Here is a 57,671-nt window from a genome sequence, read left to right as displayed (position 1 = left end):
ACGGCCAGCCTGACGAAGCCTTCTGAGTTCGAAAATCTCATCGTCAAGGATCGCGTGCGCCTTCGGGATGTCGCCAGTGTCATGCTGGGTGCGGATGATGAGACCACCTCGTTGCGCTCCAACGGTGTGCAGGGGNTAGGCCTCGGCGTCATCCGTCAGGCGCAATCCAATACGCTGAGCATATCGACCGGCGTCAAAGCCGCCGTGGCGGCGATGGCGCCCAATCTGCCCGAAAACACACGGATCGTGGTGACCAGCGATGACGCCGTGTTCATCGAGGGCGCCTTGCATGAGGTCCAGCTTGCGCTCGGCCTCTCCGCCTTGATTGTCGTGGTGGTTCTCTATCTCTTCTTCCGAGATTGGCGAGCAACGCTTATTCCGGCCATTACCATGCCGGTTGCCCTGATAGGCACAATCGTCGCTATCTATATGGTCGGCTTCTCGATCAATATTCTGACGCTGCTCGCCATCGTTCTGGCAACGGGTCTGGTGGTGGATGATGCCATCGTCGTTCTCGAGAACATCGTGCGCCGCCGTTCCGAAGGTATGGGGCCGCGCGCCGCTGCCGTTCTCGGCACGCAGGAGGTTTTCTTTGCGGTTATCGCAACGACAGCAACCCTTGCCGCTGTTTTTATTCCGCTGTCTTTCCTGCCCGGTCAGTTGGGTGGCCTGTTCCGTGAATTCGGTTTCGTTCTCGCCTTTGCGGTCGGACTTTCTTCCATCGTTGCGCTCACGCTCTGCCCCATGCTGGCGTCGCGCATGTTGAAAAACGGCGTCAAGGAGCCAACCGGGCCACTTGCGTGGTTCGGCAACGTGTTTGCATCGACCTACAAAACGACGCTCTCTGTCTGCCTCAACAACCCGTTGATCGTCGTTATCGTCGCGCTTGGTTTTGCCGGTGTGTCGTGGATTGCCTTTGGCATGGTGCAGAACGAGTTGACACCACGCGAAGATCGCTCATCGGTCATGTTGCGTGTCACGGCTCCTCAGGGTGTAAGCCTCGAATATACGCGCGATCAGTTGCAGCGAATCGAGGAGAACTTGCAGCCACTTCGCGATAGCGGAGAAATCCGAAATGTTTATTCCATCACTGGAATGAACGGTTCGTCCAATACCGGCTTCGTCGTGTTGACGCTGGCACCCTGGGCAGACCGCGAGCGCACCCAGAACCAGATTGCGCAGGACATCAATGCTGCCGCGCAGACCGTGCCCGGGCTTCGCGCTTCGGCATCACAGCCCAACAGCCTTCGTATTCGCGGTGCTGGCAACGGTCTCAGCATGGCAATGATTGGGACCAACTATTCCGCGCTGACGGAAGCCACGCAGAAGCTGCTGCTGTCGATGGAAGAGAGTGGCCTTTTCGACACGCCACGTTTCGACAATGAGCCTAACCAGGCGCAATTGTCCGTTTCCATCGACCGTGAGCGTGCGTCCGATCTCGGTATCGATATCACGGGGCTTTCGACCGCCATGCAATCGCTTCTCGAAGGCCGCTCCATCGTCGATGTCTTCGTGGACGGCGATGCGGTGCCGGTGCGGCTGTTGTCATCGACGCGCCCTATCAATGATCCGACCGATCTGGAGAACATCTTCCTGAAGGCAAAAGACGGACGGATGGTGCCGATGTCGATCATTGCGTCCCTGAAGGAAACGGCTGTTTCGCCGCAACTCAATCGTGAACAGCAATTGCCATCGGTGGGCTTTACGGCAAACCTGAGAGAAGGCGTATCGCTGGGTGAAGCGGTGGCCAGGGTGAACGAGATGGCAGGTTCCATCATGCCCGCAGGCGCACGTCTGTTGCCGCTGGGGGAAGCCGCCACGCTGCAGGAAAACTCAAGCGGCATGTTGCTGACCTTCGGCTTTGCCATTGCCATCATCTTCCTGGTTCTGGCAGCCCAGTTCGAAAGCGTGCTGAGTTCCGTCATCGTCATGTCGACGGTGCCGCTGGGCTTGGCCTGCGCGGTTATCGCGTTGCTCGTTACCGGCTCCAGCCTCAACGTCTACAGCCAGATCGGACTTGTGCTTCTGGTGGGCGTCATGGCGAAGAACGGCATTCTGATCGTCGAGTTTGCCAACCATCTGCGTGATCAGGGCGCCAGTGTCCGTGAGGCCATCGAAAAGTCATGCAGTATTCGTCTGCGGCCCGTGATGATGACCATGATTGCCACCATTCTCGGCGGTGTGCCGCTGGTGCTGGCGCAAGGAGCCGGTGCGGAAGCTCGCATCGCACTCGGCTGGGTCATCGTCGGCGGCCTGGGCTTAGCAACGCTTATCACGCTTTACATCACACCGGTGTCCTATCTGTTGATTGCGCGCTTTGCCAAGCCACAGGCGGATGCCGATATCCGTCTACACCGTGAACTGGAAACGGCCATTCGCCGTAGGGCCATCGAAGAAGACAAACAGCTGCTTGCTGCTGAATAACGTCGCAAGCCGTAGAAGGTCAAAGCTGGACAAACGGAAAGTCGTGTCACATACCAACCGGGCTTGCCTTTAAAAGGTGAGTCCGGTTTCGCATTGCAGTGGGTACGATCATGGCTTTGAAAGATGTTGTGTCTGGAACGAGAAACGAAGCGGGAATCGCTGCGGTTCTCGACATTCTGAAACAGCAACTTGGCGATAAGCTCCAGACCGGCCAGTCGTTTCGCGAGCAGCATGCCCACACCACCACCTATCTCACCACGCAGTTGCCAGACGGTGTCGTGTTTGTCGAAACGTCCGATGACGTCAAAACCGTGGTCAAGGCCTGCGCGCAGCACAAGGTCCCTGTCATCCCNTTTGGCGTCGGCTCATCGCTTGAGGGCCAGGTCAATGCCCCCAGCGGTGGTATCTCGGTTGACTTCAGCCGTATGAACCGCATCATTTCCGTCAATGCCGAAGACCTCGATGTCACCGTCGAGCCGGGTGTAACCCGCGAACAGCTCAATACCTACCTGCGCGACACCGGCCTGTTTTNCCCCATCGATCCCGGTGCAAATGCCTCGATCGGCGGCATGGCATCCACGCGCGCATCCGGCACCAATGCCGTTCGCTATGGTACGATGAAGGATAATGTGCTGGCACTGACGGTGGTGACGGCCAATGGCGAGGAAATCCGCACGGGTCGGCGCGCGCGAAAATCCTCTGCCGGCTACGACCTGACGCGACTTTACGTCGGGGCGGAAGGCACGCTGGGTGTCATCACCTCCGTTACACTGCGTTTGCAAGGTATTCCTGAAAAGATTGCAGGTGGTGTCTGCACATTCGAGACCATCAAGGAGGCCTGCGACGCCGTGATCATGACGGTGCAGATGGGCATTCCGGTTGCGCGCATAGAGCTTCTGGATGAGGTGCAGATACGTGCCTGCAATGCCTATTCCGGGCTGTCCTATGAGGAAAAGCCGACCTTGTTTCTGGAGTTTCACGGCACGGAAGAAACAACCGTGCTGCAATCCCAGCAGTTTTCCGAAATCGTCCATGAGTGTGGCGGCAGCGAATTTCGTTGGACAAGCGATGCGCAGGAGCGTGCCAAGCTGTGGAAGGCGCGGCACGATGCCTATTGGGCATCGAAAGCGCTGGCGCCGCATCTCGATGCTCTCTCCACAGACGTTTGTGTCCCGATCTCCCGCTTTGCAGAATGTGTGACGCAGACTCAGCAGGACATTATCGATAACGGCATGCTCGCGCCTATTGTCGGCCATGCAGGCGACGGGAACTTCCATGTCCTTGTCCTGTTCGATGGCAAGGATACGACAAGTGTTGCCAGCACTGAAGCGTTCGTGGCGAGACTGAATCGCCGGNCAATTGCGATGNATGGTACGTGCACCGGCGAACACGGGATAGGGCAGGGCAAAATGAGCTTTCTGGCTGAAGAGGTTGGAAACGCGCTGGATTCGATGATTGCCATCAAGCGGTCACTTGATCCGGATAACATCTTCAATCCCGGCAAGCTTTTTCGCAGCGATAATGCGTAGGAATGTGCCGTGGAACCTGAAATGACGCTTGCTCTGTCAGGGAAAAAAGATAGTTTNCATCGTCAGTTAAGGGAGACGCGAAGTCGTGCTCGGACGCATATTGGTTTTNCTGGGCGGACTTCTGGTCGTAGCGCTGTTTGCAGCGCTGCTCATACCCTATTTCATCGACTGGACGGATTTTCGGCGTAATTTCGAAGATCAGGCAAGCCGTATCATCGGCAAGAAAGTTGTCGTGCATGGTCGTGTCGAAGCGCGGCTATTACCTTTTCCATCCGTCACGCTGCATGATGTGCGCGCTGGCATGGATGCAGACGGGTCTCCGCAAATTCAGGTGGCCCGTTTCTCCATGGATGCGGAACTTGCACCATTCCTGTCTGGCGAAGCACGTATATTCGACATGCGCATCGAGGAGCCGAAGGCACGTGTTCGGCTGTTGAAGGACGGAACACTGGACTGGACGCGCGGAAGTCGCGCTGTCATCCCTGCCAAGACCGTCGTTCTGGAAAATGTCAGCATCGAAGGCGGGCAGATCGAATTTATCGATGAGCAGTCCGGCCGCAACCGCACCGTCACGGGGCTGACTGCGGATATGTCCGCAAAATCTCTCGCCGGTCCCTGGCGGGCGGATGGCCGCGCAGCGGTGGATGGTCACGCAGGATCGTTTTCGCTGTCGAGTGGGGAGCCTGACGCCGCCGTAGGACGCATGGGTCTTCGTTTGCGCATGTTGCCCGATGAGCATCCCGTCGAAATCGATCTCGACGGCGCGATTGCCGCCGTGGGCGGNCGCCCGGTCTACAGTGGCTCCTTCACCTTCAATTTCCGCGAGGACGACAAGCAGAAACAACAAAACGCGCAGCCGATGTTCTCGGCGCCGCGCACTCGCGGCAGCTTTGAACTGACCAACGGGCGCGTTCGTGTGCCAAGTTACCGCATGGAACTGGGCGGCACTGAAAATCCCTATGTCATCACGGGTGAGGCGACGCTGGACACTGGCACTGCGCCGGAGTTTCTTCTGACGGCGGACGGCCAGCAGATCGATTTCAACCGCTTTGCGCCAGCACCTGTCCAGACCGGCAAGACATCGCGGGTGCCGACCGTGCCGGTTCGCCAGCGCATCGAGGCATTTGCCAGCCTCATTGCCCGCATTCCGGTGCCGCAGGTGCCGGGCAAAGCGAGCATCCGGCTGCCGGCGCTGGTATCCGACGATACCACCATTCGCGATATCAGGCTTGATGTTCGCCCAANTGGTACGGGCTGGCAGGTGGAGAACGCGGTTGCCGTGCTGCCGGGGCGCACCCAGCTTGAGGCCAAGGGGTCTCTGACGCTCACGGGTGGTCCGGCATTCAATGGCGATCTGCTGCTTGCGTCCAACCAGCCATCTGGGCTGGCCAACTGGTTGTCGGGTACGGTTGATCCCGCGATCCGCCAACTGAACGCCGCAGGTTTTTCATCCACGGTGTCTTTGACCACGCAGGCCCAGCGTTTCGAGAATCTGGAACTTGCCATCGGGCAGGCGACCTTGCACGGGCGTCTGGCGCGCGAGTCGGTTGATAAGGGCGCAAGCATCGATATCGATCTTGCCGGTGATGAAATCGATGTGGATGCCTTGAGGGCGCTTGGCGGTCTCGTGCTGGGCGATCAGGTCGGCAGTTCGGTCATGGATCACCGCATCGCAGCAAAATTCAAGGCCGACCGTTTCAATATGGCGGGTGTTACCGCCAACCGCGTGGAAACCGAATTTACCCTGGCAGGCGGCGTTCTGTCTCTTGATAAGATGATAGCCGGTGACATTGCCGGGGCCGAAGTGCGCGCCAAAGGCCAGTTGAAAGGTTCACTCAAGGAGTTTGCAGGCAAGGGTACGTTCAACCTCCACGCAACGGACATGCAACCTGTGTTCGATTTGCTGCGCCAGAAATTGCCGTCTCATCCGGTTATCGATCGTCTTGTCCGAAGCGCGCCCTGGTATGCGAATTCCGATATCGCCGTGGATCTTTCAGTGGATAGCAATGCAGGCGGTGCCAATGCTGCTGTTTCAGGCACCATCAATGGCAGTCGCGTCTCCGCGGTCGCAAAGCTTCCCGATGTTTTGGCCGATACGGATGATAAGGCACTGACGCTGGAGGCGGTACTCAAGAACCAGTCGACGGCCATTCTCTTCGGTCAGGCCGGGCTGGACCCGTTACCGTTCGATGCTGATGGGGAAGGGCTGCTGTCGCTGAAGCTGAACGGCACGCTTGGCTCTTCGGTACAGACGGATTTTCGCTTTTCTACGGAGCGCACGCACTTTTCCACCAATGGAAGCTTCTCCCTGGCAGCAGCGAGTTTTGCCGAGGGCAATGCTGATATCGCGCTGGAAAGCGCTGATATCGAGCCCTATCTGATCATGAATGCTGTCGGTCTGCCGCAGCTGGGCGGTGGCATGTCGACCAAGGTCAATGGCAAGCTCTCCGTCGACAAGGAAAAGGCAGTCCTTTCCAACCTTTCCGGGCAGGCGGGTGGCAACGCTTTTTCCGGTAATCTCTCGGTCCTGAAAGCCGCTCCCTACAAGGTTACGGGAGACCTTACGCTCAACGCTATTGATCTTGCCTGGCTGGGCGACACGATTTACGGGCCGGTCATCGACCCGGAGACCGGCGCGCTCAGCGCAAAGCCGGTTTCACTTCCGGCATTCCCCAAGCTAGACGCATCCGTCACTGTTAAAGCAGCCAACTTCGATACGGGTTCTTTTGGCGTCGTCACGGGTTCGTCCTTCGCGTTCAATCACGCAAATGGCGTTTTGTCGCTGGATAATATTGCGGGCGACTGGATGGGTGGCAAAGTCTCGGGCCGTCTCTCCATGGCGACGGGAGAGGGTGCTGGCATTTTCCGCACCAAGCTCGCTGTTTCTGGCGCAAACCCCGAAACCGTAATGTGGAAGAGCGGTCAGGCGCCCGTTGCAGGCGGTCGGTTCGGATTGGATTTGACAGCGGAGGCAACGGGTAAANGCGTCAGCGAGTTGTTGTCATCGGCCGGTGGTTCCGGTGAAATCCGCACCAGTGGACTGGTTTTGCGGGGCCTTAACCAGGCTGCGTTCCAACCTTGGCTACAAGCGGCCAGGGACATTCAAGGCCCGGTCGATGCCGCAAAGGTTCGCCCGCTGGTCGACGCACAGCTCTGGCAGGGCGAGGTTCCGCTGGGTGAAGTTGTAATGCCATTTACGTTGAGCGATGGAAATCTGCGCATGCAGAATGTTGCCACCAAGACATCACAAATGTCTTTCAACGGTGATGTCACTCTAGACATTGCAAATGAGACCATGACAGGCGGCCTTGATCTGCTGTTCAACCCCGGTACGGAAGAAATTGCTGGTGCCGAGCCGTCGATCCGGCTGAACTATGCCGGTCCGTTGAGACAGCCGGCACTGACGACCGATGTTTCCGACTTGACGGCCTATCTGTCCATGCGGGCTTTCGAACTTGAACGCCGCCGTGTCGAAGCCTTGCAGGCCAGCATCATGGAGAAGCAGCGTCTGCGCCGCGAAGTGGCACTCTACCGTTTCCAGGCGACGGAGCGGCAGGCGGCGGCTGAACGTGCGGTGGCCGCGGAGCAAACACGCAAGCTCGAAGAAGAGCGCCTGCGCGCAATGGCGCAGGAAAGATTGGAAGCCGAAANGGCAAGTCAGGAACGTCTGCAGCGCCAGCAGGAAACACAGCCCAAACCCCAACCCAACCCGGTGCTAACAGTCCCGCCAACCGGCGATCTCTTCCGCTAGCCTCGTCCTGTTCACCTTGTCTAGGCCGAAGCTACGAGGCTTGCTGGAAACAATATGTCTGATGGAGGTCTTCGGTCCAAGACCATCGTTCGTCCAGAGCAATGGAAAATGCCGCTATGCTATGACTGGCTCTTTAGCCAGTTCAGCACATAGACACGAAGCGATGAAGAGAGATTGCTGCCTTCGGGGCGCTTGTCATCGATTTCTGCGAGCAGTGCCGCGAAACTGATTTTTCGTTTTNCGGCTATGATGCGTAGTTCGTCCCAAAAGGCGTCTTCCAGTGAGATGCTGGTGCGGTGGCCGTGGAGGGTGGTGGAGTGTTTGCGGATCAAATCTGTGGCTTTCCAAACTGATTCAATGTGCTGCCAGTTTGATTCAGGGTTCGTGCCTAAGCTTATGATTTTGAATCTGCTTCACGCTGCTAGCGTCTGATAACGCCTTTCCTGTCGGGTAGGTTCCGCCATTCAGAAGTCTCCCGGTAGAGGCGAGGCGGGAGTTTCCCGCCCCACTTTACGTCATGGAAGGGATACTATTCGAGCGGTACCGCGACGAAGCGCAGGTTGCCCTGAGCGTCTGCCACCATCATATGCGCATTTTTTCGACCGGCTGATTTCAGACCGTTCACGCGCACCAGCACATCGCCGGGAACTTCCATGAAATCCTGCCCGACTTCGACAATAACGTCGCCTGCCTTGACGCCCTTCTGTTCGGCAGCGGAACCGGGATCGACACTTGCCACGAAGACGCCTTCCACGCTTTCCGCAATGCCTTTTTCGGTCTTCAGCTCAGCGGTCAGGGCAACGAGGTTCATGCCCAGCACTGTCTGCGGGGCTTCACGCTCTTCGGTCGGCTGCTGCTGCTCCGGCTGATCCTTGCCGTTTTCGTTCGGTTCGGCCATCTCGCCATCACCATCTTCCGGCATAGTGTTTTCGCTGCCCGCACCGGGCTGTTGCTCTTCCGCGCTATCCTGCAATTGACCGAGCTTGACCTTGACGGTCTGCTCCTTGCCATCGCGAAGGACCACGACATCGACGTCCTTGCCAACCGGGCTTTCGGCAACAACGCGTGGTAGATCTCGCATCTCTTGAATGGCTTTGCCATCGAAAGTCAGCACCACATCGCCTGGCTGGATCGGGCCATTCTCGACCGGCCCGCCCTTCACGACGCCTGATATCAACGCGCCGCGTGCGGCATCCATGCCCAGACTTGCGGCAATGTCATCGGTGACGGGTTGAACGCGAACACCGAGCCATCCGCGACGTGTTTCACCGAACTCGATGAGTTGCTGGACGATGTTCTGCGCAAGCTCTGTCGGCACGGAAAAGCCGATGCCGATCGAGCCGCCGCTTGGCGAGATGATGGCGGTATTGATGCCGATAACCTCGCCCTTCATGTTGAACAGCGGGCCGCCGGAGTTGCCCTTGTTGATGGCCGCATCCGTCTGGATGAAGTTATCATAAGGACCTGCGTTGATGTTGCGGCCACGCGCCGAAACGACGCCGACGCTGAGGGAACCGCCGAGACCAAAGGGGTTGCCGACGGCCATAACCCAGTCACCGATGCGCATGGCACGGGAATCGCCAAATTTAACGGCTTTCAACGGCGCTTTTGGCTCTACCTTCAAAACCGAAAGGTCGGTTTTCGTATCGGTACCGACGAGCTTGGCTTTCAGCTTGTTGCCGTTGGGGAAAATGACCTCGATATCGTCAGCGCCCTCGATGACGTGGTTGTTNGTTACAACGTAGCCAGCGGGATCGATGACGAAGCCGGAACCAAGCGAACTGACCTTGCCACCACTATCTGGCTTCTGATTGTCGAAATAATCCTTGAAGAATTCCTGAAATGGAGAGCCTTCTGGAATTCTCGGCGGTGTAGGGCCTTTGCCTTCCGCCTTGACGCTTTGCGACGTCGAGATATTCACGACCGCATCCAGAAGCGGGGCGGCGAGATCGGCAACCGATGCAGGCCCGTTGCTTTGTGCTCTTGCGCTGACCGGAACAGCGAGCCCGCCTGCGATGATCGCAAGTCCCGCCACGGCGGCGATGCTGCTGCGGAGAGGCGAAAGAGTGGTGACGGGCATACGGCGTCCTCGTATCTTGCAAACTTGGTCTCAAGTTTAATAGCCAAGCATAAGGCGGAATGATGAAGCGTAGAAATACCTTTTCGTGATTGAGACACGAATCCCTTTGCTCATCCACGACTAAAGCGCAGCGAATCTTCACAAAGTGCTTACTGCTTCAATCGACGATGAAAAGTCTGGCACCAGTGGTGGTCGAGGAGCGGTGCGGCTCGGCGTTGTCAGCCACTTGATAGCTCATACCAGCCTTGAGCAGAAAGTTGCGGCCATCCTCCAGCTCGGTGTTCAGCTCACCATCCAGACACAACAGAATATGGCCCTTGGTGCACCAGTGATCTGCGAGATAGCCGGGCGTATATTCCACCATGCGAACGCGGATATTGCCGAAATGGCGCGTGCGCCAAGTGGCGCTGCCGGTTTCACCCGCATGCTGCGTGGGCTCAACTTTCGACCAGTCTGTGGTACCGAAAGGTATCTCGCTGATATTCAACACGATCTCCGTCATTCGAAAAGTCGATTTCATATGCGGCGCTATCGCTGCGATTTTCCAGCGTAAAATAGCAAAAGGGCCGATGTTTCCACCGGCCCTTTTTNCATGATGTTACCGACATCAGTTCGCCGGTGCAGCGGGAGCTGCTGGCGGTGCTGGCCGAGGAGATGCGCCGTTGATGTCGTTGAAATAACGGAAGAACGGCGAGTCAGGAGACAGAACCAGCGTTGTGCCGGTGCCTGTCAGAGCGCTGGCATAGGCTGCCATCGAGCGGTAGAACTCGAAGAAGCTTGGATCGCGCTGGAAGGCTTCACCGAAGATACGGTTACGTTCCGCATCACCTTCACCTCGAAGAACTTCGGACTGACGGTTTGCGTCAGACTCAAGCTCGACAACCTGACGGTCGGCGATGGCACGACGACGCTGCGCTTCTTCGTTACCACGCGCGCGGATCAGTTCCGCCTCGGCCAGTCGCTCAGAGCGCATGCGCTTGAAGGTATCAAGCGAAACGTCCTGGCTTAGGTCGGTACGGCGAATACGTACGTCCACGATGCTCAGACCCAGCGATTCGGCATCCGGACGCAGGTCGTCACGCACTTCCTGCATCATGGATGCACGGGCGTCCGACAAAGCGGATTCAAAGCCACGCAGACCATAGACACGACGAAGCGAGGAGTTGAAGCGTGTACGCAAGCGATCCTCAGCCACGTCCTGATCACCACCCGCAGCCGCAAGGAAGCGGCGTGCATCGGTTATACGGTAGACGAGAAAGGCGTCGACTTCGTAGAACTTGCCACCAGATACCTGCGCTCTAATATTTTCGTAATCGAGGCGCCGTGCGCGATTTTCAACATACTGAACACGATCAAACTGCATGAACGGGAGCGGCATCTTGAAGTAAACGCCAGGCTCGCTTTTGACGTCGTGGATCTGGTTGAACCGAAGCACCACGGCCTGCTGGCGCGGCGTGACGATATACATAGAGCTGTAGAGGAAGAACAGAACGACAGCGAAACCGGCAAGAAGGGCCATAAGACGATTGCTCATATCAATTGCCCCCCNGTGGTGCCGCATTCGGATTGTTGCGCATGATCTCGTTGAGAGGCAGATACGGCATTACGCCCTGCTTTTCATCGATAATGACCTTGTTGGAACCTTTCAGGACCTGCTCCATCGTTTCGATAAACATACGTTGACGGGTCACTTCCGGAGCGCTGCTGTACTGGTCGTAGATGGAGATGAAGCGCTGTGCTTCACCGCTTGCCTCGTTGACGACACGGCTCTTGTAACCATTCGCTTCTTCAACGATCTGCGCCGCCTGACCACGTGCTGCACCAAGCTTCTGGTTGGCATACTGGTTGGCTTCGGAGACGAAGCGATCTTCGTCCTGTTCCGCGCGCTGAACTTCGTCAAACGCATCGGCCACTTCGCGCGGCGGGNCAGCATCTTCGATGGAGACGGCATTGACGGCAACGCCCGCACCATATCCGTCCATTGTGCTCTGGATGATCGTCTGCACTTCCGTCGCGATTTGCTGGCGATTGTCGCGGAAAATGTCCTGTGCGGGACGACGTCCGACGATCTCGCGCATCGCGCTTTCAGATACCTGCTGCAAGGTTTCCACTGGAGCTTCGATGTTGAACAGGAAGGATTTCGGATCAGTGACCGTGTAAAGAACGGAGAACTGAACGTTTACGATGTTCTGGTCACCCGTCAGCATAACGCCCGTCGCGGCAGAACTTGTGGTGCTGGCGTTAGACCGCACGCCGATGTTCAACTGCTGCTGTCTGATCTTGACGATTTCAACGGATTCGACCGGCCACAGCATGACATGCAAGCCTTCGGTCGCAACCGCATCCTTTGGCTTCCCAAAGCGGGTTTCCACGCCGAGTTCGTCCGGACGAACGGTATAAACGGACTGAATGCCGACAAAGGCAAGAACGATGAGAACGAGGATGGCAACGACGCCGCCGTTCATACCGCCGGGAATCAGGTTCTTGAACCGGTCCTGACTGCGACGGATAATTTCTTCCAGATCGGGCGGGCCACCATTGCCGCCGCCTCCACCGCCACCGCGTGGACGGTTCGGTCCCTGGCCCCAAGGTCCACCTTGGTTATTTCCCCCACCGCCGCCGTTGTTGCCGCCGCCGCCCCAAGGGCCACCGCCGCCACCGCCGCCACCATTCTGATTGCTCCAGGGCATCCATACCTCTTATGCTAAAACTTTCCCGCTTCCTCACAGACAGGCATTTGCATGTCTGGCGAGAATATAGGTCAGTTATAAGTAGGAGAGCTGTCTGTTTCAACGCAGAGGCGGTAACTTAATACCCAATTACGGTAAATAGTTCACTGAACCGCGTGATACCTGCGGTAGGTCGTAAATCTCACAGGATAATTGTCTTTTNCCCCTGCTGGCGCGGGTATTTCCTCAATTTTCTCAAACTGCGCAGGATCGATGGCTGGGAAGAAAGTATCGCCTTCCAGCGAAACCTCGACATGGGTGACGGAAAGTTGATCGGCAAAGGGCATGGCCTGACGGTAAATCTCGCCGCCACCTGCCACGAAANCCTCATCGACGCCAAGTGCTTGCGCCTTTTCCTTGGCAAGTGAAAGTGCATCTTCCAGAGATGAAACGACATCGACACCCTGCGGGCGGTAATCAGGATTGCGGCTGATGATGATGTGGGGGCGACCGGGCAGGGGGCGTTCGCCGACCGAGAGAAACGTCTTGCGGCCCATGATCATCGGCTTGCCCATGGTCAGCGCCTTGAAGCGCTTGAGGTCCGTCGACAGTTTCCACGGCATGTCGAGATCGCGACCGATGACGCCATTTTCAGACACGGCGGCGATGAGTGTGATGCGCGGCTGTGTCATACGGCAATCGGTGCCTTGATGGAGGCGTCCGCCTCGTAATTTTCCAGCGTAAAGTCTTCGAATTTAAAGTCGAAANTACTGGTGACATCAGGGTTGATGCGCATCGTCGGCAGCGCTTTCGGTGTGCGCTTCATTTGCAGTTCGGCCTGCTCGAAATGGTTCGAATAGATATGGGCGTCACCTAGTGTATGCACAAAGTCGCCGGGCTTGAGGCCGGTGACCTGAGCGACCATCAGTGTCAGCAGCGCGTAGGATGCGATGTTGAATGGGACGCCAAGGAATATATCGGCCGATCGCTGGTACAGCTGGCAGGACAGCTTTCCATCCGCGACGTAAAACTGGAACAGGCAGTGACAGGGCGGTAGCGCCATGTCGTCCACCAGCGCCGGGTTCCAGNCCGACACGATGTGGCGGCGGGAATTTGGGTTGGTTTTCAGCCCCTCGATCAGAAGCGCAATCTGGTCGATGTGGGTGCCGTCGGGTGCTGGCCACGAGCGCCATTGCGAACCATAGACCGGGCCAAGATTACCATCTTCATCCGCCCACTCATCCCAGATGGAAACACCATTTNCCTTGAGGTATGCGATGTTCGTCTCGCCCTTCAGGAACCACAGAAGTTCATGAATGATGGAGCGCAGGTGCAGCTTCTTGGTGGTGAGAACCGGAAATCCTTCCGACAGGTCGAAACGCATCTGGTAACCGAAAACGGAGCGTGTACCCGTGCCGGTACGGTCGCCACGGTTGGTTCCCGTTTGCATCACATGCGCAAGAAGGTCGAGATATTGCTTCATATCAGTCCGCCGCCGATTCCATTGAGGCCTGTATTATAGACTTTTGCGGCGACGGAACCAGTCATCGATGATCCGACTCACAGGAAATCAGAGCGTTTCGAGCTTATCGAGGTGTTTGGCCACGAGATAATAGAAGGTCACGCGTGATTTCGTGCGATCCGCTTTCATGGCGGTCACGGTTTCTTCAACGGCCTTGTCGGCATCGGGACCGGTGACGCCAAGCTTCTTGCCAATCCAGTTCGTCTTTACCCGTTCAAGCTCTTCCGGGTCGGAGGAAGACACGAGCGACGAATCACGATTGCGCAGGGCGATGCCCAGATGCTTGACGATTTTGTTCACGACTGCTTCATCGGCATCGGCATCGTATATCTTCACGTCTGCGAGATAGTCCGTCATGTCTTTTCCTCCGCGTTATACGGCCCCTGCTTAAGGTGCCGCTTGATAAGCAGAATGGGACAACTCCGTTTCCTCGTCAAGAATTGCGCACAACCTTTCATGGAATTGTCACGCAGCCCCTTTTCTCTGGCGGATTAAACGCCTATATGACCCTTGCCGGATGCAAATCCGGATATGGCGATAAACGGTCGATGGAATAAGCCTATTGGACCCGGGGGCGGTACCCGGCGCCTCCACCAAAAACCGGCGGACCTTTGAAAAGGCCGGCTTTTGATGGGGGCGAAATAGGATCGACAAGGGTGTAAAGATCGAACTTTTGCTCGGCATGATACCGCCGTTATCGGGTCACAAGTGTAGTTGCAAATGACAACAACGCTAAGGAATACGCTCTCGCTGCCTAATGGCGGTGTGGGAATTCCGACTTAAGCCCTTACGGTTAGCCCCGTAAGGCGGGGTTCGGAGGTACCTGGCAACAGAAACCTCCACCTTCTCCATTTCGCCTGAATTGGCTATAAGATGAAATGACTCGCGGCGAACGGGGCTTTTCCGTTGCTGCGATGTAAGACATTGCGTATAATAAGTTAAAAGACGTATGCATAAGGAAAGACAGGACCGTATGGGGCAGGATCATATCCGTTACGACATTCTCGCACAGGATGCCCTTCGCGGCGTTATTCGCAAGGTATTGAGCGAAGTCGCGGCCACCGCACGGCTGCCCGGCGACCACCACTTCTTCATCACATTTCTGACCGGCGCGCCGGGTGTTCGCATCTCGCAGCACCTGAAGTCAAAGTATGCCGAACAGATGACCATCGTTATCCAGCACCAGTTCTGGGATATGAAGGTCACGGAAACGCAATTCGAAATCGGTCTGTCATTCTCTGATACGCCTGAAAAGCTGGTCGTTCCATTCAACGCTATCAGAGGTTTCTACGATCCTTCTGTGAATTTCGAACTTGAGTTCGATGTTCCCCTTGCGGAAGAAGAAGAGGTCGTGGAAGCGGAAATCACTGCTTATCCCGTTCCAACAGAAAACAAGACTGCTTCCACGGAAGACAAGCCTGACGAAGAGAAAAAGGCCGGTTCTGTCGTCTCTCTGGACGCTTTCCGCAAAAACAAGTGATTGCCTGACGCAACGGTGCAGACAGGAGATGGTCGTGACGGGCGATGTCGTAAATCTGCGCCAGTTTCGCAAGCAGAAGGCGCGTACCGAAANGGATAAGCAGGCGGAGCAGAACCGCCTGACTTTCGGCCGGACCAAAGCCGAGAAAAACCTCACCTCCGCATTGAACGAGAAAGCCAGCCGCGAGCTGGACCAAGGAAAGCTGGATAAGGGTGAGGGTGACGCTTAGTGAGCGCCGTCGGCTGGCATCTTCGCTATGCTTGTCCAGACTCATCCAAANCTCGATATCATCCTCGGGCACGACCCGAGAATGCATCCACCCCGAAAAANCAGAAATTTGCAGATACTCGGCGCAGGCCCGCGCATGACGTAGGCAGGGTCAAACGCGTTTCAGAGAACTCGCCGACATCCTAATTCCAGTTGAGCGCAGCTTGCTGTGCGCCTCTGCCGCGCGCGCGCGTTGCACCTATTCGCGATTATTTNCCGTTCTTCGCAAAATACGAAAATATTATTCCGCTCTTCCCGAAACTGAGCAATCTATTTTCTATATAAAANTAATAGACAATATAGGCTTCTCCATATTCGCAGCGACGTTCAGCGTGAACGGCTCGCAGTTATCAGACTGAAAAGTGTTTTACTTTCAGTATCTTGGTCATTGATGGGGAAGAGATATGGCACGTAAGATAAAGCTTGGCGCATTTCTACCGGNCGGTGGGCAGCACGTTGCAGCATGGCGGCATCCGGACCAGCCTACCGATGGCGCTCTGAGCCTCGAGTTTCACAAGCAGCTTGCATTGACGGCTGAACGTGGCCTTTTCGACGCCTATTTTCTCGCAGACAATCTTGCCATTGGTTTCGGCGGCGCTAGAGAAGGGGGTAATGCTCGTGTGGCCGGATTCGAGCCGACGACGTTGTTTTCAGCGCTGGCACCCTTCACCAAAAATCTGGGTTTCATCGCCACGTCGTCCACGACATATGAAGAGCCTTATACAACCGCCCGCAAGTTCGCATCTCTAGACCTGATTTCCGGCGGGCGGGCTGGCTGGAATGTCGTGACCACCACGGGTGATCCGACGGCGCAAAATTTCAATCGCCAGACCCAGCTTCCGCATGCCGAACGTTATCGTCGTGCGGCGGAGCATGTGGATGTGGTCAAGGCGCTCTGGGACAGTTTTGAAGACGATGCGTTTACGCGCGATGTCGACAGCGGCAAATTCTACGATCCTTCGAAGCTCCACGAGGCGAATTATCGTGGTGAGCATTTCCAGGTTCGCGGGCCGCTCAATGTGTCCCGTTCACCGCAGGGGCACCCGGTCATCGTGCAGGCCGGTCAGTCCGATGACGGGCGAGGGCTCGCCGCGCAGACTGCAGAGGTCATCTTCACCGCGCATCAGCATATTGAGACCGCGCAGGAGTTTTACCGCGATATCAAGGCACGAGCGCGCGGGTTCGGTCGTGATCCCAACCACGTTCTCGTCATGCCTGGTGTCTCGCCTTTCGTTGGCCGCACGCTTGAGGAAGCGCAGGAAAAATATGAGCGCCTCACCTCGCTTATTCTGGAGGAAGACGGCGTTGGCCTGCTGAATGGGTTGACCGGTGGCACGCTTGATCTGAGAGGTTATGATCTTGATGGCCCGTTGCCGGAGGCACCTCCGACCGAGGGTATGAAGAGCCGCCAGGCTCTCATCCGTCAGATCGCCGACGAAAATAATTTCACCATCCGCCAGCTTTACCAATGGGTTGCTTCCGCACGTGGTCACTTCACCATCGTCGGCACGCCTGAGACCATCGTGGATACGTTGCAGGAATGGTTCGAGAACGAGGCCGCCGATGGTTTCAACATTCTGCCGCCATGGCTACCGACAGCGCTCGATGATTTCGTTGATCTCGTCATCCCTGAACTGCAGCGCCGTGGCCTGTTCAGGACCGAATATGAAGGCACGACGCTGCGCGAAAATCTGGGCCTGCCATTTCCGATCAACCGCTGGACTGCCGCACGCTCGGTCGTTCAGGCAGCCGAGTGAGGTGACGGAATGTCATTTGAAGACGCAAAAGTCCTTCTCCCGCGATCGCTTCACTACCGGCAGACGGAAAGTCGCGCACCGGCGATTGGCCAGATCATACGCGGTTTGATCGGACCGTTTCTCTCCCGCTACGGCCTCGTTTTGAGCTTTCTGGCCGCATGGCAGATATCCAGTGTGTTCGGCTGGATCAACCCGGCCGTCTTCCCTCCGCTCGACGCTATCGTCGGCGCACTGTGGAAAGGCATTTCCAGCGGTGCGTTGATCGATGACATCGGCATCAGTCTGCAACGTGCGGGCATTGCCTTCGCCTCTGCGGTCATCATCGGTATTCCACTCGGCCTGTTCATGGGGCAGGTGGCCGCTGTGGAGCGTGCGCTTGATCCATTGTTGCAGTTCTTTCGCCAGACATCGGCGCTTGCTCTTTATCCGGTTTNCATTCTGCTGCTTGGCCTCGGTGAAGCATCGAAAGTCTTCGTGATTTTCTGGGCGACCCTGTTTCCCATCCTTCTGTCCACCATCGGTGGCGTCAAGGAGGTGGATGGCAAGTTGATCGAAATGGCCAGAACCTATGGGGCCGGTCCGCTCACCATTTNCCACCGCGTTGTTCTGCCTGCTTCCGTACCAGCCATTTTTGTCGGCTTACGACTGTCTGCCACCACAGCACTTCTGCTTCTGATCGCTGCCGAAATGATTGGTGCCAACAAGGGTATCGGCTTTCAGGTGATGAACGCCCAGTACAATTTCCAGATCCCGCTAATGTTTGCCGCCATTCTTCTTCTGGCACTTCTGGGGCTGGCGGCTAACGCCGTGCTTGTTGTTCTGCAACGCAAGCTTTGTCGCTGGTCGCAGCCCTCGCGTTGATCTCATCTTTNAAAACTTATACTCTTTNCCAAGGAAACATCATGTCCTTCCATTCCCGCAAGCTTCTGCTCTCGGCAGCACTTATGTTTGGCCTCACGACGGCGGCGTCTGCTGCCGAAGAGGTAAAGTTCCGGTATCTTGCAAGCCAGGGTGGACTTTCTGCCCATGAACTTGCCCAAGAGCTTGGTTATTTCAAAGGCACCGGCGTCAGCGTGGAAAATGTCGGGTACGCCACTGGCGGTCCAGCTTCCCTGTTCGCGCTGGCATCTGGCGACGTCGAGATTGGTAGTGCGGCGACCGCTGCGGTGCTGAACTCGATCATTGGCGGCAATGATTTTGTCGCGGCCTATCCGTCAAACGGTATCAACGACCAGGTTCAATCGGTCTTCTATGTTCTGGACGACAGTCCTATCAGGGATATCAAGGACATCGCCGGCAAATCGATTGCGGTCAATACGCTCGGCGCACATCTGGATTATACCATTCGCGAGGCGTTGCACTCCGTCAACCTGCCGACGGATTCGGCAAAACCGGTTGTCGTGCCTGGCCCGCAGCTGGAGCAGGTCCTGCGTTCCAAGCAGGTTGATATCGCCGCCTTCGGCTACTGGCAGACGACATTCGAGGGAAAGGCCAAGGCTGCTGGTGGCATTCGTCCGATTTNCGATGATACGGATGTGCTGGGTGATATAGCAGGCGGTTTCATCGTGCTGCGCCGCGATTTCATCAAGGCTCATCCAGATGCGGCAAAAACCTTCGTAGAGCAGTCGCAGCGCGCTCTCGACTATGCGCGCGAGCACCCGGAGGAAACGAAGAAGATTTTCGCCAAGGCGCTCGAAGAGCGTGGTGAAAATCCTGATATCGCGCAGTATTTCCTGGGTTACGGCGTTCGTCCCGGCGGCAAGGCCGTTGACCGCGATCTCCAGTTCTGGATCGACATCCTAACGCGTGAGGGCAAGGTCAAGGAAGGGCAGATTACCGCCAAGAGCATTCTTTATGCGCCTGAAACAGCCAGCAACTGAGGGCGCGAGATGAACACCGCACAAGCCGTTCGCGGAGAGGTGGCGATACGCCATCTCTCCAAGTCCTACCACCTGAACGGCAAGCCGCTTCAGGTTCTGAAAGACATCAATCTCAAGATCGTGCCCGGCGAAAGCCTTGCGATTGTCGGTGCCAGCGGATCCGGCAAGACGACGCTTCTGCGTGTTCTCGCCGGGTTGGAGCAGGCAGATAGCGGTGATGTGCTGATCGACGGACATGCCGTCCATGGCGTCGGATCGGAGCGTGCGGTCATCTTTCAGGAGCCTCGGCTGTTACCATGGCTGACGGTTCTTGAAAACGTGGCCTTCGGTTTGGAAACTCAGGGTATTGCGAAGAGCGAGGCAAGAGCCAGAGCGCAACGTTATATCAATCTCGTCGGCCTCCAGCAGTTTGAAACGGCCTATCCGCGACAGCTTTCCGGCGGCATGGCGCAACGGGTCGGAATTGCTCGCGCTCTTGCCGTCCAGCCGGAAATACTGCTTCTGGACGAGCCGCTGGGCGCGCTCGACGCCATGACGAAGATCAGCATGCAGCAGGAACTGGCGCGCATCTGGCGCGAGGAAGACGTAACCACCGTTCTCGTGACCCATGATCTGGAAGAGGCAATCTATCTCGCCGATCGTATTCTTATTCTGCCGCGTGAAAAGGGCGCACAGCCGCGAATCATCGATATCGATCTGCCCNGCCCGCGTGACCGCAGTTCTCCCGCCTTCGTGCGCCAGCGCGAGGCGTTGTTGCAGGTGTTTGGTCTGCATTGAGCGATCACTTTCCCAGCCATCTCTCCAGCGTCAGAGCGTATGTCACATGTGACTTGAGGTGCGGCTGGGTTTCCGGCACACGCGGATGGTCGAAATCGCGGGATGGATCGCGGATGAGGCCGATCCGTTTCATGACTGCGACTGACCGCAGGTTGTCACGGACCGCGAAGGAGACAATTTCCGGGGTTTTCTTCTCATCGAATGCCATTGATAACATCGATTTTGCAGCTTCCGTCACGTAGCCATGGCCCCAGAAACGCGTGGCCAACCGCCAGCCGATTTCCATCGTTCCAGGCGGGAATATGCCTTCCATAGTGACCGGTGCAACACCGCAGAAACCTATAGGTTCAGAGGCTTCACGCAGTTCCAGAGCATAGAAGCCGAAGCCGGTGATGCGGATCATGTCGTTGATATGCTCCAGTGCAGCATCGGATTCGGCATGGCTGCGTATCGTGGGAAAAANCTCCATCACTTTCGGATCGGCGTTGATTTCCCGGAAAAGATCTCGGTCTGTTTTTCGCCACTCCCGCAGGATCAGCCTTGGTGTTCCGCGTAATATCATGGGGTAACGAAATCGGCCTTGCGATAACCCTGAAGATAAAGAAGCGCCGTCAAGTCACCGTGTTCAATGCGGATTTTTGCTTCTGCTGCGACGGCAGGCTTGGCGTGGATTGCAACGCCTGACCCAGCCAGGTGCAGCATGCCAAGGTCGTTGGCGCCATCACCCACGGCTATGGCGTCGTCAGGTGATATGCCCAGCTTAGCGGCAATGTCGTTGAGGGCATCGACTTTTGCCTGCTTGCCGAGAATAGGTTCGGCCACGGTTCCGTCCAGAAGCCCGTCTTTTTCACCTAATATATTTGCGCGGTTTTCATCAAAGCCGAGGGTTGCCGCGATGCGGCTGGTAAAGACTGTGAACCCACCTGATACCAGCGCCGTGTAGTGGCCCTTTGCCTTCATCGTGGCAATCAGTTCCATGCCACCAGGGGTGAGCGTGATGCGCTTTTCAATGACGTCGTCCACGACCGAAATCGGCAGGCCTTTCAGCAGCGCGACGCGCTCCCGCAGTGCTGGTTCGAAAGCGATCTCGCCGTTCATGGCGCGGGCGGTGATGGTGGAAACCTGATCTTTCAGCCCCACTTCGGCGGCCAGTTCATCGATGCATTCCTGGCCGATCATGGTCGAATCCATGTCGGCGATCAGGATTTTCTTGCGGCGCTTGTCCTGATCCTGAATGGCGATGTCGATGGGTCTGTCAACGATTGCCATCCGCAGCACGCGTTCTGCAGCCGCCAGATCAGTGCCATCGCGCAGCACCAGATCACAGGCAACTCCATCCGCCAGCCAGTAGAGGCCGGAAGCGTCCAGCGCCTTTGCGGCACTTTCGGCAATTGTGGAATTCAGAACAGGATTTGACGGATTGGCGATAAGCGTGGCAACCAGAGCCATGATGAAAAACCTTGCTGACGAATTTGATGCGTTCCTGATAACCGGCCCGACGGCAAGCGGCAAGTCTGCGCTTGCGCTTGGCCTGGCGCAGGAGAAAAATGGTGTCGTCATCAACGCCGATAGCATGCAGGTGTATGACACTTTGCAGGTGCTGACGGCGCGACCCTCCGCAGACGAAATGGGTGACGTGCCTCACCATCTTTATGGACATGTCGCGGCAGCAAGGCCCTACTCTACGGGGNAGTGGCTCCGCGAGATAACGGCGCTTCTCCAAAANCTGCGTGGCGAGGGTCGTTTCCCGATCATCGTTGGCGGCACAGGTCTGTATTTCAAGGCGCTGACCGGCGGCCTTTCGGATATTCCGACGATCCCACCCGCAATCCGCGAGAGCTACCGAACACGGTTACTCGAAGAGGGGCCGACAGGGCTTTACGATGAACTGTCGACACGTGATGCGCAGACGGCTTCCAGCTTGAAACCCAGCGATGGCCAGAGAATCGTACGCGCTCTGGAAGTGTTGGAATCCACCGGAAAATCCATTCGCATGTTTCAAAGTGCAAGCGGGCCGGTCATCATCGATCCAGCGCGGGCACGGAAANTGGTGGTGCTGCCAGATAGGACCATCTTGCATGGCCGCATCAACAGGCGTTTTGCCGGGATGATGCAAAGCGGTGCTGTGGAAGAGGTACGCGCGCTTTTATCCCAAGGCCTTTCCCATGATGCCACTGTCATGAAAGCCATCGGTGTTTCGCAGATTGCCGAGATGTTGGCGGGGCGCATGAGCGAGGCCGAGGTCATAGAAAAGGCCGCGGCGGCAACGCGCCAATATGCCAAGCGGCAGATGACATGGTTTCGCAACCAGATGGGGGCGGATTGGGAGAGAGTGGCGCCGTAAGAACACAGAGATACAGGGGCGGCGGCTGCCTCAATCCTTCCGGTACAAACTCCCCAGTGGCTTTTTCAGTAAACTCTCTTTGAGCGAAGACCTCGGCTCCTCGCCAGTCGTTGACCGCGCGGGGACACCCTGAACAGCCTCTCGTACTGGTGCAGTGCCAACTGCCAGACTTGGCATCTGCGCCTTTGCGGAAAATACGGAGCTTCGAGGCAGCATTTCCGGGCGGTAGGGTTCGCTGCCGTTGCTGCTGCTAAACTCCTGCTTCCAACTGGCGAACTCTTCCTCATCGGCGTCCTGGGCGATTTTTGCCTCGTAGCTCTGGCGGAAGCCCGAGATATCGGGGCCAGTGACAGCGCGCATGCGCTTGACGATGGAGCGAAGATCCACGGTGTCTGGTGTGTCTTCCACCACAGACGGAGCGATGCCGTTTGCCTTGGGAAGAATATGCGACGGCACCCGGTTGAAGCGGATACGCATGGGAACGCTGATCGCTTCACCGAAGGCAATAGCCTCACCATTGCCAATGGACGAGAGAAAGCTGGTGGTGGAGACGGACGAGTTCGGTATGGCCGACCGGATGATTTCCTGATCGTTTTCGTTGGATAGCCGCATGGCGAACACGGTGGAACATTGCGACAGGATGGTCTGGTCCAGTTCTCCCGGACGCTGGGTGATGATGCCGAGCGATACGCCGTATTTTCGGCCTTCCTTGGCGATGCGGGCGATGGCTTGGCGCGTGGGGAAAAAGCCGAGTTCGGGATCAGCGGGGACGTAACGGTGCGCTTCTTCGCAGACAACCAGCGTATGGATTGCACCTTGGCTCCACAGCGCCAGCTCGAATGCCATGCGGCAGAGAACGGAGGCCACCGAATTCACCACTTCCGACGGAATTCCTGCAAGCTGGAAGACGGAAATCGGTTTGCCATCACCGGGAACGCGGAAGATATGCGCCACCGTTTCCATGATCGTATCGCTGATCGTGCTGTTGGAGAACATGAAGTGATAGCGCGGATCATTGATGGCGGCCATGATGCGTATCTTCAGGTTGCGCAACGCTGGCTTTTCATCACGTCCCTCGAGACGACCGATGCGGTCATCGATCAAGGCCAGAAGGTCAGCAATACGATACGGGATGGGCGTATCCGATGTCAGCGAGGATTTTTCCGATGCTCTGCGCATCACGGAATTGTCCGCTCCGCGAAAAGCGCGTTTTGCTTCCGGTATCAGGTCGCGCAGTACATCAAGTTCTTCGACTACCGCTTTGCGACCGCGATAAAGCACTTCGGTGAATTCTTCGAGCTTCATCAGCCAGAAGGGCAGGTCCAGCGTTTCGGTGTCGATGACAACCGATGTCATCGGAAATGCGGCTGCATACTCATTGTGTGGGTCCAGAATCAGCACCCGCAGCTTGGGGTCTTTTTCAATAGCTTTGTTCAACAGCAGTGCAACGGCTGTGGACTTGCCGACGCCCGTGGAGCCCAGCACGGCGAAATGTTTGGATAGCATTTGCGGAATGCTGATCGTCGCGTCGATACTGTCATCCTGCGTCAGGTGGCCGACGACGGAGGTGCCTTCGCCTGCATTATCGTAAATGCGCATCAGGTCTGCCGAGCGAATACGGTGAGCGACTGCGCCGAGATAGGGGTAGCGGGAAATGCCGGTCGAAAAACGCTCGCCACCGTCAGGTGTGCGGTATATCTCGCCCAGCAGTTCGACATCGATCAATAGCGTGTTGCTGCGCGTGTCAGACCACTCGATCTGGCCGGTTTTCATGGCGTAGCTCAAGGCTGCGACACGGGTTTCGCCAAGGTCGATGGAGATCAGGCGACCAACCGACCACAGTTCCGCAAGGTCTGTCTTCCCGGGCTCGGTCGTGGCGGAAATCGTGGCGCGGGAACCGGTGCAGGAAATGACGTGGCCAAGCAGGCGGTTTGCTGCCGTCAACTCGTCACGGCGTTCTTGTTCGCCTGCTTTTGCAGATCTGCGAAGGTCGTCGTTGAACACGTCTCGCCCCTGTCATAGGTCATGCCGGCTTTTNCCCGGTTATTTCCGAGAAATCCTAGACGATTGCGTTTAACAACTGGTGTCATTGGAGCGTATTTTAATTTCGTCCAAAGCGCTCGATAAGCAATAAATGGAATGAATGCGGATTTTTTNGCGTAGAATGCGTTGACGGATATCGGTTTTGTGTCTAACACTCCGGCCCATGAAAAATCTTAATGTACTTATCGTGGTGGGACGGCGCATGGGCAGGATGGTGTAACCATCCGGCGAAAGCACCCATGCGCTGAACGAGGCTCCTCAAGGGGCCTTTTTTTATGTCTTCACACGGGTCATATGGCCNGACGATATCCAAAGCCAAATCGGGATGGAACAGGCAATGACGGATAAGGACACTACGGACAACAGCAACACCATGACGGGCGCGGAAATCGTTCTGCGAGCCCTGAAGGATAACGGCGTCGAGCATATTTNCGGCTATCCCGGTGGTGCGGTTCTTCCGATCTATGACGAGATTTNCCAGCAGGACGATATCCAGCACATTCTCGTTCGTCATGAACAGGGTGCAGGCCACGCCGCTGAAGGTTACGCCCGTTCCACCGGCAAGGTCGGCGTTATGCTGGTCACATCCGGCCCCGGTGCCACCAATGCCGTTACGCCTTTGCAGGACGCCTTGATGGACTCGATCCCGCTGGTGTGCATTTCCGGCCAGGTTCCCACATCGTTGATCGGTTCCGATGCGTTTCAGGAGTGCGATACGGTTGGCATCACGCGTCCCTGCACCAAGCACAACTGGCTGGTCAAGGACGTCAATGAACTCGCTGGCATCATCCACGAAGCCTTCCGCATTGCCCAGACCGGCCGTCCGGGGCCTGTTGTTGTTGATGTTCCCAAGGACATTCAGTTCGCAACAGGTACCTACACGCCACCTTCAGCCGATATTCAGCAGAAGAGCTACAAGCCGAAGGTTCAGGGCGATCTGAACGCCATTCATGCCGCCATCGAGCTGATGTCGAAGGCTCGACGCCCGATCCTTTACACCGGCGGTGGTGTGATCAATTCCGGCCCGGAAGCCACGCGGCTGCTGCGTGAACTGGTTGAACTGACTGGCTTCCCGATCACGTCTACCCTGATGGGTCTCGGTTGCTACCCAGCGTCGGGTGAAAGATGGCTGGGAATGCTGGGAATGCATGGTTCCTACGAAGCCAACATGGCGATGCATGATTGTGACGTCATGGTCTGTGTCGGCGCACGTTTCGACGACCGTATCACCGGGCGTTTGAATGCCTTCGCGCCGAACTCCAAGAAANTCCACATCGATATCGATCCATCCTCGATCAACAAGAACGTACGCGTCGACATTCCAATCGTTGGGGATGTTGGGCGTGTTCTGGAAGATATGGTTCGTTTGTGGCGGGCCTTGCCAGCTAAGCCCCCGAAGGCGCAGACGGAAGAGTGGAATGCGGAGATCACCCGCTGGCGTGCGCGTAAGTCTTTCGCCTACAAGAATTCCAAAGATGTCATCATGCCTCAATACGCCATCCAGCGTCTGTATGAAGCATCGAAGGGCCGCGATACATACATCACCACGGAAGTCGGTCAGCACCAGATGTGGGCTGCACAGTTCTTCGGCTTCGAAGAACCGAACCACTGGATGACATCCGGCGGTCTCGGCACCATGGGTTATGGCCTGCCTGCCGCCATCGGCGTTCAGGTTGCGCACCCGGAAGCTCTGGTTATCGATATCGCCGGTGATGCGTCTATTCAGATGTGCATTCAGGAAATGTCCTGCGCCATCCAGTACAGCCTGCCTGTCAAGATTTNCATCCTGAACAATCAGTATATGGGCATGGTGCGCCAGTGGCAGCAGTTGCTGCATGGCAACCGCCTGTCCAACTCCTACACGGAAGCCATGCCCGATTTNGTCAAGCTGGCGGAAGCCTATGGAGGCGTTGGCATGTATTGCGATGACCCTCGCGAACTGGACGACAAGATTGCCGAGATGATTGCAGTGGACAAGCCTGTTATCTTCGACTGCCGCGTGGCCAATCTCGCCAACTGCTTCCCGATGATCCCATCGGGTAAGGCCCATAACGAGATGCTGTTGCCGGATGAAGCAACCGACGAAGCCGTTGCCAACGCCATCGATGCAAAGGGCCGTCAGCTAGTCTGATCGGGAGAGGGAACACGGATATGAACGCACACCTACAGCCTACCGGTTCGGCCTACTTCATTCAGAAGGAAACGGAAACCGTTGAAANTCATACGCTCTCTGTTCTTGTCGCCAATGAGCCGGGCGTTCTCGCCCGCGTCATCGGCCTGTTTTCCGGTCGCGGTTACAACATCGAAAGCCTGACCGTTTCGGAAACAGAACACGAAGCGCATCTGTCGCGCATTACCATCGTCACGCGCGGCACGCCGGGCGTGCTGGAGCAGATCAAGGCGCAGCTGGAGCGTATCGTTCCGGTTCACACGGTTGTCGATCTGACAGTCCGCGCCCGTGACATGGGACAGGAGCGCCCGATCGAGCGTGAAGTCGCGCTGATCAAGGTCGCCGGTTCTGGCGAAGACCGCGCCGAAGCGTTGCGGCTTGCCGATGCGTTTCAGGCAAAAGTGGTCGATGCGACAGTGGAGCATTTCATTTTCGAAATCACCGGCAAGTCTTCGAAGATCGACCAGTTCATCTCGATCATCAAGCCATTGGGCCTTATCGAGATTTGCCGGACTGGTATTGCGGCCATGAACCGTGGTCCGCAGGGAATGTGATTTNACAAGTTTGTCCGAATAGAAATGCCCGCAGTTCTTGCTGCGGGCGTCTTGGTATATCCAGAGAAATGCTTTGAGACGAAAATCACAACAGACGTGGGCGCTGTATTGCCGTAGCTACCTCGTGACCATCGGCCTTTTGATGCTGGCTGGATCTGCGTTCACGCTCTATCTCGCATATAACGGTTCGATTTTCCTGCAATGGTGGGCTCTTGCCATCATAGGTACACTGGTTTGCGGCGGTGCCGCGCTTATTGGGATTGGTCTTTTGGGTAGCCATTCGCTTGTGGATAAATGGGCGGACGCGGCATCCTCCCATGAGGCCAGCGTGGTTTNGATGGTGATCTCGTTTCCGGTCTATTGCGTCTTGAAGCCGTTTTACCAAACTCGGTAAGTCTGCTCCAAGCTGATTCAGGTGGTTGTTATCTTGAATCCATAAAACACGCCAAGCCCATAAAATCCTTACAGCATCTCCAACGGCACCTTCTGTGCCGGCGGCGGAAATGCTGCATCCAGTGCCGCCCAGTCCTCATCGCTAATATCCAGATCGGTTGCACCTCGATTTTCGGTGACGCGTTCCGGGCTTGCGCTTTTCGGTATCGCTATCACACCGTCACGATCCAGCAGAAAGGCCAGGGCGACCTGCGCGGGCGTCGCTTGATAGGCTTTTGCGATACGGATGAGTTCATGGTTTTTGACGAGCCGCCCTTGCTCAATTGGAGAGTAGGCCATCAGGGGAACGCCGTGGCTTTGGCACCAGGGCAGAAGATCATATTCAGGGCCGCGTCTGGACAGATTGTAAAGCACCTGATTGACCGCGCAGTTCTTGCCGTCTGTAAAGGAGAACAGTTCTTCCATATCGTCGGTATCGAAATTGGAGACGCCCCAGTTGGTGATTTTGCCGTCCGCTTTCAACTTTTCGAAGGCACTGACGGTTTCCTCCAGTGGGTGCGAGCCCNGCCAGTGCAGCAGGTAGAGGTCGAGGCGGTCTGTTCCGATACGCTTCAGGCTACGCTCGCAGGCGTCGATGGTGCCTTGCGCGCTGGCATTGAATGGGTAGACTTTACTGACGAGAAACACTTGCTCGCGTATATCAGCGATGGCTTTGCCGACGACGTTTTCCGACCTGCCATCCGCATACATTTCCGCCGTATCGACCACCGTCATTCCAAGCTCGATTGCCTTGCGGATGCTGGCGATCTCGGCGGTTTCTTCGTTGGGCTGCTCACCCATATTCCACGTCCCAATCCCAAGTGACGGAATGCTGAGACCGGAGGGGAGGGTGACGGTTGGAATATCGTCGAACATATGGTCGCTCCGTTTNGATGAGGTGCATCTTAAACCAGTGAGCGGGCGGGTCGATCCATCAAAACTTATGGGTATGTTCAATCAGGCCGTTGGCACGAACAGGGCATGAAAAANGCCCAGGGTTTACCCTGGGCTTGGTTGGAGTTCTGGAAAAGATCAAAATTCTTCCCAGGATGCGTTGGTTGCTGCCGCTGCCGAACCGCCGCCGAAAGCTCCTGCCACCTTTCGCATCAACTGGCGTGTTGGCGAGGGGGCGGGGGCCGATGAGGCCGATGCGAGTTGGACTGGTCGCGAGGAAGAGCCGTCGCCGAGGTTGAACTGCGTAATCAGATGGTTCAGGGCCGCAGCTTCCTTTGCGAGGCTATGGCTTGCCGCTGTCGACTGTTCGACCATGGCGGCATTCTGCTGGGTGCCCTGGTCCATGGTGTTGACGGCGGAGTTGATTTCCTGAATGCCGACCGACTGTTCGCGCGCAGATTCCACGATGGCGTTTACGTGCTGATTGATGTGCTGCACTTCGGAAACGATCTCTTCCAGTGCCTTGCCCGTGTTGCCAACAAGCTGAACGCCCGATCTCACCTGTTCGCCGGAAGTGACGATCAGTGTCTTGATTTCCTTGGCGGCCTTTGCGGAACGCTGTGCCAGTTCACGCACTTCCTGCGCAACAACCGCGAAGCCCTTGCCTGCCTCACCAGCGCGTGCCGCTTCAACACCCGCATTCAGTGCCAGAAGGTTGGTCTGGAATGCAATTTCGTCAATGACGCCGATGATGTTCGAAATCTCACTTGAAGACTTTTCGATCTGTTGCATGGCAATAACGGCATCACGAACGACCAGGCCAGAGTTTTCTGCGCTGAGACGGGTCTTGGTAACGAGACTGCCGACTTCTTCTGCGCGCTTGGCCGAATCGCGGACGGTTGTCGAAATCTGCTCCAGTGCTGCCGCCGTTTCCTCGACGGATGCAGCCTGCTGTTCGGTCCGCTTTGAGAGATCGTCGGCGGCAGAACGGATTTCGTTGGCGCCGGCGTCGATACCGCGCGCATTCTTGCCCACGGAAACCAGCGCCTCATTGAGCTTGCCAACGGAGTTGTTGAAGTCGCTTCTGAGCCTGTCAAGATGAGCCACGAAAGGTGTATTGATGCGATGAGCGACATTGCCGTCTGAAAGCTGGCCAAGACCTTTCGCCAATTCATCGACTGCGAACTGAATCTCGNACGCGTCCTGTGCCTTTNGGGCTTCACGTTCCTGGCGGTCTTTTTCGCTCATCGAGCGATTGGCGTCTGCTTCGCGTTCCATCTGGATTTTGGCGATGGCGTTGTCCTTGAAGACCTGAACGGTTTCGGCCATCTGCCCGATTTCGTCCTTGCGACCAACGCCAGGAACGTCCAGATTTGTTTCGCCGCTAGCCAGACGCTTCATGGCGTACGTCATGGCCAGCAATGGCCGTGAAATTCCCGAACCGATCATCAAGCCCGCAACGAGCGCGATAACGATTGCACCGGCAAGGCTGCCCCATATCATCGTGATGGAAGACGAGATGGCAGCTTCGTTTGCTGCGGCACGTTTGACCAGCAGTGCATTTTCGTCGGCCTGAAGGTCTTTGATGAGACCACGCAGGCCATCAAAGTAAGTCTTGCCCTGCGAGGCATCCAGCTGCTGGTTCAATTCGGCAATCGAAACGGTGTCGGCTATGGCGCCACGCGCCTTGATTTGCGGCTCGGAGAAGTTTTTCTGCCAGTCGCTCATAGCCTTTTCGATTTTATCCAGACGACCAACCTGCGTAGGATTGTCGCTGACCATCGCTTTTACGTCTTTGATCTTTTGATAGATAGCTTCTTCGCCTTGACGATAGGGAGCAAGGAAATCCTGTTTGCCAGTAATGATAAAGCCGCGCATGCCGGTTTCCATGTCCACCGCAGATGCGGTGATGGAATCCGTTGCCCGCAGCACCTTGTTGGTATGGTCGACCCAGCCATTGCTTGAAATCATGGAAGAAATGCTAGTAAGGGCAATTGCACCTATCGCAATTGCAAGCAGTACTGGCGCTGATGTACCAGATACGACTTTCGATTTGGTGGAAAGGTTCTTGAAAGAGAACATATTTTCCCGGCCCCTTAGTGTAAGTTATTGCATTGTGGGTGAGCATGGCGTTGCTCCGAACAACTTTATTTTTGTTTTCGGGGTTTTCTTTGGGAAAGCCGTCGTGTCGTTCTGGTCGTGTCATGGTACGGTCGAATATCCCTAATATCTTACCCGTACAAAATGGGAGAATATTGGAGATCAATTTATTGTTAGTTAATATTCGAATATTGATAANTGATAATTATCCATGACTAAAAGACCTGTGAGTTGATGTTATCCAGCACTTCTCGGGTGCTTTCTAACTTTAGCAACCGCACCTTTATTCTTCTTTCGTTCTTTTTCAGTTGCACTTCACGCTCGAATCCTGCGAAGAGAACGCATGCAATTTTCACCACAACAGGATGAAGCCCTGAAGGCTGTTTCGCGCTGGCTGAAAGAAGGCCGCACGCCGGTTTTCCGCCTGTTTGGTTATGCAGGCACGGGCAAAACGACGCTGGCCAAGCATTTCGCTGAAAATGTCGACGGTGAGGTTCTGTTTGCGGCCTTCACAGGCAAGGCTGCGCAGGTTTTGCGCTCACGCGGGGCGACGAATGCCCGCACCATCCATTCGTTGATTTACCGTCCGCGTGGCGAAGAGGCCGTTGAGAACGAGGAAACCGGCAAAACATCCATTGCACCGATGTTTNCCATCAACCGTCAGAGCCCGCTTGCCAAGGCAGCGCTCATCATCATCGACGAATGTTCGATGGTGGATGAGCAGCTCGGTCGTGATTTGATGAGCTTCAGCACACCGATCCTCGTACTGGGTGATCCCGGGCAACTTCCGCCCGTTTCTGGCGGTGGCTTCTTTACGGATCAGGAACCCGATTTTTNGCTGTCGGAAATTCACCGTCAGGCAAAAGACAACCCTATCATCCAGCTTGCCATGGATGTGCGTGAGGGTAAGGAAATCATGCGCGGCGACTACGGTTCCGCTCAGGTTATCTCCAAGAATGAAGTGACGCAGGGGCTGGTTCTCGATGCAGACCAGGTGCTGGTCGGTACCAATCGCACGCGCCGCCGTTACAATCAGCGTCTTCGCGAATTGAAGGGTTTCGTTGCCGATTATCCGCAGTCCGGTGACAAGCTGGTGTGTCTTCGCAACGATCCCGCCAAAGGGCTGCTGAACGGCTCTTTATGGCAAGTGATGAGTTCGTCGCGTGAAACCGTCAAACCAGGCATCAATCTGATGATCCGTCCTGAAGACGACGATATGGATCGCGGCGCAGCAAAGATCAAACTGTTGAAGGCCGCGTTCGAGGAAACGGAAACCGAAATACCGTGGACGACACGCAAGCGTTACGACGAGTTCGATTATGGCTATGCGCTGACGGTGCATAAGGCCCAGGGTTCGCAATGGAACANCGTCGTGCTGTTTGACGAGAGCTTTGCATTTCGTGATTCGCGAGAGCGCTGGCTCTACACCGCGATTACCCGCGCGGCTGAAACACTGACGATCGTACGCTGAACGAAAAACGCCCGACGCGATTTTACAATCTGCGTCGAGCGCTCTTATGTGTCCTTTGGAAACCGTTTCACTCTTGCTCGGCTGGTTGCCGGTCGGAGCTGATCACGCCCAGCATAAATGCTTTGGCAACGGCCTGAAAACGATTGTTTGCGCTGACTTTTTGCATCACCCGCGCCTCCAGCTTCTGAAGCTCATCGCCGGAAATGCCGAGTGTTCTCGCCAGCCGGACAGGGGCATAGCCTTCTGCCATCAGCTCGAGGCATTTGCGCTCCAGCGTGTCCAGCTGGACGTCGCCGCCGGTGAGTGTGTCGGCTTCGGAGCCGCTATCGTCGGTCACAAGAACATCGCTGATCTGCTGAATTTGACGGCGTACGGACGATATCTCCCCAGCCAGTTCGCTTTTGCGAGCGTTCAGCACATTCTGGAAANTTGCATCCGCCTCAGCCTGGCTAGGTGCATCGGCCAGTTTCTGCATGATGTCCTGGATGGTCGCGACCGGGATGCCGATCTCGCGGCAGAAATTGACGACTGCCATGCGGCGCACATCATGATGCGAATAGATTCGCATCAAGCCGGCGCGGCGGGACGAAATGATCTCTTTTTCTTCGTAAAAATGAAGTGTGCGGTGTGTTACGCCGAACATGCTGGCCATGTCGGCAATGCCAACAGGTTCTGGTGGCATATAGGATGGTTGTGGGATGTCCGGCAGAAAACCCTTGCGTTTTGTGGTCGCAACATCCTGATAAAGTGATGTCTTCGATTCTTCTGCATCGCGCATCGGCTTTGCCCTCCAGCGGACGTCATTGCGCGCTCTGCCGGGAATGGAGCGTCGCACTGGGAGTTCCTCTTGAACGAGTTCGTCGATTCCCCCATCGAGATTGGGNTGCAATTTCAGATTTGTTTCTAAATAAAAATAATCACTCGACATAATTAATCCCCAATACCCAACGCGCGTAAAATGCAACCGCCGGAATTTGGTTCCAAAATTTTATGATTATTTTGGTGGGGACGCTTGCGGCATGCGCCATAGTAGGGGAAACAAGGCCTTCTGATGTTGAAANCAAGCGATTATCACCATGCCAGCCAAGCTCTCCGTTAATCTCAATGCTGTCGCGATGCTGCGCAATCGTCGCGATCTTCCATGGCCGGATGTCGCGCATTTCGGTCGCCTTGCGCTCGGCGCTGGCGCCAGTGGATTGACGGTTCATCCCCGTCCGGATCAGCGCCACATTCGTTTTTCCGACTTGCCCGTGCTGCGCGCGCTCATCGATGACGAGTTCCCGCAAGCTGAGTTCAACATCGAGGGCTATCCGACCGAAGACTTTCTGTTGTTGTGCGAGGAAACACAGCCGGAGCAGGTGACGCTGGTACCGGATGATCCTGCGCAGGCCACATCCGACCATGGCTGGGATTTTCGAAAGCACGCCGCTTTCCTTAAAGAGACGGTGGCGCGGTTGACGTCTGGAGGCATGCGGGTGTCATTGTTTGCCGATGGTGATGGGGATGAAGAGGCGGTTCGGCTAGCAGCGGAAACGCGCGCGGCGCGCATCGAGCTTTACACCGGGCCCTATGGCGGCTGTTACGACAATCCCGAACAGGCGAAAATCTGGATCGAAAAGCTTGGGACAACCGCTGATCATGCAAAGGCTTTCGGGTTGCAGGTCAATGCAGGTCACGATCTGACCGTTGCCAACTTGCCAGCGCTGGTCAAGCGTATTCCCGAGCTGGCGGAGGTTTCCATCGGTCATGGGCTGACCGCAGATGCGCTGGAATATGGAATGGCAGAAACGGTACGGCGTTTTTGCAACGCCTGTGGTCAGGCGATTTCATAACTATCGTCAATTTTTGGATTTATATTGTATCCGCGCACCATACTGCGCGGATATTTTTGTTTTAGAAGGGCAGATTTTATGCAGGAGCATCACGTTGTCGTTGTTGGGGGAGGCTTCGGCGGACTGCAAGTCGTTCATGGGTTGAAGGGTGCGAATGTCCGCATCACCTTGATCGATCGTCGCAACCACCACCTGTTCCAGCCGCTGCTTTACCAAGTAGCGACGACAGCACTGGCGACATCCGAAATCGCCTGGCCGATCCGGCGGCTTTACCGGGATCGGCGGGAAGTCACGACGCTGCTTTCGGAGGTCGGCGGCATAGACCGGCAAAACCGCAAGGTCATTCTGACATCCGGCGAGACGGTACCCTTCGATACGCTGGTGCTGGCCACCGGCGCACGCCATGCCTATTTCGGCAATGACGCCTGGGAAAAACATGCGCCGGGCCTGAAAACTCTTGAGGACGCAACGACCATTCGCCGCCGTCTGTTGCTGGCTTTTGAACGCGCCGAGCTTGCCTCGACGGAAGAGGAAAAACAGGCGAATTTGACCTTCGTGGTCATCGGTGCTGGCGCGACCGGCGTCGAGATGGCCGGAATGATCGCAGATCTGGCACACAAAGTGTTACCTCCAGAGTTTCGCAATGTCGATACGCGCAAGACGCGGGTCATGCTTGTGGAGGCAGGGCCAAGGGTTCTGCCTGCCTTTACCGAGGAACTGTCGGCCTACAGCAAAANGGCACTTGAAAAGCTGGGCGTCGAGGTGCTGCTGGGAACTCCCGTTTCCGACTGCACGGAAGAGGGCGTCAAGATCGGCGACGACTTCACACCCGCCCGTACCATCATCTGGGCAGCCGGTGTTCAGGCATCGCCTGCCGCGAAATGGCTGGATACGCCATCGGACAGGGCAGGGCGTGCGGACGTTGGTCCGCAACTGAACATTCCGAGCGATCCCGACATCTTCGTCATCGGAGACACTGCATCCGTCATGCAGGACAATGGCAAGCCGGTGCCGGGTGTCGCACCGGCTGCGAAACAGCAGGGCGCCTATGTGGCTGAGGTCATCAAGTCACGTCTTGCTGGAAAGACTGAACAGCCCGCATTCCACTACCGCCATCAGGGCAATCTCGCGACCATAGGCAAGAGTGCAGCAGTTGCCGATTTCGGCAAGATCAAGCTGACGGGTGTTCTGGCATGGTGGATATGGGGTCTGGCCCACATCTACTTCCTGATCGGAACCCGCTCGCGTCTTGCCGTGGCGTGGAGCTGGCTGTGGATCTATCTCAGCGGCCAGCACAGCGCGCGGTTGATAACGCAGAAAGAGACGTTGAAGGATGAGGCGTGAGCATAACGCTGTCTCCCTGGGAGGCATGACGTTGCACCCAACCCCTGTCACCCTCGGGCTTGACCCGAGGGTCTATCCACGGTCAACGTCATGGTTCGTTGGATCCTCGGGTCAAGCCCAAAGATGACGTTGTGTGGCGCAGTGGCGTGTGTCTTCAAAGGGGAATGGTATTCCCAAGCCCTTGTAGCTACCTCAAGCCGAAAGAAGTGCCGCCTTGTGCACCTTGAAGAACGCCTCGGTCGTCTGTGACTTCTCGCCCGTCAGCGTTTCGTAATCAGCTGTCACGAGATCGAAATTTCCGGCGGCGATGTTTGCGTCGGCGGATGCCAGCATTTCTGCCACGAAGCCGGGAAGACCAGCGCCCTCTATGCCCTTCTGTAAATCGGCAGGAGATACCTTCACGACAGCCAAAGGTTTTCCGGTGGCTTGGGAGATGATTGCGGCGATCTCGTCGGCGTTCAGCGACTGTGGTCCGGTGATGGTGTAGGTCTTGTTTTCCGGCTGACCTTTGGCCAGCACTGCGGCTGCTGCGCGGGCGCAGTCATCACGCGACACGTTGGAAACCTTGCCTTCGCCCATAGCCGTAAACCACTGACCGCCCTGCAGATTGTGCGGCATGCCATGCAGGTAGTTATCGTTATACCAGGCATTGCGGATAATGGTGTAGGGCAGGCCGCTGGCCTTGACCGCTTCTTCAGTGCCCAGATGGTCAGGTGCGAAGGTGACGAGCGACTTGTCCGGGTTCGGCATGGACGTATAGGCGATGTGCTTTACACCGGCTTTTGCCGCTACGGCGACAGCTGCCTTGTGCTGGGTCAGGCGCTGGCCTGGGACGGCCAGGGCATCCGTGGAGATGATCAGTACCGTGTCGATGCCGGTGAAGGCCGCGTCCAGCGATGCAGCATCATCGAAATCGGCATTGCGCAATTCAACACCCTTGGAGCCAAGGCTTGAGAGTTTCGACGCATCGCGGCTGGCGGCCACAATGTTCGATGCGGGCACTTTATAGGTTTCCAGCAAGTGGTGGATGATAGCCTGCCCAAGGTTGCCGGAGGCGCCGGTTACGAGAAGCTTGTTCATCGTATAGTTCCTTTTTCAATAGTCTCAAAANGAGAGTAGGGATAGAATAGGAATTGACCGCGATCTGTAAAGAAGGCATTTTTACCGCTCTACGTTACCAAANGGGAACCACCATGACAGCGACTGTATCCAGATTGAAGCCAGCAGCTTTGGCCCCGACGCCCGATTTCGCCAATCTGGATTTTGCAAACTGCCCGGTGCGTGACCTGCTCAACCACATCGGCGGCAAGTGGTCCACTTTGCTGCTGCAAGCGTTAGCTGAACGGCCCTACCGATTCGGCGAACTGCGCCGCATGGTGCCGGATATTTCCCAGCGTATGCTCACTCAAACGCTGCGTGATCTTCAGCGCGACGGCTATATTCACCGCGAGGTTTTTNCCACCAAACCGCCAAGCGTTGAATACAGCATGACACCGCTCGGTCGCTCGCTTTACCGCCCGTTGTCAGAAGTGATCAACTGGGCGCTGGAAAACCACGACGCGGTAAAGGATGCGCGCCAGCGCTTCGAAGTGTGAGCTTCTCCCACGCGCCGGAAGCAACCCTTTGCTGATGTTGCGGCGCGTCAATTCGTAATTTTCCTTCAAAAATTGCTTGACCCCAATCAAAGCTCCCCTTAAACAACCTTCGAACCGTACCGTACGGTACATAACGTTTCAGGTGGAGTGGGCAAGGTGGGGACCGATCCGATCACAGCGCAGGAATTTTCGCCGCGTCAGAACGCTGTTCTGGAACAGGCTTTGCGTCTTCTGGTCGAGGGCGGGGAAAAAGCGCTGACCACATCTGGACTCGCTCGTGCCGCCAACTGTTCCAAGGAAAGCCTCTATAAGTGGTTCGGCGACCGTGACGGTCTGCTGGCCGCGATGATCACCTTTCAGCAGAGCAAGGTTCGCACCTTCGAAAAGGCAGGCGACCGTGTTTCTGCGGCACAGCTCACCGACCACCTTGAAGTTTTCGCCCATGATCTGCTCGACGTTCTCGCTGGCGATGTCTCGCTGGCATTGAACCGGCTTGCGATCGGCCAGGCCAGCCGGGATGGCTCGAAGCTGGGGAACCTGCTTCTGGAGCGCGGTCGCCGCCAGATCGACAAGCGCGCACGCGGCCTGATTGAGGCCGGTCGTCGTTCCGGTTATCTGCGCTTCGATGATCTCGAAGACGCCTATCGCAGCTTTTATGGCCTGATCGTTTCCGACCTGCATGTGCGCATGCTGCTTGGTGAAGCGCAGCAGGCAAAGGATTTCTCGGCGCGGGCGCGCAAGGCCGTTTCGGCCTTTCTGGCGCTCTACGGCACGGAGAAAGTACATTCGGAAATTGGCGCAAAGGTCGCCTGAATTTTCGGTCGCAACAACTTGATTTAGCACAGGAAGGACTATCCAAATGCGCGTTTATTACGATCGTGATGCCGATCTCAATCTCATCAAGGCTAAGAATGTCGTCATCGTCGGTTACGGCTCGCAGGGTCGCGCCCATGCGCTGAACCTGAAGGACAGCGGCTCGACTAACGTTGTTATTGCCTTGAAGGCCGGTTCCGGCACCATCAAGAAGGCAGAAGCCGATGGCTTCAAGGTCATGACCGTTGCCGAAGCTGCCAAGTGGGGTGATCTTTTGATGATGGCAACGCCTGACGAACTTCAGGCCGACATCTACAAGGCAGAAATCGCCGACAACATTCGTGACGGCGCAGCGATTGCTTTCGCACACGGTCTCAACGTTCACTTCGGCCTCATTGAGCCGAAGGCTTCGCTCGACGTCATCATGATCGCACCAAAGGGTCCAGGCCACACGGTTCGCGGCGAATACCAGAAGGGCGGCGGCGTGCCTTGCCTCGTTGCCGTTCACCAGAACGCTTCCGGCAATGCTCTTGAGGTTGCTCTTTCCTACGCCTGTGGCGTTGGTGGTGGTCGCTCTGGAATCATCGAAACCAACTTCCGCGAAGAGTGCGAAACCGACCTCTTCGGCGAACAGGTCGTTCTGTGCGGCGGTCTCGTTGAACTGATCCGTGCCGGTTTCGAAACGCTGGTCGAAGGCGGTTATGCGCCTGAAATGGCCTATTTCGAGTGCCTGCACGAAGTTAAGCTGATCGTGGACCTGATCTATGAAGGCGGTATCGCCAACATGAACTACTCCATCTCCAACACTGCAGAATGGGGCGAATACGTCACAGGTCCGCGCATCATCACGTCCGAGACGAAGGCTGAAATGAAGCGCGTCCTGCACGACATCCAGACCGGCAAGTTCACGTCCGACTGGATGCAGGAATACCGCTCCGGTGCCGCCCGCTTCAAGGGTATCCGCCGCATGAACGACGTTCATCAGATCGAAGAAGTCGGCGCAAAGCTGCGCGGCATGATGCCTTGGATCGGCAAGAACAAGCTGGTTGATAAGTCAGTCAACTAAGCTTCATTGCTGGGATTGAATTGCGAAAGGCCGGAGCGAAAGCTCCGGCCTTTTTGTTTGAGATAACCTTTCAAAGCCGCGAAGCGACTAAACTGCGCTTATATCGCGCCATATCCGAAAGATCATGCCACCATTNGAAATTGGGTTTTACCGTTATGTACAAAGCATGCTTTCGTAAAAAGGCTCAGCTCGACGTGATTTGGAAGGCGAAGGTCATGGATGTCGGGTAACGCCTTGTTATCTGCGTCGAACGAGCGGTCAATCTGCGAGATGAAACCGAATATGACTCCGACTTGCTTCGCAAANTCATCAAGAGCGCGAACCTGCTCCGAAAGCGGAGGCTTATGTCTTTGTTGATCGAGGACCTGCAAATAGTCGATGACAGCTACCGTTCCGGGTTTTGATCCCGATAGATGACTGATGATGTAATCGGCACTGATTTCATCAGAAGTGATAATTTCAAGGCTGTCGCTGATACCGGGCGCTTTCTTTTCCAAAGACTGGACGTGTTTTATCGCCTGCTGTTCCGTAAATTCCAGCGTGAACAGGACCGCCCTTCGATCGTCATTGATTGAATCAATTAAAAGTTGCAATCCTAATTTGGTTTTCCCATGCCCTGGACGTCCCGCAAACAGCAGCATGTCGCCGTTATGCAACTTAGCTAGTAGGCTTTNGGGTTGTGGGTAAGCTGCCATGCAGGCGGATAGCATACTCCACCGCTGAAATCCTTCTTCTTGGGCAATCTGATCCAAAACTTCATTGAGTGGAATGCGACTGTCGCGAGAGATGAGTTTAGCGCGGCGTTTCAACTGGAATATAGGCGCAGAAAGTTTCATCAAAGAGCTCCATTACAAGCTAAAACGCAAACCCTCCTCATGCGTCGCCCGAACAGATGGCTCGATATTTTTATCTCTCTGCATGTCTGATGCTTACCCGAAGGGAGGGGGGAGGCGCGAGATCAACCTTGTTGCAGGCTACCGAACCTATTGATTCGGCGCAATCACACCCTTCGTCAAAATAAAGCAGCCATAAAACCGCGTTTCACCGGTCGTGATCACGCAGTAAGCGTCCTTTGCCTGCTCATAGAACGCAAAGCGTTCGATGCCGTACATCGGTGCTGACTTGCCTTCGGCAGCATCGACTTCCTTTTGCACTTCTGCCTGCACCGGCTCGATCTGGTCGGGTGCGCCCATGACTTCCATGCGGCCGACGGAGGGCTGAAGGGGGGTGTCGAGGGGGAAAACCGAGAGGATGGCTTTCATGGCGCGGGCGGCAGAGATGTTTNCCATGCGAAGGACCTGTCCGACATTGGTCGACTGCGCGACGCTATCGGATGGAAAGTTGGTATCGGTGACGACGAGCGTGTCGCCATGGCCCATGGCGCGCAGCGCGTGAAGCACATCGGCATTCAAAGCCGGATCGATATTCTTGAGCATTGTTTCTCCTCCATCATGCATAAAATCAGCGGTCTGCAATCGAGCCGGAAATTGTGCCGCCGTCAATCCATCGTGATGCCGATTGTAGACTCTGCGCAGAGGATGTATTGCGAAGGCACCTATGGAGGAGGCGCGTAAATTTTAAAAAAAGCGTACCAAAATACGATAAGTCAGCATTGCTGACCTATCGTGTCTTCGCTACATTTATGCGCACAAGAACACACAAGAGGAAACGAACCCATGCTCGATTGGGAACAGATTTTTGCCACGCGCTCATCGCGCATGAAGGCGTCCGAAATCCGCGAATTGCTGAAACTGCTGGAGCAGCCGGATATCATTTCCTTTGCTGGCGGTATTCCTGATCCTGCACTGTTTCCCGACCAGGAATTCAAGCAGGCTTACGCGGATATTTTCTCAGGTCCGCAGGTCAATTCTGCTCTGCAATATTCCGTCAGCGAAGGCTACAAGCCGCTGCGCGAATGGATCGTTAAGGACATGGAAANGATCGGCATCGACTGCTCGGTCGATAACGTCTTCATCACCTCCGGTTCACAGCAGGCGCTGGATTATCTCGGCAAGCTGTTCCTGTCACCAAACGATACGGCGCTGGTAACGTGGCCGACCTATCTCGGCGCTCTCTCGGCCTTCAATGCCTATGAGCCGACCTATGATCAGTTGAACCCCAACGGCAACCGCACGCCACAGACCTACCGCGACAATGCCGCCAAGACCGGTGGTGCCGTCAAGTTCGCCTATCTCTCTGCAGACTTCTCCAACCCGACCGGCGAGACGGTTGATCTTGCTGGCCGCAACCGGGTTCTAGAACTGGCCGACGAGATGGACATCGCCGTCATCGAAGATGGCGCCTACCAGAATCTGCGGTTCGATGGTGAGCCGGTTACGCCGATCCTGGCGATGGATATTGCCCGCAGCGGCGGTATCGAGCAGACACGCACCATCTATTCCGGCAGCTTCTCCAAGACGCTGGCGCCCGGCCTGCGCGTTGGTTTCGTGGTTGCCGCCATGCCTGTCATCCGCAAGCTGGTGTTGATGAAGCAGGCGGCCGATCTGCATTCCTCGACCATCAACCAGATGGCCGTCGAGCACGTCGCATCGCGTGGTTTCGACAAACAGGTCGCCAAGATCAAGGCTGCCTACAGCGCGCGCCGTGACGCGATGCTGGTGGCGCTCGAAAAATACATGCCCAAATCAGCCCGTTGGGCCCGGCCCGAGGGCGGTATGTTCATCTGGGTAACCTTGCCGGAAGGCATGGATGGCGCAGAACTGCTGGCCAAGTCTCTGGCAACCGAGCGTGTTGCCTTTGTCCCCGGCAAGGCGTTCTTTGCCGATGGCTCGGGTGCCAACACGCTGCGCATCAGCTTCTCCTGTGCCAATGAGCAGATGATCGATGAGGGCATCAAGCGCCTGGGTCGCCTGATCGCTGGTGCGGAAACAACGTCGAATGCGACGATGCCGCTGGTTTAAATGCCAGCGTTCTTGATCAATAATTAGGTCTTCCTCGGGCTTGTCCCTAGGGTCTAACGCACCACAACATCAAACGTGATTAGACCCTCGGGCCAAGCCTAAGGGTGACGAAAATTTATGTTTCATGTTCCCAAGAAAGGGTTCTCTCATGACCAGCCAGCACGCATTTCAGCAAGTCGATGTCTTCTCGGCAGAACCGCTCAAGGGAAATCCGCTTGCCGTCGTCTGTGATGCCGATGGCCTGTCGGATGAACAGATGGCGGCTTTTGCCAATTGGACCAACTTAAGCGAGACGACGTTCATTTTGAAACCCGTATCGCCGGATGCCGATTACCGGGTGCGGATATTTACGCCGAACAAAGAATTGCCGTTTGCTGGCCATCCAACCCTTGGCACATGTCACGTCTGGCTATCCCGTCAGGAAAACACCGGTAGGACCGAGGTGGTGCAGGAATGTGAAGCGGGTCTGGTTCGGGTCAGGGTGTCGGATGGCAAGCTGGCATTTGCCGCACCACCCTTGCGCAAATCCGGCCCGGTCGATGCCGAAACGCTGGCCAAGGTTGGCGCAGCACTTGCGCTTTCACCAGACGCCATCGTCAATGCGAACTGGACGGATAACGGTCCCGGCTGGCTATCGCTTCTGCTGCGGACACGCAAGGACGTGCTGGACATCAAGCCAGACTACGGCTCGCTTTATGAAGGTTTCCATGTCGGCTTGGTTGCGCCGTGCGGTAACGACATCGAGGCCGATTTCGAGGTTCGGGCATTCACCGATGGTTACGAAGATCCGGTTACCGGCAGTCTGAATGCAGGCATTGCGCAATGGCTGATCGGCCACGGGCTTGCACCGCACACCTATGTCGCAAGCCAGGGCACGGTTCTTGGCCGGGCAGGGCGCGTCAGTGTCGAAAAGATTGGCGATGATATCTGGATCGGCGGCGCGGTGACGGTCTTGATAGAGGGTACAGTAACGCTGTGACATGCTTCTAAATCCTGCCTGTCACATACATGTTATGGATTTGTGTTTTAGCGGTGCCACCTATCAACAGGAACCGCATTCATGAAAACGCTTCTCTCGGCTTTCACCGCCATCGTTTCGCTCGGCATTCTGGTGGGCGGTGCCCAAGCTGCCGATCTGGTGCTTTACACCAGCCAGCCAAACGAGGACGCGCAGGCAACCGTCGATGGTTTCAAGGCCGCCAATCCCGGCATTGATATCGAGTGGGTGCGCGACGGAACGCCGAAGATCATGGCCAAGCTGATGGCGGAGATCGAGGCGGGCAATGCTTCCGCCGACGTTCTGTTGATTGCCGATACGGTGACGCTGGAGCGCATGAAGCAGGCCAAGCAACTGCTGGCCTATAAATCGCCAGAAGCTGCCCATTACGATGCGGCGCTTTATGATGCTGATGGCTATTATTATTCCACCAAACTCATCACCACCGGCATTATGTACAACACGCAGGCCGCGATGAAGCCGACGAGCTGGAAGGATTTGGCAAAGCCGGAAGCAAAGGGTCTCGTTACCATGCCTAGCCCGCTAACCTCTGGTGCTGCGCTCATCCATGCGCAGACTCTGGCCGGTGTCGGCACTCTCGGCTGGGATTATTACAAGGCGCTGAAGGCCAATGGTGCGATTGCCGCAGGCGGCAACGGTGCAGTATTGAAGTCGGTTGCTTCAGGCGAGAAGGCCTACGGCGTCGTCGTTGACTACATGCCGATTCGCGAAAAAGCCAAGGGCGCACCCGTTGAGTTCGTGTTCCCCGAAGAGGGCGTTTCGGCCGTAACGGAGCCAGTCGGCATTCTTGCACACACGAAACATGCCGATGCCGCCAAGAAGTTCGTGGATTACGTTCTGTCTGCCAAGGGTCAGGAAGGCTTCGTCAAGCTTGGTTATATCCCGGCTCGTAACGACGTTGCCCTGCCGGAAGGATTCCCCGCGCGTGACAAGATCAAAATCCTGCCGATCAATGCGCCCGAAGCGCTGAAGAACTCGGAAAAGGACCTCAAGACGTTCTCGGATATCTTCGAATCCAAGGGCTGATCCGTATTCATGCCCGTACTTTTGAACAGTGGAAACAGTCAGCCGCGCTGGCTGTTTCCCTTTGTGGTTTCGGTGGTTTNCATGCTGAGCGCCCTGCCGTTGGGGCGGCTGGCCTATACGGGTATCCTCTCGTCACTGAAGGGTGACATGTGGCCGCTGCTGAGCGATCCGGCATTGTGGGACGCGGTGCTCAACACGCTTTCGACATCCTTTTNCGGAATGGTCATTTCGCTCGTCATCGGTACCGGTTTCGCGCTGGCGCTGACGCTGTGCGATATCAGAGCCAAGTCGGTGTTGAGTTTTCTCTTCATGCTGCCGATGATGATCCCGCCGCAGGTTACGGCGTTGTCATGGATCGGCATGACGGGGCCATCCAGCACGCTTCTGAAAGCAATCGGCTTGGCACCGCCTCTGGGTTCGCCACAGCCGCTTTATTCGGTCGCTGGTATTGCGCTGCTGCTCGGCGTGCAGCATGCGCCGCTGGTCTACCTGTCGCTTCGCGCCGGGCTGCTGGCCTTGCCGCAGGATGGCATCGAGGCGGCCAAGCTTTCCGGCGCGTCATCCTGGCAGGTGCTGAAAGACATCATTCTGCCGCTGGCCATGCCGGGCTTGATTGCTGGGGCTGCCATCTCTTTCGTGTCAGGCGTCGGCAATTTCGGCATTCCGGCCATACTCGGTATTCCCGCATCCATATTCACCTTGCCGACTTTGATCTACAGCCGTTTCGCGAGTTTCGGCACCAGTACCTTCGGCGATATCGCCATGCTCTCGGGCATGATCGCCATCATCTCCGTCATCGGTCTTGCCATTCAGGAACGGGCAATGAAGGGGCGCGATTACCGCATCATCGGCCTTTCCGGAAAGGCGGCCACTTTCCGGCTCGGTCGTTGGCGCACCCTCGCAGAAACAGCTCTTTGGCTCTGCATTTTTTNCATGCTGGTGGCTCCGCTCATGGCGCTGATCTCGAGTTCACTTGCGCCTGCGTACGGGGTGCCGCTGACACTCAAGACAGCGACCCTGCATGCCTATGAGGAAATCCTGTTCCGGCAAGCGGTCACCCGCACGGCCTTTGCCAATTCGCTCTTCCTTGCCACAGCCACATCTCTGTGTCTTCTTGCGGTGACAGTGTTGACGGCCTATTTTCTGGTGCGCGGTAAGAGCCGTTTCATGTTCCTGCTTTCTGCGCTGGTGGATATTCCCTATGCGCTTCCGGGGGTGGTCATCTCCGTGTCTTTTGTGCTGCTGTTTGCGGCACCCATCCCGCTGCTGGGCGTCACGCTTTACGGCACGTTATGGATTATTCTGCTCGCCTATTTCTCCTCCTTCTTCGCCGTCAGCCTGAAACCGATGGTGTCGGCTTTCACGCAGTTCGACCCGGCGCTGGAGGAAGCTGCACGGTTGGCCGGTGCCGGGTTCTGGCGGCGAATGTTCGATATCATTCTGCCACTGGTCGGGCCCGCTGCGGGGGCGTCTGTTATTCTGGTGTTTCTCATCGCCTGCAACGAGTTGACGGTGTCGGCACTTCTGTGGTCGGCGGGAACACAGACGCTGGGCGTGGTTATCTACAATCTCGATGACAGCGGCAGTTTCGATCTCGCTTCGGCGCTGTCGGTTCTCGTGGTGGCGATGGTGGTTGTTCTCATGCTGCTTCTGGAAGTGCTGGGGCGAAAATTGCCGAAGGGAGTCGTGCCATGGCGAAATTGATCCTCAACCGCCTGTCCAAGAGTTTCGGTGATGGAAAACCCGCGGTGGACGACGTATCGGTCACCATTCGCGAAGGCGGCTTTCTGGCGCTGCTGGGTCCATCCGGCTGCGGTAAGACGACGGTGCTGCGGATGATCGCCGGTTTCGAACAGCCGACCGATGGCGCCATTCTTTTGGGCGAACGCGTGCTGGCGGATGCCGGCAGCATGGTGCCACCGGAGCGTCGTAACATGGCAATGGTGTTTCAGTCCTATGCGCTATGGCCGCATATGACGGTGGCCGAAAACGCAGGTTACCCGCTGAAGGTCCGCGGCATTTCCGGCGAGCGATATCGCCGCAAGGTAGCAGACGCGCTCGCCACCGTGCGGCTGGAGTCCTACGCGGAGCGTCGCCCATCCGAACTATCCGGCGGGCAAAGGCAGCGCGTGGCACTCGCCCGTTGCCTTGTCACCGAACCCGATGTCGTGCTGCTGGACGAGCCGCTGGCCAATCTCGACCGGCATTTGCGCCAGGAAATGGAGGAAACATTCCGCGAATTCCACGCAATGTCGGGTGCCACCATGGTGTATGTCACCCACGACCAGTCCGAAGCGATGGCGCTCGCAACCGATGTTGCGGTCATGTCCGAGGGCAAGCTGTTGCAGATAGCGCCACCCGCCGAACTCTACGCCCGACCGGAAGGAAAGCTCGTCGGGGGGCTGGTGGGGCAGGGCGCTATTCTCTCTGTGTCCTTGCCGGACAATGCACCCAGATCAATGGAATGGAGCCAGCTGCAACAGGTTTTCACGGAGACTGATTCAACGTCAGCGATCGGTGATATTCTGGTGCGTCCGCAGGACGTGATCCACGATGCCGATGGCATTCCGTGCCGCGTCGCCACCATTCTCTATGAGGGCGAACGCTATGCGCTACGGCTGACTTTGCCGGATGGCCAGGTGTTGCGCGCCTATTCCCGCGAACCTGCCGCGATAGGATCCTTGTTTCCGGTCGTCATCCGCTCTGCATGGCGGCTCTAAGCTTGCCGTGATGCGAGAAACGGATAGGCTGGCCCGCAATCAATTGGGAATGAACCATGTCGCTGCGGCTTGCCACGTTCAACATCGAAAACCTGATGACGCGTTTCGATTACACCGGCTTTCGCAACCACACGCGGCGCGACCGAGCCATGCAGCTTTTCGATGTGCGCGATGAGGCGACCTATCAGGCGCTGGAAAGTGCGCGCATGCTGGCATCGACCGATGATACCCGCCAGCTTTCCGCATTGGCCATTGCCGATGCTGACGCCGATATTTTATGCCTGCAGGAGGTCGATAACATGGCCGCCCTTCAGGCTTTTGAATATGGCTATCTCTACCGCATGGTGGGCAATGGTTATCGCCAGAAATATCTGGTGGAAGGCAATGACAGCCGTGGCATCGATGTTGCAGTCATCCTGCGCGAGGAAACGCTGGATGGCGAAAAANTCGAGCTTGTCGATATCAAAAGCCATGCGACGCTCACCTATCGCGAGCTTGATCTGTTCACGCCGGAACTGGCGCTGACCAACCGCATCGACGACAAGATATTCAAACGCGACTGTCTGGAGCTGGACCTTCGCATCGGCGGCAAGCCGTTCACCCTGTACGTCACGCATATGAAATCCATGAGCAATGCCCGAGAGGCAGGTGACGCCCGGCTTTCCACCATGCCCGTGCGCGAGGCGGAGGTCCGCGCCGTGCGCAGCATCATCGAAAAACGTTTCGGACGAGACAACGCCCGGTCCGTGAATTTCGCTATATGCGGCGATATGAACGATTATCAGGAGCGCGTCGCTATCTCCGGCAACCGTCGCACCGGCTACAGCTTCACGCCGATGAAAGAGGAACGCAGTGCGCTCGACATTCTCAGCAAGGACGGTTTCGCCGTCAATTCGATGCTGCGCCGCGACGTCATGGACCGCTGGACGCTCTACCACTCACGCGGGCCGCAGGAACAGCATCTCTGCCAGCTAGACTACATCTGGCTCTCGCCGCATCTGGCAAAGATCAACGCAAACCGTACGCCCGAAATCATCCGCGCCGGTCAACCCTACCGCACAATTTTTCCACCAGGGCAGGACGTCGAGCGTTATCCGCGGACAGGATGGGACAGACCCAAAGCCTCTGATCATTGCCCGGTGGTGATGACGCTGGATTTGAGGTGAGATACCGAATGTCGACAGGCGGAAGCTTTTTCAAGCCATTTACCGCATGGTCAATGTAATTACGTTATGGTCGGGAAAAGAAAACGGGTGCCTCCGACAAGGTCCTAACTCGTGCCCCCNTGATTACAAATCAGATAGACGGGTAAGCATTAATTCCGTAAGAATTTTGAGTGTGCGTAAAAAANTGCGCGCGCGAGTGTGCGCGTTCTAGAGCGGAAAAGCATCACGATTCACGAAAAAGTGAGCGTCCTCTAGGGTGGCGCTGGTGTCTTGCTGGCTTTTCTCTGATCAGCCTACGAAAGATCAGAAGTACGCGATCTCTTGCAAGACGAAGCGAAGGGTGAAGAGCCGATTCCTCAGCGCTTCACCAAGAGCTCGATTATTATTCCATGTGACCGGCAGCGATATCACCGGCGGACTCTACCGATATGGCCACATCAATCCCCTTGATGACCGAGGCTCCGACGGTCCGCAGATCAACAACGTTTTNCAGATTTCCGTCCGTGGGGTCCGGTAGCGGAGTGACAGTTCCCGCGTCAATATCCACAACCCAAAGACCTTCGTCACCGGCAACACCGATGATAACAACTTTTGCCATTCAATAACTTCCTTCCTGTGAACGAACTAGAATCCAGCCTTCTTTAGACCTTCTCGGTAAATATCTTTTTGCCATTGTTCCTTAAAAGGAACTATGGCTAGCCATTTATCGATATCGAATTGAGGATTTGCTTCAAGAGCCCGCCGCACGAAGAAGCGCGACTTCTTTTTGTCTCCGAGCATCGCCCAGCTTGCTGCCGAGAGCCTGTCCGCCAGATCGCCGTCGACCATTCTATCAATATAGCCGAGTGCATCGTTGAATTTCCCGAGGCTATAGCTCGCCCCTGCTGCGGTCCACAAATAGGAGTCTGGACCGAGTGGATTAAGCTCCATCGCTCGTTCAAGCTTTTGCAGCGCCAGATCAGGCCGCGACAAATGATTTAGGGTGTCGGCATGGTCAGCGATGATGTCGGCATAGTGGGGACTAAGCGTTTCCGCGACTTCCAAAGTCTGCGCGCTTTCTTCCATTTCCCCCATAAGAAGCTTTGTGACGCCTAGCTCACGGTAGCCATCGGCGAAGTCGCGGCGCGCCTCGATCGCACGCGTGGCGTATTCTGCTGCCGTTTGCAGAAGATCCATATCTCCCCGGGCAGTCAGAAGCCATTCTTTCGAATAGGTTCGTGCCATTGCGCTCAAAGCGGGCGCAAAATTAGCGTCTTCCTGTAACGCGCCTTTCAGTTCTTTCCGCGAACGGCGCAGGTTCTGAAGTGTGAGGCGATTGAGGTAGTGACGGCCAATAAGATAGCGGTGATAGGCAGCGGCACTGCGCTCAAAATAGGGACGAGTGATCTGATGACTTTCGATCCGTCCTGCCACGGAGAGTGTAATTTGCCGCAAGAGGTCTCTGCGTCTGTCTATCAGNTTCAGGCTTTCGAGCTTGTAGCGCTCTGCCCACACAATCTCCGAGTTGTTTACGTAGGTAAGCTGAACGAACAGGGACAGATCGTCACTATCAACGCCGCTCAGGCGGGTGTCCAAANCATAGGTGATGTCATAGCGTTCAAAAACATCTGGCTTGTTTNCCGATGTTTTCCCGATCCGAAGCGCGGTATGAGGAGCAATGATCTCAAGGCTATTGAGGGCGCAGAACCCAATTGTAATATCCTCGATCAACGAGGATGCGACCATGGCGACCACCGGATCACGATGAACGTTCGTAGGCGGTAGCAAGGCGAGACGAGGGACGGCGCTTCTTAGTGTTTGTTCGGATTGAGAGAGAGGTTCAGGAATGGAGCTATCCCATGCGGACAACTGCTCAGACCCTTCCTTTTTTGCGACGGTTTCCGCAGGACCTCTACCGGAATTAGCACCTAGATATTCTAAGCCTCTGGAAAGTGATTGTTTCCGTTGCTCAAGGTATTTCCGAAAATACTCAACTTCTTCCTCCGCGTTGAATATCTGCACGAGGAACTTGAGTGTATCTGGATTTNCCGGTTCTGTATGGAAGATGAGGATAGCAGCATTTTTNATGATCTCCTCTTCCTTAGGTGTCGTTGCTGACTGGGAGGTTTCTTTTAAAAGCCCCTTGAGAAGAGCACTATGATAAATTTTACGCTGGATCAGCCATACGTCAAACTCGCGACTTTGGCAGTTAATCGAAGCCAGAAACGTCCGATTGAAAAGCGTAACGAGTCGCCCTAGCCAGATGAGGGGTTCCTCTAATTCCTGCTTGTGAAGCGTCAGCAGATCGGACGCCACCGTCGTCTGGCCCAGAGAAATTGCGCTGCCCGTGAAGGAAAGGAACTCTGCACCAAGTTCATCCTGCCGTGATTTGATCCTCGAGATGGTTGAGCGCAAATTGACGAGCGAAACCTCTTTATTTACATCGCCCCACAAAAACTGCGCCAATGTCGCTCGATGAGCAGAACCTTCAGGTGCTGTCAGTAGATAGGCAAGGATTAAGAGACCCTTCTCCGGAAATGGAACGGCTTCACTCTGCGGACCCAAGAGCTGCAGTTGTCCAAATGTTTGCAGGGAAAACGTCATTTAAAACCGCCTAGGTGGCATTTAATATCGATCAGTGCTGTTGTGTGTATAGGGATTTNCTCGACAACTGGAAGCGTCTTATGCATTGCAAACACTACGATAGGTTCTCGACGTTTGCATGATGCATTCGATATCGGCCGAACCCGCGTTTACCCATTCAAAGGAGAATTGCATGGGCGGCTTGCGAACAGCGGTCTGTTGTAGGACGATTCCGATGTTCCGCTATCGCATGGCTCAGTTGAGGTTGGTTTCCTTCCGCTCAGCGAACCTTTCGTCGATGTACACGCGACGATCTCGATATGCTTGCAACTCTCCGCCATCACGGTTGATGAGCATGACCGGCTATTAGCGGCTGCGAAGGCAATCTTCTTCAGGGATCGCACCTATAAGCGACTGGTGCAGTTGTCCATTTCGGACGGGACGCGGGCATCCGAGATTCTGGTGGCATTGCGCGCGAATACTGTAAATCAGAAGCTGCAAGATGCGCAGCTTCTGATCCAAGCCGTTATCGGCACACAGGATCGACGGTTCGTCCCTCGTTTCAATTGGAAGTTTTAGGCAACTAATTTTTGGAAAGCCACGTTTCCAGCCATTTCGGTAACATAAGAGATAACGCGTTGAGAAAATTGTGGGAAGGCGAAAAATGTTCACGCCTTCCATCAATGCATCCTAGGCAGAACTTCACCCGCGCGATATGCGGCGGCGGCGACAACAGAGCGCCCGTCGCCCCGGCTGATGTTTTTGACATTCAGGTGATAGATAGCCATTCACCTTGCCCNGGCACGGGCGGGGTTCAGGGGTGTCCCCTGACGCAATTGCCGTTTTCTCCAGTCCGTCCCACGGCTGGTCAGAAANCCGAGCAGAGCATCGCCACTTTCGAACAATGCGTACACATTGGGCGATGCATAGGTGCACTGTTACGCATTGATACATACAGACGGCGAATCTTCAAGATGCGTCACACGGATCAAGGTGGTGATGAATATTGACAATATATGCTACGCTACGCATAATCTCATAAATAATAAANGGGTGGGCAGATGCCGTCAGGTAGCATTCACGTTAAGGTCAGTGGTGCGCTACAAGACCACATCCAGCAGCAAATCAGCGAGGGTGGGCTGTACGAGAACGCCAGCGAATACATCCGCGCCCTTATCCGTCGTGACCTGCAAACCCGTGACGAAGCATGGGAAGCCCTGCAACGGGAACTGGCTCCAGCCATGCGAGCAGATGGCAGCGAGTTCGTAGCGGTCTCCGCAGATGATGTGATTCGTCGCAACAAGCGCAGCTGATCATGCCCGCTTATCGGTTTTATGCGCCTGCCGATGCGGCGCAGGATAAAATCTGGGATGACACCGTTAGACAATGGTGCGAAGCGCAAGCCGAGACCTATGTGCGGGGTCTACACGCACATTTGCAGCGCCTCTGTGACAACCGCCTTCTGTGGCGACGTCTGCCCCAAGGCCTTGCGGTGCCGCGTGATATCAAGCGAGAGGCTTATTTCAGCCGCTACGAGCACCATTACCTGTTCTTCCGAGCGCTTGATAATGGCGATCTCGGTGTGATGAGCATCCAGCACGAGCGCATGGATATGGCGGTGCGCTTGAGGGAAGACCTCGCCACCCTTGAGGCCAAAGACAGCCCTTCCAACTGACCCTGAAAGCGGTTACGCCTCGGCAGCCACCGCCTTCACCCTGCGCACGTTGATGGCCTTGGCATTCAGCATGTTCTTGAGATGCACGGCATAGTGCTTTTCGATCATTTCCACGCTCGTACGGCAGTTTTTGGCGATCTGGTAGATATCCGCACCTTCCAGCAGCCACAGGCAGATGTAGGTGTGGCGCAGGATGTAAGCGGAACGCCGGTTGCCTTCACGGTCAACTGTTTGGCGGCGTCGGCAAAGGTGCGTTCGAACTTAAGCTGGCCCGCGCGGCTCTTGCCGCGAAGCTCCAGATAATAGTTCTCGGCAAATTCTGTGGCCTAAGCCAGACTGTCGGTTTTGCTGCTGACGCACCACTCCCGACCTTCGAGATAAGTGGAGCATTGCCATAGCGAACTGTTGGCGCGGCGGTAGACGCGAACCTTATCACCAAGGACGGAATGTGAGGTCATTTTACCCTCTCAAACTGTGCGAGACGTGTGTGAGAGTGATGATAGCCTATGTTTGGCTGGTTTCAAGAGCTAAAGCCTTGAAAATACTGGTGCCCCCGACAAGGTTCGAACTCGTGACCCCCTGATTACAAATCAGGTGCTCTACCAACTGAGCTACAAGGGCAATCCAGTGCGTGTGGAATTAGCAGATTCTTTTCCGGTGTAAAGTGGAAATTTGATCTGCGGCTCGAAAATTTGTGATTTTTGGGTGGGCGCTGTGATTTAGCTTCGCACGTAATAGAGCTTGTGGACGATGGTCCAGTTTTTGTCGCGTTCCAGCAGGGTGAGATATTCGGAAAAACCCAGGCCGGCGACGCGGGTGGTGAGTTTGACGGAGGCGGTGTCGCCGGTTTTGTCTATTCCCAGGATTTCAAACTCCTGCTGCTGCTCCTGCAAGCCCTGATCGGCGGAGCGAATCTGGTGGATGAAATCCTCGAGCGACAGCCATTCGGTTGCGCCTTCGTAGTTACCCACGATAAACGCGCGAGGATCGAATACCTCCCGTAAAAGGCTGGCATCGGCATGGGTCATTCCCTGCACGTAATCTGAGACAGTTTGGGCAATCGTTTCGGACATCGAACTCCTCCCTCCAGAAGTGGTTTCTAAAGTACACGGCTTTTCGGAAATACACCATAACCCCTTGAAACCAGCCTATAACCCGGCGTCGGGGAGCGTTTGGAGAATTGGAAATGGATGGTTCTCCACACATTTGTAACGACCGGTCTCGTCCCTGCCATGTGCTGGACAAATTTGCGGGCGATGGCCGGTTGCGGTTGGAGACGGTGAGGCGTCGTTGTCGTTTTGCGTTCAAAACCGCGACAGAGGGGTGCCTTNCGCGCGCAAAATTTCGTATGATCCCTTAGCGGCCACTGTTCTGATTTGTGGGCAGAGCTGTTTTCGAGAATGCGGGTACAGGTGTTTCGGTGATCGATCCTTATGTTTNGCTGGGTGTGGAACGCAATGCGGATGAGGCGGCAGTCAAATCCGCTTACCGCAAGGTGGCCAAGAGCGCCCACCCTGACAGCGGCGGCGATGCCGAGCAATTTGCCAAGTTGCAATTGGCCTATGATCTGTTGAAGGACCCCGTGCGTCGCCGCGTGTTCGACGACACCGGCTATGATCCGCAACTGGCCGATGCCAAGGACCTGAAGGGTTTGCTGATGCTGGAAACGCTGGTCAACGAGTTTATTCTGGATGAGCGTGAGCCCGGCAGCTTCGATCCTGTTGCTGCCATGCGCCGCAAGCTGACGGACGATATCTTGAAAAGCCGTTTTCACATTCTGGAACTGGAACGCCACCGCGCCCGCGTGCGCAAACATATGGATCGCCTTGGCCGCAAGCCCGAAACAGATGTGCTGGGCTCCATGCTGCGGGCTCGCAGCCAGTCCATTGCCGATGCCATTCGCAATGCAGAGACGCAGATCGAAGTCATCGAGCAGGCCTATACAATGCTTGAGGGGTATTCCTACGAGCTGGAGATTGCCATTCTGGCCGAGCCGGTGCTGAAAGGCGAGGCGGCCGAGTAGTCGTTGGGACTCAAGGGCCGTTCACCAGCGCCAGGATGAGTTGATGGACAGCGCCGCCATTCGACAATTCGTCCCGATCAAAGTCGCGACCGCGCTGGCGCTGTTCGTTTGAAAGTTCGCCTAAACGCTGTTGCAGGACGACGCGGACCTTCTGGCATTTCGGATCGTTCTCGGCCCGCAGGCCGATACTGTAAGCTTCGATCTTTTNCACCATGTCGAGAATATGCTCGCCATGGACGCGCTCATGCTTTTCCACGCCTGAGATGAAGCGTTGCCAGCTGGCGGCAACATCTGGCGGCAGCTTTGCCGGTGCTTTGGGCCATGTGTAGATGATGGTCAGGTTGGGTCGCGCTGTGGCCAATACGCAGGCGCCATCCGGCTGAGGGCGGTAATCACGCCGCCAAGTCAGCTTGAACGTTGTGTGGGCAACGGCCTGGACGCCCGCCTGCGGGCCACGCTCGCCGACGGACTGGTACAGTCCAAAGCCGGTGTTGCCGCTGATGGCGTAGGTCTTGATCTGCTCGCTGGGTTTCCAGCCACCGGTCTGCGCGTTGGCGATCGGTGTCGAAAGAGCAAGAACAGTGCCGGTGAAGAGGATGCTTGTAAGAAGTTTAGGCACGCGTTTTCCTGCTTGTGATCATTNCATGTCTCCGCCTGCACAGGCTCAGATGCCTCGGGCTGGTAGAGTTCCCAACNGCGCGGGNTGAGATGCTCTTGCGGATGGTACCTGACCTTATAGCCCATCTTGTCAGAACCGTTCACCCAATAACCGAGATAGACATGTGGCAGCCCAAGCGTGCGGGTGCGGGCAACGTGATCGAGAATGAGAAAGGTGCCAAGCGATCGCTTTNCATATTCCGGATTGAAGAACGAATAGACCATGGACAGGCCGTCGCTCATCGTATCCGTCAGTGCAACGGCAATCAGCTCCCCCCGTTTGCTGGCGTCTATGCCTGCACCTGGTTCGCGCTTGCGATATTCGATGATTCGGGTGCTGACATGGGTGTCCTCGATCATTACCGCATAGTCGAGCGCCGACATATCCGACATGCCGCCGGACTGGTGGCGGCGGTCCAGATAACGGCGGAAAAGGGAAAACTGCTCGGTGGATGGCTCGGACTGATGGACGGTTGCCACCAGATCGCTGTTGATGCTCATGACGCGCCGCATGGATTTCGTCGGCGTAAACTGGTTCGCCAGAATGCGCACGGATACGCAGGCGCGGCATGTCTCGCAGGCTGGGCGGTAGGCGATGTTCTGTGAGCGTCGAAAACCACCCTGCGTGAGGAGGTCGTTCATTTCCGTCGCTCGTGGACCAACGAGGTGCGTAAAAACCTTTCGCTCCAGCTGGCCGGGCAGGTACGGACACGTCGCCGGGGCGGTCAGGTAAAATTGCGGAGAAGGCGTCGCCTGCGTGTTCATCGAACCCTGATCGCTCCCTTCGCCAGTCAACCCTTCCTGCCAGAATGGCAAAAAGACAAAAAACGTCAACTGGCTGATGTGGGACGCACGTCGAATTGAAGCCGCCAGAGACGGCTTTTAAGTATTTAGGTCGTTCTAACGATAACCGTTCCCAAGAGAAAGTCGTGAAGCAGACGCGAGCGTTCCGTAAACAGTCCTGCGAGCAGNATGAACGGTGTCAAAATCGAATTGATGATCCAGAACAGCGCGATGTGCACGGTGGATAGCACGAAATCGATTCGCTGTCCGTTTGTCCGCGCCATGGCGATGCCTGCGGCGCGCATGCCCGGTGTCGCCTGCGCCGAACTGCCCAGCGTCATGCCGAAGTAGAGAATTGCGACGATGAAGAACATGGCCGGGAACAGCACGAAGCCCAAGCCGAGCGTCAGCACGCCGAGAAAGAAGATGATGACCGCAGCCGGAATGCACAGCAGCAGCACGATCATGTAATCGATGATGAAAGCAAAGACGCGACGGCTCAGTACGCCGCTATAGGCGCGCCAGTCTTCGGTCGGGACGTAAGTCGTGTTCGGGTCGAGGCTCATCGACGGTTTCTCCTGTTCGCAAAATCATATGGTGTCGAAACCGTGCAATGCAATGATCTACCCATTCAACCCTTGGCGAGTTTTTTNGCGGCCTCGATCGCGAAGTAGGTCAAAATGCCGTCGCAACCGGCGCGTTTGAAGCACAGAAGCGTTTCCATCATCACCCGTTCGCCGTCAATCCAGCCGTTGAGGGCGGCGGCCTTTATCTGCGTATATTCGCCGGAAACCTGATAGGCGAAGGTCGGCAGACCGAACGCTTCCTTCAAACGCCAACAGATGTCGAGATAGGGCAGGCCTGGCTTGACCATCAACATATCGGCGCCTTCTTCCACATCCAGCGCCGCATCGCGCAGCGCTTCCGTGCCGTTGGCCGGGCTGATGTAATAGCTGTTCTTGTCCCCCTTCAGCAGGCCACTGGTGCAGATCGCATCGCGGTACGGGCCGTAATAGCCTGAGGAGAATTTTGTCGCATAGGACATGATGCCGACATTCTGGTGGCCGCTGGCATCCAGCCCCCGGCGAATGGCACCAATGCGGCCATCCATCATTTCAGACGGCGAAATGATATCAGAACCTGCATCGGCCTGCATGATGGCAGCCTTGACCACCTGATCCACCGTTTCGTCATTGATGATTTCATCGCCCCGCAAAATGCCGTCATGCCCATGGCTGGTGAATGGGTCCAGAGCGACATCTGTAATGATGCCGATGTTCGGCACGGCCTTCTTGATGGCTGCCGTTGCCTGATTGATAAGATTATTGGCTTCCAGAACCTGAGAGCCGGTTTCGTCACGCATATCAAGTTCGATATTGGGAAAGGTGGTAATGGCGGGAATGCCGAGATCGGCGGCTTCCTTGATGGCTTCAACCGCCCTGTCCACACTCATACGATTGACGCCGGGCATGGATGGAATGGGCTCGATAATATTCGTTCCCGGTACGATGAACACAGGCCAGATGAAATCATCCACCGTCAGCAGGTTTTCACGCACCAGCCGGCGCGTCCAATCCGCCTTGCGGTTCCGGCGCATGCGACGGTGGCCGGTAATGTGGTCCACGAGATGTGTCTTGTCGTTCATCGTTATCTGCCTTTCCAAATACGCCCTGCACATAACACAAGGAAAAGCACATGCGAATGCGGCAGATCGTTGCGGGTTTTTGACAGTCGTTGTGGGGCAGAGCAATATCCGCTAGTCGCTTCCGCAACAGGTCAGTATCTTGCCGCCATGGAACCTGATTCTCTACCACATCCGAAAATGCCGCTGAGCGAAATTCTCTACCTCATTTTCCTGAGGCTGGTGGCGCTGTCGTGCTTCTGGTTCAGCCTGCAATATTGGGCGATGTTGACCGGCTATTCGCTAAACGGGCAGGCGCGCTTCGATATGCTCAATATGCAGTGGCGCGTGGCGGGCACCAGTTTGGCGGTTGTTTTCCCCGTTGCAGCTCTTGGCTTGTGGCTTGGCGTGTCCTGGGGGNCGGTGATGTGGGTCATCGGTGCCGGAACCCAGATTGCGATGTACAGGGTGTGGCCGGATATTTACGGACACAACACCGTGGTACCGGTTATGCACGGCATCGTATCAACTGTTTATATACTATTTCAGGTCGCTTTCTGGCTAGATTCCCGCCAAAACGACGAGCGCTCAAGAATTGATTTACCATAAAATTAAAGCACTTCAGGCCCGATTTTTCTTATTTTTTCGACGTAAGTTATTGAAATATATGGTGATGATATGGAGGGTTTNGTATTTGATACAAGC

At 56.1% G+C, this 57,671-nt stretch carries 50 protein-coding genes, 1 tRNA gene, 1 other RNA gene and 2 pseudogenes (1 of these 54 only partly in view); 30 read left to right on the top strand and 24 right to left on the bottom strand.

Annotated features, from left to right (window positions below):
* From CUC55_RS19260 to CUC55_RS19250, 3 genes are all read left to right on the top strand, one after another.
* On the top strand, window positions 1–2,424 hold the 3' portion of the coding sequence (locus CUC55_RS19260; RefSeq protein ID WP_103088857.1) for an efflux RND transporter permease subunit. Its footprint begins 729 nt before the window's first position; the window shows 2,424 of its 3,153 coding nt (coding positions 730–3,153); its start codon lies beyond the left edge, outside the window; its stop codon occupies window positions 2,422–2,424.
* A 110-nt stretch (window positions 2,425–2,534) separates the two neighbouring features.
* Window positions 2,535–3,953: an FAD-binding oxidoreductase gene (locus CUC55_RS19255; RefSeq protein ID WP_103088856.1), complete on the top strand. Its 1,419-nt coding sequence runs from the start codon at window positions 2,535–2,537 to the stop codon at window positions 3,951–3,953.
* An 85-nt stretch (window positions 3,954–4,038) separates the two neighbouring features.
* Window positions 4,039–7,704, top strand: a complete 3,666-nt coding sequence (locus CUC55_RS19250) for an AsmA family protein (RefSeq protein ID WP_103088855.1) — start codon at window positions 4,039–4,041, stop codon at window positions 7,702–7,704.
* A 119-nt stretch (window positions 7,705–7,823) separates the two neighbouring features.
* On the opposite strand, the gene CUC55_RS19245 is transcribed toward CUC55_RS19250, so the two are convergent.
* From CUC55_RS19245 to CUC55_RS19210, 8 genes are all read right to left on the bottom strand, one after another.
* Entirely contained in the window at window positions 7,824–8,036 is a 213-nt protein-coding gene (locus tag CUC55_RS19245; protein WP_103088854.1) for a ribbon-helix-helix domain-containing protein, read from the bottom strand.
* Window positions 8,037–8,233: 197 nt separating this feature from the next.
* Complete coding sequence (locus CUC55_RS19240; RefSeq protein ID WP_067645356.1) at window positions 8,234–9,784, bottom strand: Do family serine endopeptidase; 1,551 nt, start codon at window positions 9,782–9,784, stop codon at window positions 8,234–8,236.
* A gap of 157 nt (window positions 9,785–9,941) precedes the next feature.
* Complete coding sequence (locus tag CUC55_RS19235; protein WP_210176108.1) at window positions 9,942–10,286, bottom strand: DHCW motif cupin fold protein; 345 nt, start codon at window positions 10,284–10,286, stop codon at window positions 9,942–9,944.
* Between the two features lie 105 nt (window positions 10,287–10,391).
* A complete protein-coding gene (gene hflC / locus CUC55_RS19230) occupies window positions 10,392–11,318 on the bottom strand; it encodes a protease modulator HflC (RefSeq protein WP_067645358.1) in 927 nt (308 codons plus the stop codon).
* A gap of 1 nt (window position 11,319) precedes the next feature.
* Window positions 11,320–12,474, bottom strand: coding sequence for an FtsH protease activity modulator HflK (gene hflK / locus CUC55_RS19225; RefSeq protein ID WP_103088853.1), 1,155 nt, complete (start codon window positions 12,472–12,474; stop codon window positions 11,320–11,322).
* A 143-nt stretch (window positions 12,475–12,617) separates the two neighbouring features.
* Complete coding sequence (locus tag CUC55_RS19220; protein ID WP_103088852.1) at window positions 12,618–13,145, bottom strand: dihydrofolate reductase; 528 nt, start codon at window positions 13,143–13,145, stop codon at window positions 12,618–12,620.
* Window positions 13,142–13,936, bottom strand: a complete 795-nt coding sequence (locus CUC55_RS19215; protein WP_103088851.1) for a thymidylate synthase — start codon at window positions 13,934–13,936, stop codon at window positions 13,142–13,144. Before CUC55_RS19215 ends, CUC55_RS19220 begins: the two co-directional genes overlap by 4 nt.
* 87 nt (window positions 13,937–14,023) lie before the next feature.
* On the bottom strand, window positions 14,024–14,332 hold the full coding sequence (locus CUC55_RS19210) for a DUF2853 family protein (protein WP_067645366.1): 309 nt from the start codon (window positions 14,330–14,332) through the stop codon (window positions 14,024–14,026).
* A gap of 116 nt (window positions 14,333–14,448) precedes the next feature.
* Here CUC55_RS19210 and ssrA point away from each other — a divergent pair.
* From ssrA to CUC55_RS19175, 7 genes are all read left to right on the top strand, one after another.
* Window positions 14,449–14,819, top strand: a transfer-messenger RNA (tmRNA) gene (gene ssrA, locus CUC55_RS19205).
* Between the two features lie 129 nt (window positions 14,820–14,948).
* Window positions 14,949–15,455, top strand: coding sequence for an SspB family protein (locus tag CUC55_RS19200; protein WP_067645368.1), 507 nt, complete (start codon window positions 14,949–14,951; stop codon window positions 15,453–15,455).
* A 34-nt stretch (window positions 15,456–15,489) separates the two neighbouring features.
* Entirely contained in the window at window positions 15,490–15,684 is a 195-nt protein-coding gene (locus CUC55_RS19195) for a DUF4169 family protein (protein ID WP_103089199.1), read from the top strand.
* 442 nt (window positions 15,685–16,126) lie between these two features.
* Window positions 16,127–17,479, top strand: coding sequence for an LLM class flavin-dependent oxidoreductase (locus tag CUC55_RS19190; RefSeq protein ID WP_103088850.1), 1,353 nt, complete (start codon window positions 16,127–16,129; stop codon window positions 17,477–17,479).
* Window positions 17,480–17,488: 9 nt separating this feature from the next.
* On the top strand, window positions 17,489–18,340 hold the full coding sequence (locus CUC55_RS19185; protein ID WP_103088849.1) for an ABC transporter permease: 852 nt from the start codon (window positions 17,489–17,491) through the stop codon (window positions 18,338–18,340).
* Window positions 18,341–18,381: 41 nt separating this feature from the next.
* Entirely contained in the window at window positions 18,382–19,359 is a 978-nt protein-coding gene (locus CUC55_RS19180) for an ABC transporter substrate-binding protein (protein WP_103088848.1), read from the top strand.
* A gap of 9 nt (window positions 19,360–19,368) precedes the next feature.
* Window positions 19,369–20,136, top strand: a complete 768-nt coding sequence (locus tag CUC55_RS19175; RefSeq protein WP_103088847.1) for an ABC transporter ATP-binding protein — start codon at window positions 19,369–19,371, stop codon at window positions 20,134–20,136.
* A gap of 4 nt (window positions 20,137–20,140) precedes the next feature.
* Here the strand turns inward: CUC55_RS19175 and CUC55_RS19170 are convergent, their stop codons facing one another.
* Together CUC55_RS19170 and serB are read right to left on the bottom strand one after the other, a co-directional pair.
* Window positions 20,141–20,698 carry a GNAT family N-acetyltransferase gene (locus tag CUC55_RS19170; protein WP_103088846.1) on the bottom strand — a complete coding sequence of 186 codons (558 nt, stop codon included), beginning with the start codon at window positions 20,696–20,698 and terminating at the stop codon, window positions 20,141–20,143.
* Window positions 20,695–21,585: a phosphoserine phosphatase SerB gene (gene serB, locus CUC55_RS19165; protein WP_067645380.1), complete on the bottom strand. Its 891-nt coding sequence runs from the start codon at window positions 21,583–21,585 to the stop codon at window positions 20,695–20,697. Before serB ends, CUC55_RS19170 begins: the two co-directional genes overlap by 4 nt.
* Between serB and miaA the strand changes: the two genes are divergently transcribed.
* The gene (gene miaA / locus CUC55_RS19160) at window positions 21,584–22,480 is read left to right on the top strand and encodes a tRNA (adenosine(37)-N6)-dimethylallyltransferase MiaA (protein WP_103088845.1); all 897 of its coding nucleotides are present in this window, start codon (window positions 21,584–21,586) and stop codon (window positions 22,478–22,480) included. The genes serB and miaA overlap by 2 nt on opposite strands.
* 30 nt (window positions 22,481–22,510) lie before the next feature.
* Here miaA and CUC55_RS19155 read toward each other — a convergent pair whose 3' ends face one another.
* Window positions 22,511–24,484, bottom strand: coding sequence for a helicase HerA domain-containing protein (locus CUC55_RS19155; RefSeq protein WP_067645384.1), 1,974 nt, complete (start codon window positions 24,482–24,484; stop codon window positions 22,511–22,513).
* Between the two features lie 376 nt (window positions 24,485–24,860).
* Between CUC55_RS19155 and CUC55_RS19150 the strand changes: the two genes are divergently transcribed.
* Window positions 24,861–26,654 (top strand): acetolactate synthase 3 large subunit, encoded by a 1,794-nt coding sequence (locus CUC55_RS19150; RefSeq protein WP_103088844.1) that lies wholly within the window; start codon window positions 24,861–24,863, stop codon window positions 26,652–26,654.
* Window positions 26,655–26,674: 20 nt separating this feature from the next.
* Window positions 26,675–27,247 carry an acetolactate synthase small subunit gene (gene ilvN, locus CUC55_RS19145; RefSeq protein ID WP_103088843.1) on the top strand — a complete coding sequence of 191 codons (573 nt, stop codon included), beginning with the start codon at window positions 26,675–26,677 and terminating at the stop codon, window positions 27,245–27,247.
* 462 nt (window positions 27,248–27,709) lie between these two features.
* Here the strand turns inward: ilvN and CUC55_RS19135 are convergent, their stop codons facing one another.
* Window positions 27,710–28,555 carry an aldo/keto reductase gene (locus tag CUC55_RS19135; protein WP_103088841.1) on the bottom strand — a complete coding sequence of 282 codons (846 nt, stop codon included), beginning with the start codon at window positions 28,553–28,555 and terminating at the stop codon, window positions 27,710–27,712.
* Window positions 28,556–28,711: 156 nt separating this feature from the next.
* Window positions 28,712–30,544, bottom strand: a complete 1,833-nt coding sequence (locus CUC55_RS19130) for a methyl-accepting chemotaxis protein (protein ID WP_425352879.1) — start codon at window positions 30,542–30,544, stop codon at window positions 28,712–28,714.
* A 472-nt stretch (window positions 30,545–31,016) separates the two neighbouring features.
* Between CUC55_RS19130 and CUC55_RS19125 the strand changes: the two genes are divergently transcribed.
* Window positions 31,017–32,144 carry an ATP-dependent DNA helicase gene (locus CUC55_RS19125; RefSeq protein WP_103088839.1) on the top strand — a complete coding sequence of 376 codons (1,128 nt, stop codon included), beginning with the start codon at window positions 31,017–31,019 and terminating at the stop codon, window positions 32,142–32,144.
* Between the two features lie 67 nt (window positions 32,145–32,211).
* Here CUC55_RS19125 and CUC55_RS19120 read toward each other — a convergent pair whose 3' ends face one another.
* Window positions 32,212–32,796, bottom strand: coding sequence for a MerR family transcriptional regulator (locus CUC55_RS19120; RefSeq protein ID WP_425352890.1), 585 nt, complete (start codon window positions 32,794–32,796; stop codon window positions 32,212–32,214).
* 424 nt (window positions 32,797–33,220) lie between these two features.
* On the opposite strand from CUC55_RS19120, the gene CUC55_RS19115 reads away from it, so the two are divergent.
* Window positions 33,221–33,976: a pyridoxine 5'-phosphate synthase gene (locus CUC55_RS19115; protein WP_067645399.1), complete on the top strand. Its 756-nt coding sequence runs from the start codon at window positions 33,221–33,223 to the stop codon at window positions 33,974–33,976.
* A gap of 78 nt (window positions 33,977–34,054) precedes the next feature.
* Complete coding sequence (locus tag CUC55_RS19110) at window positions 34,055–35,320, top strand: NAD(P)/FAD-dependent oxidoreductase (RefSeq protein WP_103088837.1); 1,266 nt, start codon at window positions 34,055–34,057, stop codon at window positions 35,318–35,320.
* Between the two features lie 192 nt (window positions 35,321–35,512).
* On the opposite strand, the gene CUC55_RS19105 is transcribed toward CUC55_RS19110, so the two are convergent.
* Window positions 35,513–36,400 carry an SDR family oxidoreductase gene (locus CUC55_RS19105; RefSeq protein ID WP_067645403.1) on the bottom strand — a complete coding sequence of 296 codons (888 nt, stop codon included), beginning with the start codon at window positions 36,398–36,400 and terminating at the stop codon, window positions 35,513–35,515.
* Between the two features lie 113 nt (window positions 36,401–36,513).
* On the opposite strand from CUC55_RS19105, the gene CUC55_RS19100 reads away from it, so the two are divergent.
* The 3 genes from CUC55_RS19100 (at window position 36,514) to ilvC (ending at window position 38,794) form a co-directional block, all read left to right on the top strand.
* Window positions 36,514–36,915 (top strand): winged helix-turn-helix transcriptional regulator, encoded by a 402-nt coding sequence (locus CUC55_RS19100; RefSeq protein WP_103088836.1) that lies wholly within the window; start codon window positions 36,514–36,516, stop codon window positions 36,913–36,915.
* 156 nt (window positions 36,916–37,071) lie between these two features.
* Window positions 37,072–37,728 carry a TetR/AcrR family transcriptional regulator gene (locus CUC55_RS19095; protein WP_067645640.1) on the top strand — a complete coding sequence of 219 codons (657 nt, stop codon included), beginning with the start codon at window positions 37,072–37,074 and terminating at the stop codon, window positions 37,726–37,728.
* 46 nt (window positions 37,729–37,774) lie between these two features.
* Window positions 37,775–38,794, top strand: coding sequence for a ketol-acid reductoisomerase (gene ilvC / locus CUC55_RS19090; RefSeq protein WP_067645407.1), 1,020 nt, complete (start codon window positions 37,775–37,777; stop codon window positions 38,792–38,794).
* Between the two features lie 122 nt (window positions 38,795–38,916).
* On the opposite strand, the gene CUC55_RS19085 is transcribed toward ilvC, so the two are convergent.
* Entirely contained in the window at window positions 38,917–39,630 is a 714-nt protein-coding gene (locus CUC55_RS19085; RefSeq protein WP_103088835.1) for a DNA helicase, read from the bottom strand.
* A 147-nt stretch (window positions 39,631–39,777) separates the two neighbouring features.
* Complete coding sequence (locus CUC55_RS19080; RefSeq protein WP_103088834.1) at window positions 39,778–40,230, bottom strand: RbsD/FucU family protein; 453 nt, start codon at window positions 40,228–40,230, stop codon at window positions 39,778–39,780.
* Window positions 40,231–40,470: 240 nt separating this feature from the next.
* Here CUC55_RS19080 and CUC55_RS19075 point away from each other — a divergent pair, with 240 nt between their 5' ends.
* The 9 genes and pseudogenes from CUC55_RS19075 to CUC55_RS19025 all read left to right on the top strand — a co-directional run bounded on the left by CUC55_RS19075 (window position 40,471) and on the right by CUC55_RS19025 (window position 51,882).
* Window positions 40,471–41,715 carry an aminotransferase-like domain-containing protein gene (locus tag CUC55_RS19075; protein ID WP_103088833.1) on the top strand — a complete coding sequence of 415 codons (1,245 nt, stop codon included), beginning with the start codon at window positions 40,471–40,473 and terminating at the stop codon, window positions 41,713–41,715.
* Between the two features lie 148 nt (window positions 41,716–41,863).
* On the top strand, window positions 41,864–42,694 hold the full coding sequence (locus CUC55_RS19070; RefSeq protein ID WP_067645414.1) for a PhzF family phenazine biosynthesis protein: 831 nt from the start codon (window positions 41,864–41,866) through the stop codon (window positions 42,692–42,694).
* 81 nt (window positions 42,695–42,775) lie between these two features.
* Window positions 42,776–43,759, top strand: coding sequence for an ABC transporter substrate-binding protein (locus CUC55_RS19065; RefSeq protein WP_067645416.1), 984 nt, complete (start codon window positions 42,776–42,778; stop codon window positions 43,757–43,759).
* A 9-nt stretch (window positions 43,760–43,768) separates the two neighbouring features.
* The gene (locus tag CUC55_RS19060; RefSeq protein WP_103088832.1) at window positions 43,769–45,463 is read left to right on the top strand and encodes an ABC transporter permease; all 1,695 of its coding nucleotides are present in this window, start codon (window positions 43,769–43,771) and stop codon (window positions 45,461–45,463) included.
* A complete protein-coding gene (locus tag CUC55_RS19055) occupies window positions 45,451–46,479 on the top strand; it encodes an ABC transporter ATP-binding protein (protein WP_067645421.1) in 1,029 nt (342 codons plus the stop codon). The genes CUC55_RS19060 and CUC55_RS19055 overlap by 13 nt, the downstream gene beginning before the upstream one ends.
* 56 nt (window positions 46,480–46,535) lie before the next feature.
* The gene (locus tag CUC55_RS19050) at window positions 46,536–47,645 is read left to right on the top strand and encodes an endonuclease/exonuclease/phosphatase family protein (RefSeq protein WP_103088831.1); all 1,110 of its coding nucleotides are present in this window, start codon (window positions 46,536–46,538) and stop codon (window positions 47,643–47,645) included.
* A 2,799-nt stretch (window positions 47,646–50,444) separates the two neighbouring features.
* A pseudogene (locus tag CUC55_RS23695) lies at window positions 50,445–50,786 on the top strand (TfuA-like protein); the annotation flags it as partial.
* Between the two features lie 482 nt (window positions 50,787–51,268).
* Window positions 51,269–51,520 (top strand): ribbon-helix-helix domain-containing protein, encoded by a 252-nt coding sequence (locus CUC55_RS19030; protein WP_067645430.1) that lies wholly within the window; start codon window positions 51,269–51,271, stop codon window positions 51,518–51,520.
* A 2-nt stretch (window positions 51,521–51,522) separates the two neighbouring features.
* Window positions 51,523–51,882: a type II toxin-antitoxin system RelE/ParE family toxin gene (locus CUC55_RS19025; protein WP_067645432.1), complete on the top strand. Its 360-nt coding sequence runs from the start codon at window positions 51,523–51,525 to the stop codon at window positions 51,880–51,882.
* A gap of 326 nt (window positions 51,883–52,208) precedes the next feature.
* Here the strand turns inward: CUC55_RS19025 and CUC55_RS23345 are convergent, their stop codons facing one another.
* From CUC55_RS23345 to CUC55_RS19010, 3 genes are all read right to left on the bottom strand, one after another.
* On the bottom strand, window positions 52,209–52,340 hold the full coding sequence (locus CUC55_RS23345) for a hypothetical protein (RefSeq protein WP_280940007.1): 132 nt from the start codon (window positions 52,338–52,340) through the stop codon (window positions 52,209–52,211).
* An 87-nt stretch (window positions 52,341–52,427) separates the two neighbouring features.
* Window positions 52,428–52,503: transfer RNA gene (locus CUC55_RS19015), tRNA-Thr, on the bottom strand.
* 98 nt (window positions 52,504–52,601) lie between these two features.
* The gene (locus CUC55_RS19010) at window positions 52,602–52,955 is read right to left on the bottom strand and encodes a nuclear transport factor 2 family protein (protein ID WP_067645434.1); all 354 of its coding nucleotides are present in this window, start codon (window positions 52,953–52,955) and stop codon (window positions 52,602–52,604) included.
* Window positions 52,956–53,302: 347 nt separating this feature from the next.
* On the opposite strand from CUC55_RS19010, the gene CUC55_RS19005 reads away from it, so the two are divergent.
* Window positions 53,303–53,905 (top strand): J domain-containing protein, encoded by a 603-nt coding sequence (locus tag CUC55_RS19005; protein ID WP_103088828.1) that lies wholly within the window; start codon window positions 53,303–53,305, stop codon window positions 53,903–53,905.
* Window positions 53,906–53,915: 10 nt separating this feature from the next.
* On the opposite strand, the gene CUC55_RS19000 is transcribed toward CUC55_RS19005, so the two are convergent.
* The 4 genes and pseudogenes from CUC55_RS19000 to hemB form a co-directional block, all read right to left on the bottom strand.
* Complete coding sequence (locus tag CUC55_RS19000) at window positions 53,916–54,503, bottom strand: DUF922 domain-containing Zn-dependent protease (protein ID WP_245417808.1); 588 nt, start codon at window positions 54,501–54,503, stop codon at window positions 53,916–53,918.
* A 74-nt stretch (window positions 54,504–54,577) separates the two neighbouring features.
* Window positions 54,578–55,327, bottom strand: a pseudogene (locus tag CUC55_RS18995) (arginyltransferase); the annotation flags it as partial.
* Between the two features lie 125 nt (window positions 55,328–55,452).
* On the bottom strand, window positions 55,453–55,911 hold the full coding sequence (locus CUC55_RS18990; protein ID WP_103088826.1) for an RDD family protein: 459 nt from the start codon (window positions 55,909–55,911) through the stop codon (window positions 55,453–55,455).
* A 65-nt stretch (window positions 55,912–55,976) separates the two neighbouring features.
* The gene (gene hemB, locus CUC55_RS18985) at window positions 55,977–56,990 is read right to left on the bottom strand and encodes a porphobilinogen synthase (RefSeq protein WP_067645442.1); all 1,014 of its coding nucleotides are present in this window, start codon (window positions 56,988–56,990) and stop codon (window positions 55,977–55,979) included.
* Window positions 56,991–57,137: 147 nt separating this feature from the next.
* On the opposite strand from hemB, the gene CUC55_RS18980 reads away from it, so the two are divergent.
* Complete coding sequence (locus CUC55_RS18980; protein ID WP_170063924.1) at window positions 57,138–57,575, top strand: DUF6163 family protein; 438 nt, start codon at window positions 57,138–57,140, stop codon at window positions 57,573–57,575.
* The last annotated feature ends 96 nt before the right edge of the window (window positions 57,576–57,671 follow it).

It is taken from the genome of Agrobacterium bohemicum (assembly GCF_002896715.1).
Classification (GTDB): domain Bacteria; phylum Pseudomonadota; class Alphaproteobacteria; order Rhizobiales; family Rhizobiaceae; genus Agrobacterium; species Agrobacterium bohemicum.
Note: the sequence above shows the minus strand (reverse complement) of the source record. Positions and strands in the feature narration are given on the sequence as shown.

Excerpts from the sequence above, each read along its gene's own strand:
- CUC55_RS19235 (WP_210176108.1), bottom strand. The coding sequence starts at position 10,286 with ATGACGGAGATCGTGTTGAATATCAGCGAGATACCTTTCGGTACCACA.
- hflC (WP_067645358.1), bottom strand. The coding sequence starts at position 11,318 with ATGAGCAATCGTCTTATGGCCCTTCTTGCCGGTTTCGCTGTCGTTCTG.
- CUC55_RS19210 (WP_067645366.1), bottom strand. The coding sequence starts at position 14,332 with ATGACGGACTATCTCGCAGACGTGAAGATATACGATGCCGATGCCGAT.
- CUC55_RS19200 (WP_067645368.1), top strand. The coding sequence starts at position 14,949 with ATGGGGCAGGATCATATCCGTTACGACATTCTCGCACAGGATGCCCTT.
- serB (WP_067645380.1), bottom strand. The coding sequence starts at position 21,585 with ATGGCTCTGGTTGCCACGCTTATCGCCAATCCGTCAAATCCTGTTCTG.
- CUC55_RS19115 (WP_067645399.1), top strand. The coding sequence starts at position 33,221 with ATGCCAGCCAAGCTCTCCGTTAATCTCAATGCTGTCGCGATGCTGCGC.
- CUC55_RS19105 (WP_067645403.1), bottom strand. The coding sequence starts at position 36,400 with ATGAACAAGCTTCTCGTAACCGGCGCCTCCGGCAACCTTGGGCAGGCT.
- ilvC (WP_067645407.1), top strand. The coding sequence starts at position 37,775 with ATGCGCGTTTATTACGATCGTGATGCCGATCTCAATCTCATCAAGGCT.
- CUC55_RS19070 (WP_067645414.1), top strand. The coding sequence starts at position 41,864 with ATGACCAGCCAGCACGCATTTCAGCAAGTCGATGTCTTCTCGGCAGAA.
- CUC55_RS19065 (WP_067645416.1), top strand. The coding sequence starts at position 42,776 with ATGAAAACGCTTCTCTCGGCTTTCACCGCCATCGTTTCGCTCGGCATT.
- CUC55_RS19055 (WP_067645421.1), top strand. The coding sequence starts at position 45,451 with ATGGCGAAATTGATCCTCAACCGCCTGTCCAAGAGTTTCGGTGATGGA.
- CUC55_RS19030 (WP_067645430.1), top strand. The coding sequence starts at position 51,269 with ATGCCGTCAGGTAGCATTCACGTTAAGGTCAGTGGTGCGCTACAAGAC.
- CUC55_RS19025 (WP_067645432.1), top strand. The coding sequence starts at position 51,523 with ATGCCCGCTTATCGGTTTTATGCGCCTGCCGATGCGGCGCAGGATAAA.
- CUC55_RS23345 (WP_280940007.1), bottom strand. The coding sequence starts at position 52,340 with ATGACCTCACATTCCGTCCTTGGTGATAAGGTTCGCGTCTACCGCCGC.
- CUC55_RS19010 (WP_067645434.1), bottom strand. The coding sequence starts at position 52,955 with ATGTCCGAAACGATTGCCCAAACTGTCTCAGATTACGTGCAGGGAATG.